Genomic DNA, 53,621 nt, shown 5'->3' with positions numbered 1-53,621 from the left:
CGTAAGCGGTGTTGGGCCCGCCGACCGCCACGTAGACGAAGTCTTCCGGCTTGAGCCCGGCGCGCTGGGCGAGCTGGCCGAACTGCAGCTCGCCGACCGCGCCGCGTGCCGGCACGCCGATCTTCCTGCCCTTCAGCCCGGTCATCACGGCGCGATAGTCCTGCCCGACCTCGGGCACGCCCGCCTCGTTGCGTACCACGATCTGGAACGGGTTGGCGGTGGCGACGCTCATGAGGGCCGCGAGGTTCGCGCCCTTGAGCATGGCGAGAATCTGGCTCTCCGGGCCGACCACCGCGACGTCGATGCTCCTGGCCAGCAGGGCCTGCGCGCCGAGCGCCCCCGACGGGATGATCTGGAGCCGGCACGTGATGCCGTGCTGCTCGCAGAAGCCCTTGGCAATGGCGACGCGGAACAGGAGATTGCCGATGCCGGGATAGTCCTGCAGGCGAACGGTTTCACCCTTGCCTTGCGCCTGGGCCGGCACGATCGATGCGCCGGCGAGCGTTATCGCGGCCGCTGCGGCGGCGATCATCTTCTTCATCGTTGTTTCCTCCCTTCGCGGCGACGCGGCTCAGGCCAGCGGCACGCCCTCCAGCGTGACGCGATGCATCAGGCGGCGCTCGCCGTGATAGTCGTTGATGGCGAAGTGCCAGGTCGCGCGATTGTCCCAGAAGGCGATCGAGCCCTTGCGCCACTGGAAGCGCGTGTGGAACTGCGGCTGCGCGGCGTGGGCGTAGAGGTATTCGAGCAACCGCTTGCTTTCGGCCTCGGTCCAGCCCTCGAAGCGGACCGTGAACCCGCGATTGACGTAGAGCGTCCGGCGGCCGGTCTCGGGATGACGGATGACGACCGGGTGAACGGCGTCCTGGGTCGCGAGGTCGGGATTGCCGATGCGGCCGGCGACGTCGCGCGAATACTGGGCGGCGGCGCCGAAGACATGGCGGCTCGAATGCACGGCGCGCAGGCCCTCGAGCGTGCGCTTCAGCCCGTCCGATAGCGCCTCGTAGGCATGATGCATGCTGGCGAACATCGTGTCGCCGCCCATCGGCGGCACCTCGCGCGCCAGCAGGATCGAGCCCAGTGCCGGCACCTGGTCATAGCTGTGGTCGGTATGCCAGCCGCCGCCGATATTGGTCTTCTGCTCGGGCTCCTTGCGCACCTCGGCGATCTGCGGATGGCCGGACACCGTCTTGAAGAAGCGATTTACGTTGATCGGCGCGAAGCGCTCGGCGAAGGCGATGTGCTGTTCGGGCGTGATTTCCTGGTCGCGGAAGAAGATCACGCCGTAGTCGTTCAGCGCGCCGCGCAGCGCCTCGGTCTCGTCCGGGGTGAGCGGCTGGGAGAGATCGACGCCCAGGATCTCGGCGCCGATGGCGGCCGAAGTGGGGCGGATGTCGAATCGCGAGTTGCGCAGCGTTTCCTCCGTTCGTTGATTGACTAGAATGATAATTCTAGTTATATTTTTTTGCAAGCGGCGACCGCCGCGTTAGAAGTCGAACCGTGCTCGATCAGAAACTCATCGCCGACGTGCAGCTCCCCGGGCTTCGGCCGACGCAGCAGCAGCGCAGCCGCGAGCTGGTGGTCCGGCTGATGACCGAAGGGTTGGAGCTTCTGCGCGAGCACGACTTCGAGAGCCTGTCGATCGAGACGCTGTGCGCGCGCTGCGACGCCACCGTGGGCTCCTTCTACGGCCGTTTCGAGAACAAGGAGGCGTTCGTCGACGCTCTGCAGCGGGTCGTGGTCGAGGATGCTCGGCGCGAGCTGGCGGCGTCCTACGCATCCGGCAAGTTGCCGCGGGACAGCCTCGCCCATCTGCTGAACTGGATCGCCAAGGGCGGCGTGGCGTGGATCCGCCGGTACGAGGGGCTGGTCCGCGCCTCGTTGCGCCGCGCCTCGACCGACCGCAAGAGCTGGACGCCGATGCGCGAGCTCGGCCGCCTCCATGTCGAGTACGCGCTGCCGCACATCGTGCGGCTGGTCGGGCCGCGCGCCGCGCCCGGCCTCGAGGAACGCGTTCGGCTGGCGTTCCAGATGATGTACGGCACCCTGAACACCATGGTGCTGATCGATCCCGGTCCGTTGTCGCTCGGTCATCCCGAGACGCCGCGCCGGCTGGCCGCCGCCCTGCAGCGGCTGATCGAGTAGGGGTCAGGTCCCCTTCATCGCCCGCTCGCGCGCGCCATAGGCGCGGGCCAGCCGCGCGTCGCGATTCTCGAACAGGTCGGCGCCGCCGCTCTTCTTCAGCAGAGCCTCCTCGACATCGGCATGCGGCCGTACCGTGCCGTCGGCCAGCAGATGCTCGATCGCGACGCCGCGCTCGGCCAGCCGCCGCGACACCAGCACGGTGCGATGGCAGTCGAGCGGCTCCTTCTCGGCGCACATCAGGCAAAGCGACGTGCCGGCGCTGGCCGCGATCAGCCGGCCGATCGCGTCCTTGAACGCCGGCCGCGCCGCGGCGTCGTCGTAGCTGCCGCCGCCTTTCGGCATGCCGCCCAGCACCTCGCCCTCCCAGGCATAGGCGATGCCGGCCTCGGCGAGGCTCTTCGCCAGCCGCTCGCGGCCGAACTGCGGGAAGCGGCGCGACCACGGCATCGAGCGCACATCGACCAGCCGCTCGACGCCGCCGGCTTTCAGCAGCGCCACGAAGCGCTCGATCGGATGGTTGGAATGGCCGATGGTCTTGATCATGACAGGCGGCGCACCAGCTCGATGAAGCCGAGCGTCGCGGCCGAGCGTTCGTCGGCGCGGCAGGCGAGATTGAGCGGCACCTTGATCGCGGGCCGCCCGGTCAGCGGCCTGTAGGTAACGCCTTCGAGCGGCAGGCGGCTCAATGACGCCGGGACGATGGTGATGCCGAGACCCGCGGCCACGAGATTGAGGGTCGAGACGATGCGCGGCGCCTCTTGGCCGACATGCGGGCTGAAGCCGGCCTCGGCACAGGCGGCGATGATCACGTCATACAGGCCGCGGCCGTCGGGCCGGCGGTAGAGGATGAAGGTCTCATCGGCCAGGTCCTTGAGCGTGAGCTTGGGCCGGCGAATCAGCGGATGACGGGCGGGAAAGGCGGCGGCCATGTCCTCCTGGAGCAGGTCGTGCACCGCGACGCCGGCTGGATCGACCAGGCCGGAGCGGATGAAGGCCACGTCCAGCCGCTCGTCGCGCAGGCCGCTCACCATGTCGCCCGAGCTGCTCTCCTCGAGCACGAAGGAGACGTCGGGGCGCTTGGCGCGGAACTCGCGGATCGCCCGTGCCACCAGCGGATGGAACGGCGCCGAGGTGGTGAAGCCCACGGCGATGCGGCCGACCTCGCCGCGCGCGGTGCGGCGGGCGCGGATCTTGGCGTGCTCGGCCTGGGCCAGGATCGCCTCGGCGTCGGCCAGGAAGGAGCGGCCGGCATCGGTCAAGGTGACGCCGCGCGGATGGCGCACGAACAGGGCGGCGTCGATCTCGCGCTCGAGCGCGCGGATCTGCTGGCTGAGCGGCGGCTGCTGGATATGCAGCTTCTCGGCCGCGCGCGTGACATGGCCCTCATGGGCGACGGCGACGAAGTAGCGGAGATGGCGCAGTTCCAAGGCAGACGTCCCAGATATCGACCGGCTATCTACCATATATTTGAACACTGGATAAGCCGGCCCTACCACGGGGCCATGACGACGCTCCTGGCCCTCGGCCTCTCGGTGCTGATGATCGGCACGGCCTTCCTCTCCGGCATCTTCGGCATGGCCGGCGGCCTGATCCTGATCGGCGTGCTGCTGGTGGTCTTCCCGCTGCCGACCGCCATGGTGCTGCATGCGGTGACCCAGATGGCCTCCAACGGCTGGCGCGCCATCCTGTGGTGGCGCCATATCTCGTGGAAGACCATCGCCTTCAGCGTCGCGGGCAGCCTGGTCTCGGTCGGCCTGTGGTCGATCTGGCTCTACGTGCCCGACAAGGCGATCGCGCTGCTGCTGCTCGGCCTCTCGCCCTTCGTCGTGCGGGCGATCCCCGACAGGCTGATGCCGCGCACCTTCGGGCCGGCGCAAGTCGCGGCGACCGGCTTCGTATCGATGATGCTGATGCTGACGACCGGCGTCACCGGGCCGTTGCTCGACACCATGTTCCTGCGCTCGACGCTGGAGCGGCGGCAGATCATCGCCACCAAGGCCGCCTGCCAGCTCTTCAGCCACGGCTTCAAGCTCGTCTATTTCGGCGCGCTGGTCGAGCAGGCCGGGCAGGTCGAGCCGTGGTTCCTCGCTGTCGCAGTCGCCTCGTCGATGCTCGGCACCTCGCTCGGCAAGCTGCTGCTCGAACGGCTGAGCGACGCGCAGTTCCGCGTCTGGTCGCAGCGGCTGATCACCGTGCTCGCCAGCTACTATGTCGGCTACGGCTTGGTCCTGCTTGCGGGCATCGCCTAGAATGACGCGTGTCCGTTCCCACAGGCTTCCAACCCATAAACCAGACATCCGGTTTCGCTGACGCCAACGGGCCGTGGTTCGAGAAGGTCGAGGATGGCCGCCTGATCCGCGGTTTCCGCCCCGGCCCGCAGCATTCCAACAGCCACGGCATCGTGCATGGCGGCATGCTCGCCGCCTTCCTCGATTCGGTGCTGGGCTCGACGGTGTTCCACGTCCTGCACCGCCGCTGCGTCACGGTGCGGCTGACGATGGATTATCTGATGCCCGGCCGCGTCGGCGACTGGCTGCAGGGCGAGGCGGAGATCCTGGGCCATGACGAGCATGTGGCGCAGGTGCGGGGCCGTCTCTATGGTCCGCGCCACGACGTGTTGACGGGTGTGGGAACCTTCGCGCTCCTGCACCGCCAGCGCCCGCCGAGAATCCGGAGTTGAGTGTGAGCGACGACAATCCGCCTGAAGGTTTCTTGCGCATCGATTTCGAGCGCGGCGGCCCCGTCACCTTCAACAGCCATGTCGGCAATCTCTATTGCAAGCGCGGCACCAAGGGCACGCGCGAGGAGTTCGTGCTGGGCTTTCGCGTCCACCAGAACATGTGCAATCCTGCGGGCGGCCTGCATGGCGGCATGATGATGACGGTGGCCGACCTGGTCGGCACGATGGGCGGCGGCGCGCTGGTCGGCCTCGCCAAGTTCCTGCCGACGGTGAGCATGACCTGCGATTTCGTGGCGCCGGCCCGGCTCGGCGACTGGGTCGAGGGCCGGCCCGAGCTGGTGCGCCAGACCCGCTCGCTGCTCTTCACCAACATCTACCTGACGGTGGGCGAGGAGAAGATCCTGCGCGCCTCGGCGATCGCCAAGATCCCGTCGGGCGACGGCCAGGCGTTCGGCCGCGCCCGGCTAGACCGCAGTAATTCAGACAGAAGTGCCGAAGTGGCTGCCAAGAGCCCGGCGGCCTGAATCGGTCAGCCGTACGGTGCGGCCGCGGCGCATCCGCTCGGCCCAGCCCTTCTTGAAGAAGGTGTCGGCGATCGCCGCCCCCAGCGCGCCCGAGATGTGGGGCCGCCGCTCCGACCAGTCGAGGCACTGGCGCGCGAAATGACGCGAGTCCACGCGCCGCGCGCCGTCGAGATCGATGCCCAGCCGCTGGCAGAACAGCTCGCCGGAGTTCGTGAGCGACCAGTCGCGCGCGCCCTCGGGCTCGAGATGGCCGCGCTGGGTCAGCGAATCGGTGACCGCCATGCCGACCTGGCCGGCGAGATGGTCGTAGCAGGTGCGGCAGAAGCGCAGGTCCGGATCGCGCCGCCAGGCGGCGGTCTTCGACGCTGGCTGTGCCCGCGCGCCGGCCAGCGCCATCAGCGATTCGATGGCGTGCGCGACCTCGCCCGAGGCGAGGCGATAGAAGCGGTTGCGGCCCTGCGCGCGCGCGGCGAGCAGGTTGGCCTCGACCATGCGGGCGAGATGGCCCGACGCGGTCTGCGCCGTGACGCCCGCGGCATGGGCGAGATCCGACGCGGTATGGGCGCGGCCGTCCATCAGCAGCTGCAGCATGGACGCGCGCGCCGGGTCGCCCATCAGGGCGGCGACTTCGGACAGGGCGTTGACGGTGATCATGGCCAAAATCTAGGCTCGCGCGCGCGAGGCCGCCACGTCCAATAGTTCGGCCGGGGCCGAAATGTCTAGGCAATCCTCCCCATTCATATGGGGAGGTGCCCGCGTCTTACGCGGGCGGAGGGGTCATAGGCCACATCACAACTGCGACTCATGACCCCTCCGCCCCTGATTACAGGGGCACCTCCCCATATGAATGGGGAGGGATTTGCTCAGCGCCACTTCGGGTTGGCGATGGCGATCTTGTCGGCCGTCGTGGCTTCGAGATGCGCCATCAGCTCGCCGTCCGTCTCGTCGCGCTCGCCGGCGCGCAACTGCCGTGCCAGCTCGCTGTTGAGCTCGGCGAGCGTGCCGTCGCGACCGAGCAGGTGCTTTAGCCGCACGTGTTCGCGCGCATCGGCCTCCGGCCCCAGCCGTCCTTCGCGCTCGAGGATGGCGAGCGAGTTCACGGCCACCCGCATCTGGAAGCCGAGCCGCGGATCGGCCTTGTCGAGCGCCGGGGTCGCTTCCTCGCGCAGGAAGTCGGCGATGGCGTTGAACAGCTCCGAGGCGGTGGGGCGATCCTGGGCCATCAGCGCGCTTCCTTCAGGAGTTGCAGCAGGTCGACCTCGGTCTCGACGGCGCGGCGGCCGATCGACGCCATCTCCATCGACTTCAGCGAGCCCGAGAGATGCTTCCACGCCTGGGAGTGGCAGATGATGCCCCAGCGCACCGTGCCGAACACTTCCCACCAATGGGCGCGCGCCGGATCGACCTTGGCGCCGCCGGCGCGCTCGTAGGCGGCCCACAGCGCCTCGCGGCTGCCGAAGCCGCCGGCCGGCTTGTCGATGGAACCGAAGCGCCAGCTCTTCACGCACACCCAGCCGAGATCCTCGACCGGGTCGCCGAGATGCGCGCCCTCCCAGTCGAGGATCGCGGTGACACCCGATTCGTCGGCGAGATAGTTGCCGGTGCGATAGTCGCCGTGGACGAGGGTCGGCCGCGCGATCGGCGGCGGCTTGCGCCGGTCGAGCCAGGTGAGCGCCAGCTCGAACACCGGCGCCGCGTAGTTCAGCGTGTCGAGCAGGCCGCGCAGGCTCGCGATATGGTCGGCCGCCTCGCGTCGGTCGAGCCGCGGCAGGGTCGCGACGTCGACGCCATGGATGCGGGCGATGATCTCGCCGAGCTGGCCTGCGATCTTCTGGCGTGCCTCGGCATAGGGCGGATCGCGCAGGAGCTTGCGGGCGATCGCCGTGCCGCCGACCCGGCGCATCACGAAGGCCTCACCCAGTGCGTCGGCCGGTGCGAGCTCGAACAGCACCTCCGGCGCCCGCGCCCCGGCCCGGAAAGCGGCGCGCAGCACGGCGAACTCGGTCGCCCGGTCGAGCGCGGCCGAGCGCTCGCGATCGCCCCTTTCGCGATTGATTGGGGTGCCGGTGATCGGCGGATCGCGCCGCAGGATCAGCTCATGGCGCTGGCCGGCGGCAAGGGCGTCGAAACTCCAGGTCTGGCGGGAGGCACCGCCCGATTCGCGGCGCAGGTCCTCGATTTTTGCAGGAGCCGCGAAATAGCGCGTGGCTGCCTGCGCGAGCCCGGCAGCGACCAGGTCGGCCTCATCACTCATATGAACGGTCATTCATGCCGACTGTGGCACAGGGCCTGCCGCGTGGTAAGAGGGCGGCCCTCAGCGGGGAGAATACGTGTCTCAATTCGCGGCCATGAACGGCCTTTATCTCGAGGATCTCAAGGTCGGCCAGTCGGCGATGTTCGGCAAGACCGTCACCGAGGCCGATATCGTCGCCTTCGCCGGCGTCTCGGGCGACACCAATCCGATCCATCTGCATGAGGGCTTCGCGCGCGGCACGCGCTTCGGCCAGCGCATCGCCCACGGCATGCTGAGCGCGAGCTTCATCTCGACGGTGATCGGCACCAAGCTGCCGGGGCCGGGCTCGGTCTACATCTCGCAGACCTTGAACTTCATGGCGCCGGTGCTGATCGGCGAGACCATCACGGCGGTCGCCACCATCACCGCGATCGACGACAAGCGCCGCCGGGTGACGCTCAAGACCCAGTGCCTCAACGGCGACAAGGTCGTGGTCGACGGCGAGGCCACCATCCTCGTGCCGCGGCGCGACGTCGGCTGATGGTCCCCGTCTTCGACGACTGGCAGTCGCTGCCCGCCGAATGGACCGGCGGGGTGGTGGCGCTCGGCAACTTCGACGGCGTGCACAAGGGCCATCAGGCGCTGATCGCACGCGCGCAAGCCGTGGCGCGCACGCTCGATGTGCCGCTGGTCGTGCTCACCTTCGAGCCGCATCCCCGGCGCTACTTCGTGCCGGACACCGGCCCGTTCCGCCTGACCCTGCCATCGGCCAAGGTGCGGCTGCTGGCGGAATACGGCGTGCAGGCGGTGCTGGCGCAGCGCTTCGATCCGGGGTTCGCGGCGATCACGGCCCAGGCCTTCGTCGACAACGTGCTGCTGCAGGGCATGGGCGCGCGCCATGTCGTGTGCGGCTACGACTTCACCTTCGGCGCGCGGCGCAGCGGCAATGTCGAGCGGCTGCGCGAGATGGCGGCCGAGCGCGCCTTCGGCGTCACCGTGCTCGATCCGGTGATGCACGAGGGCGAGATCTATTCCTCGACCCGCATCCGCGAGGCCCTGCGCGCCGGCTGGGCCAGCGAGGCGTCGGAGCTGCTGGGCCACCATTGGGAGATCGAGGGCATTGTCGAGCAGGGCGACCAGCGTGGCCGCACCATCGGCTTCCCGACCGCCAACGTCGCGCTGGGCGAGCACCTGCGGCCGCGCTTCGGCGTCTACGCCGTGCGCGCCCTGGTCGACGGCACCTGGCGCAACGGCGTCGCCAACCTCGGCAAGCGGCCGACGGTCGGCAAGCTGCAGGAGAATTTCGAGGTCCACCTGTTCGACTTCTCGGGCGACCTCTACGGCCAGAAGCTGCGGGTCCAACTGGTCGACTTCATCCGGCCGGAGATGAGGTTCTCCGGCCTCGATGCGCTGAAGGCCCAGATCGCCGCCGACGGGGAGGCGGCGCGGACGCTTCTAGCCGGCTAGAGCCTGGCGCGCGCAGCGCCGTCCTGAAGGATTGGCAAAAAAAGTGCTAATGCCCGGCCTTCGAGAGCGCGGCATTCCGTGCTGCTCTTTTTTCTCTGCGACGAAGAAAATCCTGCGCAGGCCCGGACGCGATTACCCAGCAATCGCGCTCCAGATTCATCAGCGGCACGCAGTGCCGCGATCCCGGCACGCTCATTGTGGGCCATGGAACGCGAGTCCAAGCTTGGAAATAAAGGCTTTTCCGCACTTCCATTGCCCATATTAGGTCCAGCGCGTCAAAGCTCTTACCTTGCCTGCATGTTCGCCTGTGCAGGAGCTTTTCATGTTCGATTTGGAAGTCCGCGATACGATCGTCTCGGCATCGAGATGGCGCAGCGCCTGACACGCCAATGGGTGCGGGCTGCGCGCCAAGTCACCATTTCCTGTGCCCGCGGGAAATGGTGAAAATGGAGAAAAATGGATGAAAATGGTCGGAAATGGTCTTTCTTCTGTCCCCCGTCACGCGGCCCCACACTGCGGTGGCAGCTCCTTGACCCCTCCCGACCCCGTCCCTAGATTGCCGGCCCCATGGTGATAAGGCCCTCTCGGGAGCGAATTAGCCGCCCGGTCCGCTAGCTGCGGCCGGGTTTTTTGAGCCTGCCTGAGCGCCGGATTCGGCGCCTCCCGTCCCGAATGCCGAGAGTTCGTCGTGACAACCGACTATAAATCCAGCGTTTTCCTGCCCAAGACCGACTTCCCGATGCGCGCCGGGCTGCCCAAGAAGGAGCCGGAGCTGCTGAAGCGCTGGGCGGACATGAACCTGTTCAAGCGCCTGCGCGAGGAGAGCAAGGGCCGCCCGAAGTTCGTCCTGCATGACGGTCCGCCCTATGCCAACGGCAACCTCCATATCGGCCATGCGCTGAACAAGATCCTCAAGGACCTCGTCTCCCGCACCCAGCAGATGATGGGCAAGGACTCCCATTACGTGCCGGGCTGGGACTGCCACGGCCTGCCGATCGAATGGAAGATCGAGGAGGAGTACCGCGCCAAGAAGCAGGACAAGGACCAGGTGCCGGTGGCTGAATTCCGTCGCCAGTGCCGCGCCTTCGCCGACCACTGGATCAAGGTGCAGCGCGAGGAGTTCAAGCGGCTCGGCGTCGAGGGCGACTGGGACAACTACTACTCGACCATGAAGTACGAGTCGGAGGCGGTGATCGCCAACGAGCTCGGCAAGTTCCTGATGAATGGCGGGCTCTACAAGGGCTCCAAGGCGGTGCTCTGGTCGGTGGTCGAGAAGACCGCGCTGGCCGAGGCCGAGATCGAGTATCACGACCATACCTCGGACACCGTCCATGTCCGCTTCCCGGTGCTGAAGTCGAAAGGTGGCAAGCTCGACGGCGCCTCGGTAGTGATCTGGACCACGACGCCCTGGACCATACCGGGCAACCGCGCGCTCGCCTTCGGCAAGGACATCGCCTACGCGCTGGTCGAGGTCGCCGCGGTCGGCGAGGGCAGCAAGGCCCATGTCGGCGAGAAGATGGTGCTGGCCAAGGACCTCGTCGGCGCCGTCGCCGAAGCCGCGAAGTTCACGCCCAAGGTCGTCGCCGATGTGAGTGCGGAAGATCTCGAAGGGCTGGTCGCCGCTCATCCGTTGCGCGGCCAGGGCTTCGACTTCGACGTGCGCCTGCTGCAGGGTGACTTCGTCACCGCCGATGCCGGCACCGGCTTCGTGCATATCGCGCCGGGCCATGGCGCCGACGACTACGAGCTCGGCACCGCCAACGGCGTCGAGGTGCCGGACACGGTGGCCGAGGACGGCTCCTATTATCCGCACGTGCCGCTGTTCGCGGGCCTGCAGGTCTACACCTCGGTCGGCAAGAAGGGCCCGGCCAACAAGGCCGTGACCGAGGCGCTCGACAAGGCGGGCAGGCTGCTCGCCTCGGGCCGCATCACCCATTCCTATCCGCATTCCTGGCGGTCGAAGGCGCCGGTGATCTTCCGCAACGCGCCGCAATGGTTCATCGCCATGGACAAGCCGATCGCCGAGATCGGCGGCACCCTGCGCGAGAAGGCGCTTGACGCGATCGACGCGACCCGTTTCGTGCCGCGCGCCGGCTACAACCGCCTGCGCTCGATGATCGAGACGCGGCCCGATTGGTGCGTGTCGCGCCAGCGCGCCTGGGGCGTGCCGATCGCGGTGTTCGTGAACAAGAACACCGGCGAGCCGTTGCGCGACCCCGAGGTGATGGCGCGCGTCGTCGAGGTCTTCGATGCCGAGGGCGCCGACGCCTGGTTCGAGAGCCCGCCCGAGCGCTTCCTCGGCAACAAGTACAAGGCGAGCGACTTCGAGCAGGTCCGCGACATTCTCGACGTCTGGTTCGACTCGGGCAGCACGCATGCCTTCACGCTCGAGGGCAATCCCGAGCTGAAGTGGCCGGCCGACCTCTATCTCGAGGGCTCCGACCAGCATCGCGGCTGGTTCCATTCCTCGCTGCTCGAGAGCTGCGGCACGCGCGGCCGCGCGCCCTATGACGGCGTGCTGACGCATGGCTTCACGCTCGACGAGCAGGGCCGCAAGATGTCCAAGTCGCTGGGCAACATCACCGCGCCGCAAGCGGTCTGCGACCAGTACGGCGCCGACATCCTGCGCCTGTGGGTGGTCGGCACCGACTACACCGAGGACCAGCGCATCGGCCCGGAGATCCTGAAGCACCAGGCCGAAGCCTATCGTCGGCTGCGCAACACGCTGCGCTACCTGCTGGGCAGCCTCGACGGTTACTCGGCGGCGGAGAAGGTCGAGTTCACCGAGCTGCCGGAGCTCGAGCGCTGGGTGCTGCATCGCCTGGCCGAGCTCGACGCGGCCATGCGCCAGGCGGTCGAGGATTTCGATTTCCACACCATCGCGACCGAGCTGCACAATTTCTGCGCGGTCGATCTCTCGGCCTTCTACTTCGACATCCGCAAGGATGCGATCTACTGCGACGCGCCCAGGGCACTGCGCCGGCGCGCCGCACGCACCGTGATGGCCGAGCTGTTCTCGTTCCTCACCGCATGGCTGGCGCCGATCACCTGCTTCACCGCGGAAGAGGCGTGGCTGATGCGACCCCGGGACGTGCCGGACGGCGCGGCCGAGAGCGTGCATCTGCGACTGTATCCGGCGATCCCCAACACCTGGCTCGACGAGGCGCTGGGCGAAAAGTGGAAGACCGTGCGCAACCTGCGCCGAGTGGTCACCGGCGCGCTGGAGCTGGAGCGCGCCGAGAAGCGCATCGGCTCGAGCCTGCAGGCGGCGCCGCATGTCCATGTCGCGCCGGAGTACCTGGCGGCGATGAAGGGCGTCGATCTCAGGGAGATCTTCATCACCTCGGGCGGCGGCCTGGTCGTGGGCGACGCCCCGGCTGGCGCCTTCAGCCTGCCGGACGTGGCGGGCGTCGGCGTGGTGCCGGCGCTGGCCATGGGCGAGAAATGCGCGCGCTGCTGGCAGGTTCTCGAGGAAGTCGGTAAATCGGCCAAGCACCCGCTGATCTGCGTGCGCTGCGAAGGAGCGGTGGAAAGCCTCGCATGAGACGAATCGATCGCGTCGCCATGGCGCTGGTCGTCGCGACTCTCGTCGTCGACCAGCTCTCCAAGCAACTGCTGCTCGGCTACCTCAAGGAAGCCGGTGCCGCGGTCTCGGTGATCGACGGCTTCTTCCGGCTGGTGATCGTATGGAACAGCGGCGTCAGCTTCGGCCTGCTGGGCGGCGACCGGCCGCTGCCGGCCTGGCTGCTGTCGAGCGTGGCGATCGCCGTCTGCATCGGCCTGTTCGTTTGGCTGCGGCGAACCGACCGGCCGCTCACCGGCTGGGGTATCGGCCTTGTCATGGGCGGAGCCATCGGCAATGTTATCGACCGCGCTCGCTGGGGAGCGGTGTTCGATTTTGCCGATTTCCACGTGAACCAATGGCATTGGCCGGCTTTCAACGTCGCGGATTCGGCAATCGTCGTCGGAGTGGGGCTGATGCTGATCGATTCGCTGATCGGCGAGCGGCAACGGGCGCGCCCTGATTAGGCCATGATCGGCAGACAAAGAATTCAAGGACAGATGATGCGGAGCCTCCTTCTTCCCCTGACCTGCGCGGCCGTCGCCGGCTTGATGCTGGGCGGCTGCAGCGCCTTCGAGAACCTGGGCGGCGGCAAGAAGGTGTCGCCCGACGAGTTCAAGATCGTCTCCCATTCGCCGCTCACCATGCCGCCCAACGCCGAGCTGCGGCCGCCGCGGCCGGGCGAGCCGCGTCCGCAGGAGACCTCGCCGGCCGACCAGGCCAAGGAGGCGCTGTCGCCAGCCCTGGCCGGCCGCGTCCAGGCGCAGGCCCAGGCGAAAGGCCCGCCGGCCGGCGCGCCGGGCGATGCTTCGGAGGCGGCGCTGATCGCCAAGGCTGCCGCCGGCGGCAGCGATCCCAACATCCGCGCCACGGTCAACCGCGACACCCGCGTGCTGGCCGAGAAGGACAATACCTGGATCGACAGCCTGATCTTCTGGCAGGACAAGCCGACGCCGGGCGTCGTCCTCGATCCCGAGAAGGAGCAGCAGCGGATCCGCGAGGCCCAGGCCAGCGGCAAGGCCGCGACCGGGGCGACACCCACCATCGAGCGCCGCAAGCGCGGCCTGCTCGAAGGCATCTTCTGAGCCTCAAGGCATGATCGGCCGCCGCGCTGCCGTCGGCGGCCTCGTTGCAGGCGCCCTGGCGGCGCCGCGCGGACCGGCTCTCGCCACCCTGCTCAAGGTCCAGCGCCGGCCGTCCGAGACCTTCACTCTTGCCAACGGCCTGCAGGTCGTGGTGCTGCCGTCGCGGCGCGCGCCGATCGTGACCCAGGTGCTGGTCTACAAGGTCGGCAGCGCCGACGAGACCTTCGGCCAGACCGGCATCGCCCATTTCCTCGAGCACATGATGTTCAAGGGCACCGGGACGCTCGCCGCGACCGAGTTCTCGCGCACCGTGGCGCGCAACGGCGGCCGCGACAACGCCTTCACCGACTTCGAGATGACCGGTTACCACCAGACCATCGCCGCCGACCGGCTGGAGCTGGTGATGCGCATGGAGGCCGACCGCATGGTCAACCTGCGCATCCTCGACCACGAGCTCCGGCCCGAGCGCCAGGTCGTGCTCGAGGAGCGGCGGATGCGGGTCGACAACGTGCCGTCCGAGCTGCTGGACGAAGCGGCGCGTGAGCAGCTGTTCGGCCGTCACAAGCCCTACGCCATGCCGACCTCAGGCTATGTCGAGGACGTCAAGCGGTTGGGCGTCAACGAGCTCAGCGCCTTCTATCGCCGCTTCTACGCGCCCAACAACGCCATCCTGATCGTGGCCGGCGACACCACCGCCGACAGCGTTCGCAAGCTCGCCGCGAAATACTACGGGCCGATCGCGTCGCGCAAAGTCGAGCCGCGGCGGCGGCCGTCGGAGGGCGGCACCGACCTGCCGCAGCGCGTGATGCGCGCCGACGCCCGCGTTGCCGAGCCGCGCTGGAGCCGCGACTGGCTGGCGCCGTCCTACCGCATGGGCGAGACCCGGCATGCCTATGCCCTGCAGGTGCTGGCGCGCCTGTTCGGGGGCAGCGAGACCAGCCGGCTGTCGCGCGCGCTGGTGACCGACAGCAAGATCGCCTTGTCGGCGAGCTCGGGCTACGGCGCCTCGAGCCTCGGCCTCACCAGCTTCGAGATTGCCGTGCATCCGGCGCGCGGCCGCAGCGTCGGCGAGATCGAGGCCGCGGTCGGGGCGCAGATGAAGCGCGTGCTCGACGGCGACGTCGGCGCCGACGAGATCGAGCGGACGCAGAACCAGCTGCTCGCCTCGGCGATCTATTCGCAGGACTCCCTGGCCAGCGGCCCGCGCCTCTACGGCCGCGTGCTCGCCACCGGCGGCAGCATCGCCGATGTCGACGAGTGGCCGCAGCGCATCGCCGCGGTCCGCCCCGACGAGGTCGTGGCCGCTGCGCGCCATGTCTGGCGCGACGAGGCCGCGGTGACCTCGCTGCTGGCGCCGGCGGACGGCTGGCAATGAGCCCCGCACGGACCATGGCGCGCGGACTGGTCCTGCTGCTGGGCCTCGTGCTCGCGTCGCAGGCGCGGGCCATGGAGGTGAAGGAAGTCACCACGTCGCTCGGCCTCAAGGCCTGGCTGGTCGAGGACAAGAGCGCGCCGGTGGTGGCGCTGTCCTTCTCCTTTGGCGGCGGCAGCGCGCGTGACAGCGAGGCGCAGAAGGGGCTGACCAGCCTCACCGCCAGCCTGCTGACCGACGGCGCAGGCCCGCTCGATGCCCAGGCCTTCAAGCGGCGCGAGGAGGACGCGGCGGCGTCGCTGGGCTTCGGCGCCTCGCTCGACCGGGTCGGCGGCTCGTTGCGGCTGTTGTCGGCCAACCGCGATGAGGCCTTCGAGCTGCTGCGGCTCGCCGTCACCGCGCCGCGCTTCGACCAGGACCGCTTCGAGCAGCGCCGGGCCCAGACGATCGCCTCGCTCAACCAGGCCGACCAGCGGCCGGCGACGGTGGCAAATCGCACCATGATGGCCGCGGTGTTCGCGGGCCATCCCTACGGCAACAACGCCTCCGGCGTGCGCGAGACGCTGCAGGGCCTCACCGTGCAGGACGTCAAGCAGCGCGCGGCGTCGCTACTCAATCGCAGCGACCTGGTGATCGCCGCGGTCGGCGACATCGATGCCGCGGAGCTGGCGCGCCAGCTCGACCGCGCCTTCGGCGGCCTGCCGGCCGGGCCGGCGGCGCCGGACGTGCCGGGCTGGACGCCGACCGCCAAGCCGCGCACCGTCAATGTCGAGCGGCCGGTGCCGCAGAGCTCGGTGCTGATCGCCCTGCCGGGCCTCTTGCGCGAGGATCCCGACTGGCACGCCGCGCTGGTGATGGTGCACATCCTGGGCGGCGGCCAGCAGTCGCGGCTGTTCACCGAGGTGCGCGAGAAGCGCGGCCTTGCCTATTCGGTGTCCGCCGGGCTGCGCGTGCAGCAGAAAGCCGGGCTGCTGGTGGTCTCGACCGGCAGCGCCAGCGAGCGCGTCGCCGATTCGCTGCGGGTGATCAAGGCGGAGCTGGCGCGGCTGCGCGAGGGCGCGAGCGACCAGGAGGTCGCGGACGCCAAAACCTACCTCAGCGGCTCGCTGGCGCTGTCGCTCGATTCCTCCGGCGCCATCGCCGGTCTCATGCACCAGCTTCAGGTCGACCGCCAGCCGCGCGACTACCTCGACCGGCGCGCCGCCTTGATCGGCGCGGTCAAGGCCGACGATGTCCGCCGCGTCGCCCGCCGCCTGCTGCGCGACGAGGCGATGACCACGATCATCGTCGGCAAGCCGGCCGGCGCCGCGGTCGAGCCCGAGAAGCCTTGAAGCATGTTCTATTCCCACGACATCGAGTCGGCGCTCGACGACAAGGTCAAAGGCGGCCTGTCGCCGGCGGTGCTCGAGCGTGAGCTCGAGCGGGCGCGGCCGGCGCTCGACAAGATCCGCAAATGGCGGAGCGACGGCACGCTGCCGTTGCTTAAGCTGCCGGCGCGGCGCGACGATCTCGAGGCGCTGAAGCCGCACGCCGAGCGGTTCGCGAAGTTCGAGCATGTCGTGGTGATGGGCAGCGGCGGCTCGAGCCTCAGCGGCAAGACCCTGGTGGCCCTGAAGGACCAGGGCTTCGGGCCGGCCAAGGGGCGGCCGAAGGTGCATTTCATGGACAACGTCGATCCGGCGACGTTCGAGGCGATGACCGGCCGCCTGCCGCTCGACCGCACCGGCTTCCTGCCGATCTCCAAGTCGGGCGGCACGCCCGAGACGCTCGCCGCCATCGTCACCGTGCTGGGCGCGCTCGGCACCCTGGCCGGCAAGGACAATGTCATCGCCATCACCGAAGCGGCCGACAATCCGCTGCGCCGGCTGGCGACCCGGCTCGGCTGCCCGATCCTGGAGCACGATCCCCGGATCGGCGGCCGCTACTCGGCGCTGTCGCTGGTCGGCATGCTGCCGGCGATGATCGCGGGCGTCGACGGTGCGGCGGTGCGCGAGGGCGCCGCGAGCGTGCTCGATCCGGTGCTGGCCGCCAACGACACCAAGGCGCTGGCGCCGGCTATCGGGGCGGCGCTGTCGGTCGGCCTGTCGCGGGAGAAGGGCGTCAGCATGACCGTGTTGATGCCCTACGTCGATCGGCTGGAGACCTTCGCCTTCTGGTATCGCCAGATCTGGGCCGAAAGCCTGGGCAAGGAGGGCCTGGGCACCACGCCGATCCGCGCCCTGGGCACGGTCGACCAGCACAGCCAGGTCCAGCTCTATCTCGGCGGCCCGCGCGACAAGCTGTTCACGCTGCTGATCGAGGACACGACCGGTCGCGGCATGCTGCTGTCGCCGCAGGCGCTGGGCGGCGACAAGGCGCTCGACTATCTCGCCGGCCACACCATGGGCGACCTGTTGCTGGCCGAGGCCGATGCCACCGCCGCGACCCTGATCAAAGACGGCCGGCCCGTCCGCCTGATCCGCCTCAAGACTGTGGATGAGCGGGTGATGGGCGCACTGATGATGCATTACATGCTCGAGACCATGTTTGCGGCCGAGCTATGGGGCATCGACGCCTTCGACCAGCCGGCGGTCGAGGACGCCAAGGTCCTCACCCGCCAGTATCTTTCCCAAAGGCGGAAGTCGTAAAATGGCGGCGCGATGCTGCGCCGCCTGCCTTCCAACCTGGTCAACCAGATCGCCGCCGGCGAGGTCGTCGAACGGCCGGCCAGCGCCGTCAAGGAGCTGGTCGAGAACGCGATCGACGCGGGCTCGCGGCGCATCGCCGTCAGCCTGAAGGAGGGCGGCCGCACCTTCCTGTCGGTGGTCGATGACGGCGTCGGCATGACGTGCGAGGAGCTTGGGCTTGCCGTCGAGCGGCATTGCACCTCGAAGCTGCCGGCCGACGATCTCAGCGACATCCGCACCTTGGGTTTCCGCGGCGAGGCGCTGCCGTCGATCGCGTCCGTGAGTCGCTTCACGATCACCTCGCGACCCCATTCGGACAGGGGCGGCGCCGACACGGCCTGGGCGCTGGCGATCGACGGCGGCGCCAAGAGCGAACCCAAGCCCGCCGCCCATCCGGCGGGCACGCGCGTGGAAGTGCGCGATCTCTTCTTTGCGACGCCGGCGCGGCTGAAGTTCCTCAAGGAGCCGCGCACCGAATCGAGCCACGTCGCCGATGCCCTGCGCCGCCTCGCCATGGCCCATCCCGAGATCTCCTTCCGGCTGGAGAGCGAGGAGCGGACGTTGCTCGACCTGCCGATGGCGGTGTCGCTGCTCGAGCGGCTGGCCGCCATCATGGGCCGCGAGTTCGCCAGCAACGCGCTGGAGATCGACGCCAACCGCGAGGGCTTCCGGCTGACCGGCTTCGCGGGCTTGCCGACGCTCAACCGGCCGACGGGCCAGCACCAGTACCTGTTCGTCAACGGCCGGCCGGTGCGCGACAAGCTGCTGGCCGGCGCGGTGCGCGGTGCCTACCAGGATTTCCTGGCGCGCGATCGCCATCCCATGGTGGCGCTGTTTCTCGAGGCGCCGACCGAATTGGTCGACGTCAACGTCCATCCCGCCAAGACCGAGGTGCGCTTCCGCGATGCCGGCATCGTACGCGGCCTGATCGTCGGCGCCCTGCGCACCGCGCTCTCGGCCGCCGGCCATCGCGCCAGCACGACGGTGTCCGATGCCGCCCTCGGGGCATTCCGGCCGCACACCGGCTATTCGACGCCATTGCCGATGGGCAACGGCCGCCCGTCCTCGATCCCGCGCGGTCTGGCCGAGGCGGCGATGCAGTTCATGGCGCCGCTCGCCGAGCCGTCGGTGCGTGCCGAGGCTCCGGTCGAGCCGGTCAACGGCAACATCCACTATCCGCTGGGCGTGGCGCGGGCGCAGCTTCACGAGACCTACATCGTGGCGCAGACCGACCAGGGCGTGGTGATCGTCGACCAGCACGCCGCGCACGAGCGGTTGGTGCACGAGCGGCTCAAGAACCAGCTCGAAGCCGAGGGTGTGAAGCGCCAGGCGCTGCTGCTGCCCGAGGTGGTCGATGTCGGCGAGGACGGCGCGCGGCGGCTGACCCAGCGCGCCGCCGAGCTCGCCGACCTGGGCCTGGTGCTGGAGCCGTTCGGGCTGGGCGCCGTGGTGGTGCGCGAGACCCCGGCGCTGCTGGGCGAGGTCGACGTGCAGGGCCTGGTGCGCGATCTCGCCGACGAATTGGCCGATATGGGCGATCACCTGTCGCTCAAGGAGAAGGTCGAGGAGGTGTGCGGCACGCTCGCCTGCCACACCTCGGTGCGCGCCGGTCGTCGGCTCACCGTCGAGGAGATGAACGCGCTGCTGCGGCAGATGGAAGCGACGCCGCATTCCGGCCAGTGCAACCACGGCCGTCCGACCTATGTCGAGCTGAAGCTCGCCGACATTGAAAGGCTGTTCGGAAGACGATGAGAAAGCTGCTGCCCTTTGGCCTGGCCCTCGCCCTGGCCATCCCCGCGTTCGCCCAGACGCCGCCTGACGGCCAGTGGCGCGGCCGCAGCGACGGCGGCCAGTGCAACGCGCCGCTCGACTTCGACCTCACCATCGACAGCGGCATCGTCGACGGCAGCGCCTTCGACACCACGGCGCACGGCCCGGTGCCCAACCCCAGGAAGACAGCGCCGCCGCCGCCCACGCCCAGCCTGTGGCAGATCCATGGGCTGGCCAAGCCCGGGACTTTCTCCCTGCTGGCCGTCGCCTCGGTGAAGGCCACCGACCGGCGCGAGGGCCGGCTCACTGCCAGCCTGCAGGGCAACACCCTGGTGGTCACCGAAAGCAGCGGCTGTGGCCGCACCGCCCGGCTGACCAAGGGCTAGTTTCCCGTCCGCGTGGGAAGCCTCCGGTGCCGATGGCACAGGGGTTTCCCGCGAATCCCACCCGCACACCCCCTCCCCCTCGCGGTGTTAGGATACCGCGGGGAAGGTCTCCAACGCGGCGAGGATACGCTCCTCGCGGCCGTCGAGCAGGCGGAAGAAGGCGTCCTGCGGCTTCTCCAGGACGAACATCGCGCGGGCATCGAGGCCGAGATTGAGGCCGCGCATCACCGCGCCGCTGACGCCGTGGCTGACCACCACGGTGCGCGTGCCCGAGGCGATGATCTCGGCCAGCGCTTCGGCCGAGCGGCGGCGCAAATCGTAGTGAGTCTCGCCGCCGGGCGGACAGAAGCCCTCGGGGTCGGCGCGCCAGGTCGCGAGTGCGTTCGGATTGTCGACCTCAATCTCGGCCCAGGTGAAGCCCTCCCAGTCGCCATAGCGCAGCTCGGCGAGCCGCGGATCGTCACGCCACTCCGCGGGATCGAGACCGAGCTCGCGTCCGACGATCAGGGCGGTCTCGCAGGTGCGGCCGAGCGGGCTGCGCAGGAACACGGTCGGCCCGGGTTCGCGCGCCAGCTCCGCCGCGAGGGCACGGCCCACGGCAGTGGCCTGGGCGCGGCCGCGCGCGGTGAGGCTCGAATCCTTGCTGCCCTGCATGCGGCGGTCGAGATTCCAGGCGGTCTCGCCGTGACGCAGCATGTAGAGCGGGGCGGAGAGCTTCATGGCCTGTAGCGCAGGATCACGATCTTGGCCGCACCATAGCGCCTCTCGTCGATCGGCTCGAAGCCCGATGGCGCGACGAGATCCTCGGTATTGCCGAGCTCGACGGCGGCGATCGCACCGGGCGCGAGCCAGCCGGCCTTGGCGAGCGCGGTCAGCGCTGGCGCGGCGAGGCCTGAGCGATAGGGCGGATCGAGGAAGACCAGGTCGCAGCCCTCGCGCGACGGCGGCGGGCGCGTCGCGTCGGCGCGGATCACCCGGGCGTTGGCGGTTTCGCCCATTTTGCGCAGGTTCTCGCCGATCAGGCGGATCGCCGTGGCATCGTTGTCGAGGAAGGTCGTGTGCGCCGCGCCGCGCGACAGAGCCTCGATGCCGAGCGCGCCGGAGCCCGCGAAGGCATCGAGCACGCGGGCGTCGACCAGCGGTGAGGTGCCCCCATGGCTATCTACGTCACGCCATTGGGCATGCATCAGGATGTTGAACAGCGATTCGCGGGCGCGGTTGGAGGTCGGCCGCGTCGTCAGGCCCTCGGGCGCGGCGATCGATCGGCCGCGATGCTTGCCGCCCACGATCTTGAGCATCAGCGCCGCCGCGGCCCCGCGTTCGGCCGCGCGTTCGGCTTGCCGCGCGGTTTGGCCCAACCTTCCTTGCGGGGGGTGCGTACGCCGAACAGGTTCTCCAGGGCGTGGGTCGGCACTTCGTCGACCTGGCCCTGCTCCAGCTCGCCCAGGTGAATCGGGCCGAAGGCGACGCGGATCAGCCGCATCACCGGCAGGTCGAGATAGGCCAGCACCCGGCGCACCTCGCGGTTCTTACCCTCGGTGAGCGCGATGTTCAGCCAGGCGTTGGAGCGCTGCTGGCGGTCGAGGCCGGCTTGGATCGCGCCATAGTGGACGCCTTCGATAGTGATGCCCTTGGCAAGCGCGGCCAGCCGCGCCTCGTCGACCGTGCCGTGGACGCGAGCGCGATAGCGCCGCGTCCAGGCGTTGGCCGGCAGCTCGAGCCGGCGTGCCAGGCCGCCATCGTTGGTCAGCAGCAGCAGGCCTTCGGACATGAAATCGAGGCGGCCTACCGTGACGACGCGGGGCATTCCCTTGGGCAGCGAGTCGAAGATGGTGCGCCGGCCCTGCGGATCGCGTTCGGTCACCAACTCGCCCGTCGGCTTGTGATAGCGCCACAACCGTGCCCGGTCCGCCTGCGGCAGCGGCTGGCCGTCGACCTCGATGCGGCTCCTGTCGGTGACGACGAAAGCCGGCGTCTCCAGCACCACGCCATCGACTTTCACGCGCCCGGCGGCGATCCAGCGCTCGGCGTCGCGGCGCGAGCAGAGCCCGGCGCGCGCCAGGCGCTTGGCGATGCGTTCGGGCTCGCTCACTTGGTGGCCGCGGCGCCCAGGAATGCCTTGAACAGCCGGGCGTCGCCCTCGGAGATGAGGAACTCGGGATGCCACTGCACGCCGATGCAGAAGCGGTACTTCGGCGCCTCGATGCCCTCGATCACGCCGTCGGCGGCGGTGGCGTTGACGATCACGCCGTCGGGCGCATCGGCCGCGGCCTGGTGATGGGCGCTATTCACCTGGAGCTGGTCGGCGCCGACGATCTCGTGGAGCTGCGTGCCGCGCGTGACGGCGACGGCGTGGCCAGGCTCGTTGCGCGGGTTGGGCTGCTCGTGGGCGAGCGCGTCGGCGACCGAATCGGGGATGTGCTGGATCAGCTTGCCGCCCAGCACGACATGCAAGAGCTGCTGGCCGCCGCAGATGCCGAGCACCGGCTTGTCCTGCGCCAGCGCCCCCTTGGTGACGCCGAACTCGAAGGCGGTGCGGCGGTCCTTGGTGATCACGGTCGCGTGCTTCGCGCCGCCGCCGTAGTAGGACGGATCGACGTCGAACGCGCCGCCGGTCACCACTAGCGCGTCGATGCGCTCGAGATAGTCGGCGATCCGGTCGGGCTCGTGCGGCAACGCCATCGGCAGGCCGCCGGCGGCGTCGATGGCGTCGAGGTAGTTCTGCCTGAGCGCATACCAGGGGAACTTGGAGTATCCGCCGGGCTTTTCCGCATCCAGCGTGACTCCGATCAGGGGGCGAGGCATGCGGCGAAGATACGCTCAGGCGAGGGCAGGCGCCAGATTCAGGCCACCGATTGCAGGCCATTCTTGGCCACGAGGGTCAGCAGCTTCAGCGAAGTGCCTCGCGGGTGCTTCTCGCCGCGCTCCCACTGGCTGACTAGACCCGTGGTGACGTTGAGATAGCGGGCGAACACGGCCTGGCTTGCTCTTTCGCGCAGGCGAATCCGCCGGATCTGGGTCGGTGTCAGCGGCTCGATCGGCGTCAAGCACAGCTCGTCAAAGGCCTTCATCGAACGGCGATCGATGATGCCGGCTTCGCGCAGGCCGGCCGCTGTCTCATGCACCGCTGCCAGAGCGTCGCTTCGATACCGTCTAGCCATTGCTCTCGATCTCCATGATCGTTCCGTTTTTCAGCGCCGCGATCAGCGCCTTCTCGTCCATCGCCAGCATTTCCGACGCCAACGACCGGAATGCGCTCAACTCCTGCCGGTCGATGTTATCCCGATCGTTCTTCGCGAAGCCGTAGACGAAGAAAGCTGTAGCCTGACGACGGAACAGGACGATGCTCCGAAACCCGCCGGATTTGCCCTGCCCCGGCCGGGCAAGGCGCTGCTTGATCACGCCACCGCCAAGATCGGCGTCAATCAATCCTCCTTCGGCCCGCCGGATGGCGTCCCGCAAGACGGAGTCGGGAATGCTCTCCTTGGCGGCGAAGCGCGCAAAGGGCTTGGTCTTGAAGAGCCGCATCCCAGCCGACAGTGGTGGCACTGAGTACTATAGTACTCAGTGCTATAGTATTCAAGCCGTCTAGCGCGACGCGACGATGTTCCGCGGCACGTCCTTGAACGGCTTGCTGGTGTCGACGCTGGTCTCGCGCGGCATCTTGAGGACGCGCTCGGAGATGATGTTGCGCTGGATCTCGTCGGTGCCGCCGGCGATCGAGGAGGCGGGGACGGAGACCAGGATCTCGGCGATGGTGCCGCCCATCGGGCTGTCCTCGCCGCTCAGCAAGGCGTCGGCGCCGGTCATGTAGGTGTGCACGCGGGCGGCCTGGCGGGCGACGTTGCTGGCGACCAGCTTGCCGAGCGAGCCTTCGGGGCCCTGCGGCTTGCCCTGCTCCTGGGCGGCGCGGGCGCGGCGGGCGGTCCATTCGGCCGACTTGGACATGATCAGCAGCTTGGCGATCTCCTGGCGCACCACCGGATCGGCGATCTTGCCGGTCTCCTTGGCGCGCTGCAGGACGAGGTCGACGCGGCCGGCGCGCTGCGGATACCACTTGTAGGGCTCCATCGTGGTCGCGATCTCGGCGCGCTCCTCCTCGTAGATGCGGCCGGGCTTCTGGCTGGCGGTGGCCCAGCTCCTGAGCCCGTCGGCGCCGCGGCGCTCGTGCATCAAGGTCGTCGTGGCGACCGTCCAGCCGTCGCCAACGTCGCAGATCATCATCTCCGGCTCGACCTCGGCGTCGGTGAAGAACACCTGGTTGAACGAGGCGTGGCCGTTCATCTGACGCAGCGGATGGACCTGAACGCCCGGCTGCTTCATGTCGAGGATGAAGTAGGCCAGCCCCTTGTGCTTGACCTTGTCCCAGTCGGCGCGGGCCAGCAGCAGGCCCCAATGCGCCTTGTGCGCCGAGGTGGTCCACACCTTCTGGCCGTTGATCACCCATTTGTTGCCGCGCTTGTCGGCGCGGGTGACGGCGCCCGCCATGTCCGAGCCGCTGCCCGGCTCGCTGAACAGCTGGCACCAGGTGTCCTCGCCGGTGAGGATGCGCTTCAGGAACTTCTGCTTATGCAGGTCGGTGCCGTGCGCCAGGATGGTCGCGGCGGCCAGGGTGCGGATGCCGGCCTTGGCGACGCCGACAGCGCCCACCTTGGCGAACTCCTCGTCGATAACGGCGTTGAACTTCACCGGCAGGTCGCGGCCGTACCATTCCTTCGGCCAGTGCGGCGCGCCCCAGCCCGAGTCGCAGAGCTTCTCGCGCCATTCGACCAGGCCATAGTCCGGGTTCCAGTTGGCCTCGAGCCAGGCGCGGACTTCGGTGCGGACGCTCTCTTCGGTCGATTCGGCGGTGGTGTCGGTCATGGTCATGTCCTCAGTGCGTCCCCTCAGCCAGCCCAGGCCTGGATCATCTTCTCGCGATGCTCGTTGGCATCGCCGAACAGGATCTCGCTCGACTTGGCGCGCTTGAACCAGAGATGGGTGTCGTTGTCCCACGTGAAGCCGATACCGCCATGCATCTGCACGGCGTGGATGGCGGTCTGCAGATAGGCCTCCGAGGCCTGCGCCTTGGCGAGCGACGCCAGCGCGGGCATGTCGTCGTCGCCCTCGTCGAGCGCCGCCGCGGCGTAGTAGGCCGCCGACTTCGCCAGCTCGACATCGACCAGCATGTCGGCCGCCTTGTTCTTGGTGGTCTGGAACGAGGCGATCGAGCGGCCGAACTGCATGCGCATCTTGACGTACTCGAGCGCGTCCTCGCGCAGCCGGTCGGCGCCACCCACCATCTCGTTGGCGAGGCAGACGATCGCCTGCTGCAGCGTCTTGGTGAAGGCAGCCCCGCCCTGGCCTTCGGCGCCGAGCGGCTGGGCCGCGACGCCCTTGAAGGCGAGGTGCGCGAGCTTGCGCGTCTCGTCCATGGTCTTGAGCCTGCGCCGCGTCAGCCCGGGTGCATTGCCGGCGACGGCGAAGAAGGAGAGGCCGTCGCTGCCCTTGGTACCGGGTTTGCGCGCCACGACCACGATCAGGTCGGCGGTGTGGCCGTCGAGCACGAAGCTCTTGGCGCCGTCGAGCTTGTTGCCGGTGGCGGTCATGGCGATGCCCGCGGCGTCCAGGCTGCCGTTCTCCTCCTGGAAGGCCAGGGTAGCCGTGACGGAACCGTCGGCGAGGCCGGGCAGCAGCGCTTTCTTCTGCTCTTCCGTGCCGGCATTGAGAATCGCGGTCGCGGCCAATGTGGTCGAGAAGAACGGCGCGCACAGCAGGCTGCGGCCCATCTCCTCCAGCACGATGCCGAGCTCGCCGAAGCCGAAGCCCTGGCCGCCATAGGCCTCGGGGATGTGGATGCCGGTGAGGCCGAGCTCCTGGTTGAGCCGCTCCCAGCCGTCGCGCTCGAAGCCGTCGTCGGTCGCCATCAGGCGGCGCACTTCCTTGGTGGGGGAGCGCGCCTCCAGCGCCCGCCGCAAGGTGGCGCGGAATTCCTCCTGCTCAGCCGAGAAGCTGAATCGCATCTCTACTCCTCCCAACTCATTTCTCGGCTATTTTCCCCGTTATGACCGGCCCGACAAGGCTCTCCCCGATGGAACGCGCATTGCAGCAGGCGCGCCTAGCCGCAGAGCGGGGCGAGGTGCCGATCGGCGCCGTGATCGTCGGCCCCGACGGCGCGGTGCTGGCCGAAGCCGCCAACCGCACCGAAGCCGATCGCGATCCGACCGCGCATGCCGAGCTGCTGGCGATCCGCAGCGCCGCTGCAAAACTCGGCGCGCCGCGGCTGGTCGATTGCGATCTCTACGTCACGCTCGAACCCTGCCCGATGTGTGCCCAGGCGATCTCCTTCGCGCGCCTGCGGCGGCTCTACTACGGCGCGGCCGATCCCAAGGGCGGCGGCGTCGAGCACGGCCCGCGCATCTTCAACCAGCCGACCTGCCATCACCGGCCGGAAGTCTATTCCGGCATTGCCGAACAGGAAGCGGGCGACCTGCTGCGGAGCTTCTTCAGGGAGAGGCGCTGATGGGATCGGTGGACTTCAGCCGCCTTCGATGCTGGCAAGGATGCGGTCGAAACGCCGATTTACGAGGTCGTCGTCGCTGATCCAGAAGAAGATCTCGTCCAAGTCGCCCCACATCCAATTCATTCCCTCGCTGGAGGAGAGCTGCATCAGCAGATGGTGCGTCCTCAAGGAGAGGTCACTGGGCTGATCGGGGACTCGATGGCCGAACATCTGATGGCGCCGAGTCACGGTCGGCCAATGGAGCTTTCTGTTGTTCTCGATCGCGGCCGGAGGTATCGCGCGAGCCGCCTCGGGTCCACGGGCGAGGACCAGGTTCGTGACCACCGTCAGGGTGCTCTCCGTTATCGCGTTCAACTGGTCCGTTCCGGCCAGATGCCGCACGTTCTCGTCCAGCCAACTCGGAAACGAGGGGTCGGCCTTCCCGCCCGTTGCGAGGGCGTTTGCCTGCTGCGGGATCGTCTGAAGCGCGCGGCGCCACGCAAGCGCTGGCCGTGACAGGAGGTGTCGAAGTCGCAGCCGGTCGAGCCATGTCGCCGTTCCATTCGCGATGCGCAGTCCATAGTCGGCGATCGCCGGTCCCGGCAATGCCGCTTTGCGGCGCGCCTCGAGCGAACGGACCCAGCGCCAGAACTCGCCGACAACGTCCGCCGTCGTCCTCGCAAAGCGCTCCTGCGAGCGGGCTCTCCTGATCCACTCCCGGCACTCGCCTATCATCTCCGGATCGGGGTCCTGTGGGCCCATGATCCGCGAATAGCTCCGGTCGCTCAGGAACTGGCTGCACCAGGCTTCGATGAAGACCCAGAGGTAGGGAAACGCCGGATCCGGAGTCCAGAGTTCAATCGGATTTTTGCCCTTCCTCATGGTCTGCGGCGCCAGAATTTGGCTCGGCGATGGGGGCGGAAACGTCCGGGTGAAGGATTCGTCATTGCCCGGCATGTCCTCGGGATAGGTCAGGCAGACGACCGGCTCCATCCACCACTTGGGATAGGCATCCGGTCGATGGACAGCCGATGTGGCCCAGCCGCTATGCCTGTTCCAGGAGTAGTTCTGATCATAGAGGATGCGCAGATTCTCCGGAGGCGACGTCTCGGCCAGAGGTTCCGAACCGTCGTCCGAGAACAGCACGGCCGCTTCCCCGTATTCGTCATTGTTGCCGAAAAAGTGCAGCATGCCGGCCGAGGGCAAAGTGTTCTCGGGAATCCTGGGAAGCTTCGACAAGTCGACCTGGCCGACGAAGGTGATCGGCTGGCCGGTCTCTGGACCGACGGGCCAGGTCAGCTTTCTGGACAGCGTCGGGTAGCCGCCGAAGTAGGTCAGATCTGCGAGGTCGTACTTCGGCGGATAGACCGGTTTGAAGACGATCGCGTTCAGCGGCTGGCTCGGATCGATCGGCATTGTTCGCGGTCAGGGCTTCACGAATTTCAGGAAGAACTCGTCCTTGGGCATCGGCGGATCGGGCGTGTTCTTGTCGCGCGGGTCGTTCGGATTGCGCAGGAAGTTGCCCTCGGCGGCGAGCTTGAAGCCGGCGGCCTCGACCTCCTGCCGCAGGAACGCTTCCTCGACGCGATGGAGCGTGCCCGATTCGGAGATGCCGGTACCCGACCGGCCAGAATGGTCGGCGATGATGTAGACGCCGCCGGGCTTCAGCGCCTTGAACACCGCCTTGTTCATCGCTGCGCGATCGACCTGCAGGAAGCCGAGGTCGTGGTAGTTGAACATCAGGGTGACGAGATCGAGCTTGCCGTCCGCCAGCGCGGCCGGCGCCGGATCCTCGAACGGCTGCACCACGGCGGTGATCGGCGCGGCGGCGACGTTGTTGGTCGTCAGCCTGCGCGAGCGGTCGGCCAGCGCCTCGGGCGAGGGACGCGGCGGCCCGGGCGGTGGTGGCGGTGCCGTTGCCGGCGTCGCCGAGGGATTGGCATTGCCTTCTGGGTTGGTCGGCCGCGGCGGCGGTGCTGTCGGTCGCGGCCGGCTCTGGCCATAGACCTTGCCGGTGGCACCGATCGAGCGGGCCAGCAGCTCGGTCGTGTAGCCGCCGCCGGCGCTGAGATCGAGCGCGGTGGTGCCGGGCGTGATCGCGAAGAAGGCGAGGATGTCCTCGGGGTGGCGCCGCTGGTCGTTGGTGCGGTCGGCGGCGCTGCGGTCCGGGCTGGCGACGATCGCTGTGATCTGCTCTTTCGTCAGTGTTTCAGCGGAGGCCGTCGCGCCGAAGGCCAGCGCCAGCAGGATAGTCAGCCCGAGTCTCATGCGGATCTCCCGTCAGCCGGGAGAATGCCCAGCGCGCGGCATCGCGCACCAGCGGAGATTTGTCGTTCAGCAACTGTTGAACGGCCGGCAGCGAATCGGATGCGCCGCTGTTGCCCAGCGCATAGGCGACATTGCGAATGAACCGGTCCCGTCCGATGCGCTTCACCGCGGTGCCGGCGAAGCGGTCGCGAAAGGCCGCCTCGTCCAGGGTTGCGAGCTCGGCCAGCGCCGGCGCGGTCAGCTCGGCGCGCGGCGTCAAGGCGAGCTCCCGGGCCTCCTGCGCGAACTTGTTCCACGGGCAGGCGGCGAGGCAGTCGTCGCAGCCATAGATGCGGTTGCCGAGCAGCGGGCGCAGCGCTTCGTCGATCGGCCCCTCGTGCTCGATGGTGAGGTAGGAGATGCAGCGCCGCGCATCGAGCTGGTAGGGCGCCGGGAAGGCGTTGGTCGGGCAGGCGTCGAGGCAGGCGCGGCAGTGGCCGCAATGGTCGGTCTCCGGATCGTCGCAGGGCAGCTCGGTCGACAGCAGCAGCTCGCCGAGGAACAGCCACGAGCCCCACTGCCGCGACACCAGGTTGGTGTGCTTGCCCTGCCAGCCCAGGCCAGCCGCCTGCGCGACCGGCTTCTCCATCAGGGGCGCGGTGTCGACGAACACCTTGATCTCGTGGCGATAGGTGTCCCAGACGAAGCGGCCGAGCGCCTTCAGCTTGCTCTTCACCACGTCGTGGTAGTCGCGGCCTTGGGCATAGACCGATATGGCGGCGCGCTCGCGCTCCTCGAGAATGGCCCGCGGATCGGTTTGCGGGCCGTAGTTCAGCGCCAGCGACACGACGGTGCGCGCCTGCGGCCACAGGGTCGCCGGATCGACCCGCGCCTCGGTGCGGTCACCGAGCCAGCCCATGTCGCCTTGGAAGCCCTGGGCGACGAAGGCGCCGAGCTGCTGCAACCGCTCGTGCCGCGCCTCGGGCGCCAGATTGGCCGGCGCGAAGCCCACGGCATCGAAGCCCAGCCGCAATGCCTCGGCGCGAATCGCGTCGCGCAGCTCGACCGGCGTCGCCGGTTTGGGCGGCCGCTTGGGGACGGGCGGCGTGCGGGCCATTTAGCGTCCGCGATACGGCGGGACGCCCTGGTCGGGCAGCCACAGCCCCTTGGGCGGCGCGCCGGTCTGCCAGAACACGTCGATCGGCATGCCGCCGCGCGGATACCAGTAGCCGCCGATGCGCAGCCAGCGCGGCGCCAGCTCCCGGGCGAGCCGCGCGCCGATCATCACGGTGCACTCCTCGTGAAAGGCGTTGTGGTTGCGGAAGCTGCCGAGGAAGAGCTTGAGCGACTTGCTCTCGACCAGCTTACGGCGCGGCGCGTAGTCGATGACGAGATGCGCGAAGTCGGGCTGTCCGGTCACCGCGCACAGGCTGGTGAATTCCGGCGCGGCGAAGCGCACCAGGTAGAGATCGCCCGGCCGCGGGTTGGGCACCGTCTCGATCTTCGCCTTGTCGGGCGAGAGGGGAGACTCCACGGCGTGGCCGAGCTGGGTCAGGTGAGGGTATTTAGACATGGCGCCATCATATGCTATCCGACGCGCCCATGACCCATCGGGTTGCCATCGTGGGGGCCGGTCCGTCGGGGTTCTACGCGGCCGACGGCCTGTTGCGTAGCCGGCCTGACCTGCGGATCGACCTGATCGACCGCCTGCCGACGCCTTTTGGCCTGGTGCGTGCAGGCGTGGCGCCCGATCACCAGGGCACCAAGGCGATCGTGCGCCAGTTCGAGAAGCTGCTGGCCGAGCCCGACGTGCGCTTCGCCGGCAATGTCGAGATCGGCCGCGACCTGTCCTGGGACGAGCTGCGCGAGGGCTATGACGCGGTGATCGTCGCCACCGGCATGACGATCGACAAAAAGCTCGGCGTCCCGGGCGAAACGCTGCCGTTCGTCTGGGGTTCGTGGAAGTTCGTCGCCTGGCTGAACGGCCATCCCGATTTCCGGCTCGGGCCCGACCTCGCGCAGGTGAAGACGGTCGCCGTGATCGGCAACGGCAATGTCGCGCTCGACGTGGCGCGGGTGCTCGCCAAGTCGGCCGACGAGATGGCCAGGAGCGACATCGTGCCGGAGGCGGGGGCGGCGATCGCCGCGGCGCCGATCACCGACATCCATATCATCGGCCGGCGCGGGCCGGAGAATGCCTCTTTCACCAACAATGAGCTGGCCGAGTTCGGCCGCCTGGCGCGCGCGGTGGCGGTGACCGATGCCGATCTCAGCGTGGCGCCACCGGCCACCGACCCGACGCCGGAGAAGCTGCGCAAAAACAAGAACCTCGAGATCCTGCGGAGCTTTGCGAAGAACGCGCCGGGCAGCAAGCCGATCGCCATTCATTTCGACTTCCATCGGCCGACGACCGCGATCGAGCCGGGCAAGTTCGACCTGGTGATCACCTGCATCGGCTATTCCGGCGTCGAGTTCCTGTCGGGTGAAGGGATATTCGCCGTGGGTTGGGCCAGGCGGGGGCCGACCGGGACCATCCCGACCAACCGCGCCGACAGCCATGCGGTGGCCCGGCAGGTGATCGCCTGGCTGAAGGAGCGCGATCCCAAGAGCGGGCTCGACCCGATGCCGATCGCGGTCGACCTGGCGGGCTGGCACCGCATCGACAAGGCCGAGGTGGCGGCCGGGGCGAAGCTCGGCCGGCCGCGCGTGAAATTGACCGACTGGAAGGCGCTGCTGGACACGGCCGAGGGCTGAGCGGCTAGTATCGCTCCCGGTTGCGAAGGGAGACTTCCATGCGTCGTTTCGTTTGCACGATCGCTGCCGCGCTGGCGCTGGCCGCGCCCGCCAGCGCCGAGACCGTGCTCAAGGTGTCGCTGCACTCCGATCTCAAGATCGTCGATCCGATCTGGACCACGGCGCTGATCAGCACGCATTACGGCAACATGGTCTACGACACGCTGTTTTCGGTCGACGACCAGCTCCAGCCCAAGCCGCAGATGGTCGACAAGTGGGAGGTCTCGCCGGACAAGCTCATCTGGACCTTCACCCTGCGCGACGGCCTCGAATGGCACGACGGCAAGCCGGTCGCGGCTGAGGACTGCGTCGCCTCGATCAAGCGCTGGGCGGCCAAGGATTCGATGGGCCAGAAGCTGATGAGCGTGGTCGCCGAGCTCGGCGCCCCCGACGCCAGGACGATCAAGATGGTGCTGAAGGAGCCGTACGGCCTGGTGCTCGATTCGCTCGCCAAGCCGTCGGCCAACATCCCCTTCATGATGCCCAAGCGCATCGCCGACACCGATCCCAACACGCAGATCACCGACTACACCGGCTCCGGCCCGTTCATCTTCAAGAAGGACGAATGGAAGCCGGGCGAGAAGGCGGTGTTCGTCAAGAACACCAGGTACAAGCCGCGCAGCGAGCCCGCCAACGGCCTCAGCGGCGGCAAGGTGGTCAAGGTCGACCGCGTCGAATGGGTCACCATCCCCGACCAGCAGACCCAGGTGAGCGCGCTGCTCAACGGCGAGATCGACATGGTCGAGAACGTGCCGCCCGACCTGCTGCCGCTCCTGCAGAAGGACAGGAACGTCAAGGTCATGGTGGTCAACAAGGCGGGCCGCCAGTACGAGCTGCGCTTCAACGTGCTGCACAAGCCGTTCGACAACCCCAAGATCCGCGAGGCGGTGCTCTACGCCCTCGACCAGAAGCCGTTCCTCGAGGCCAATGTCGGCGCTGCCGACTACTACTCGATGTGCAAGTCGCTGTTCCCCTGCGGCTCGCCGCTCGCCACCACCAAGGGCTGGGACGACAAGGTCTCGGGCAACGTCGCCAGGGCCAAGGAGCTCCTGAAGGAGGCGGGCTACGACGGCACGCCGGTCGTGCTGCTGCACCAGACCGACATCGCCGGCCACAACCAGCTCGCCACCGTCGCCAAGCCGCAGCTCGAGGCCGCTGGTTTCAAGGTCGACCTGCAGGCGATGGACTGGCAGACGCTGGTCGCGCGCCGTGCCAAGAAGGAGCCGCTCGCGCAGGGCGGCTGGAGCGTCTACTTCACCTCGTGGGGCTCGCCCGACGTCATGAACCCGGTGTCGGCGGCGTTCATCAACGCCGCGTGCGACAAGGCGACCTTCGGCTGGCCGTGCGACGAGGGCATCGAGAAGCTGCGCGACGCCTACGCCAAGGAGACCGACCCGGCCAAGCAGAAGGCGATCGCCGAGCAGGTCTCGGTACGGCTGTCGGGCGCCTATCCGACCTTCGCGCCGCTCGGCCAGTTCACCGTGCCGACCGCGTTGCGCAGCAACATCGACGGCCTGCTCGCCGTGCCCGAGCTGGCGCTGTGGAACGTCGAGAAGAAGTAGGCGTGCGTGCGTGCCCTGACGGGCGGCTGACCGGCTTCGCCGGATTTCACGCCGAATCCGGGCCGGGGCCGGACGCGTCCGATGCCGATGGCATAAGGGTTTCAGCCGCGAATCCGGGAATCCGCCCCACCCCCTCGGGCCGGACGCTTCCGGACGGCCCGGACGCGCCGGACGCGAGACTGCAAATTGTCCGGGCTCAGTCGAGCCGCACGCAGACCCCTTCCAGTCCGGCCCGCGAGGCCGGGTACTTCTTCATGACCTCGGCGTCGTGGCCGGGAACCACCATGTCGACATTGCCGTCGGCGAGCTTCTTCAGCTTGTCGTAGCCTGCCAGCATGTCGGCGACGGAGAAGACGATCGAGAACAGCTTGCTCTCGCGGATGCCCCAGAAATAGTGCGAGGCGTCCGAGGCTAGCACCAGCCAGCCGTTGCGCGTCATCACCCGCACCGACTGGATGCCCATGGTGTGGCCGCCGATCAGGTGCACCGAGATGCCGGGTGCGACCTCCTCGTCGCCGTCGTGGAACACCACGCGCTTGCCGTAGACCGCGCGCACCATGCCGACGATGTCCTCGATCTCGAAGGCGTGGCGGAAGGTGCCGTGGCACATGTGCCGGCCGGTGGCGAACTGCATCTCCTTGTCCTGAAGGTGGAAGCGCGCCTTCGGGAAGCGGTCCCAGTTGCCGACATGGTCGTAGTGCAGGTGGGTGATGATGACGTCCTCGACCTCCTTGGCGTCGACGCCGAGATGCTCGAGCAGGTCGGCCGGGTTGGTCTTGACCTCGCGGCCGCGCTTCTTGCCGACCTGGGCGTTGAAGCCGGTGTCGATCACGATCGGCTTGCCGCCCAGCATCCGGTGGCCGCTCTCGTCGAGCGGGATCGCGACCCACACGAAATAGTCCATCGGGAAGTCGGCGTCGTGCGGGTCGGGCGTGATCTGGACTTCCCAAGCCTTGCGCGGCAGGTGGGCGTATTTGACCGCATGTACCTCGTAGACCGGCGTCGAACGCATCTTTGTTTCCTTCCCTCGGGGGTCGTTGCCGAGAGGGTAGCAAGCGGCGGAGCCTCGGCGCTATAGTGGCGTCGATGGCCCGCATGGACCTCCTTGCCCGGCGAATTAGCACCCCGATCTGCGCTGCAGATCGGCCTGTCGCTATTCGTCTCACAGCCAAGGAATCTGTCCATGTCGTCCGTCCTGGCGCTTAAGCGCAACTCCTCCACCGTCCGATACTGTTTCGAGGCCGACGTCGAGCCGGCCGTGCTGCCGCGCGCGCTCGAGCTGCTGGCCAAGCGCGGCCTCGTGCCGGCGCGCGTCTTCGCCCAGGCGATCGACGATGCGCTCTCGGTCGAGATCGAGGTCGAAGGCCTCGCGGACGACACCGCCGAGCATGTCGGCCGCTCGCTCGGCCAGATCGTCGGCGTGCGCGCGGTCTTCTAGTCTAGCGATGCCGGTCAGGGCTGGCGGCCTCGCCGACATCGAGGGCGCGTGGCATTGCATCGGCGTGGTGGCGCGGGAGCGCGCCTATATCGGCTTTCTCGACGCGCCGCCGCTGGAGCAGAGCCGCGGCTTCTGGACCTCCCTGATCGAGAAGGGACATCCCTTCCTGGTGGCGGTCGACGGCGGAACGATCGTCGGCTGGTGCGATGTCGTGCCGGTGCCGCGGCCGATCTTCGCCCATGTCGGCACGCTCGGCATGGGATTGCTGCCGGATCGGCGGAGCCGCGGCCTGGGGACTGAGCTCATGTCGGCGGCGCTGGAGGCGTCGCGCGCCTGCGGCCTCGAGCGGGTCGAGCTCGCCGTCTTCGCGGGCAACGAACGCGCCCAGCGGCTCTACGCCGGGATGGGCTTCGTCGTCGAAGGCGTGCAGTCGCGCAGAGCCAAGATCGACGGCCGCTATCGCGACGAGATTCTCATGGCCCGCCAACTGTGAAGGGCGGCGTGATACGATCCGGGACGTGAGCGGCGTCTTCCTTCGCAAGGTCGCTGCGGCCGCAGCCGTGCTTGTCGCGTCTCAGCTCGCGCCGCACCGACTCCACGCCCAGCCGGCCGTCGAGCAGCCGATTCGGCTGCCGGTCCAGATCGGCGGCAGAACCTATGCGCTCGAGACGCTTGTGGTGCGTCAGGCCGGCCAGGACCGGCGGCCCGTCGCGCTGATCACGCACGGCGCCAGCTTCGGCACAGCCGGCCCCGTGACGCTCGGCTGGGTCCGTCAGTGGACCCACGATCTGGCCCATCGCGGCTGGCTCGCGGTTGGCGTCATGCGCCGCGGCTATGGCAATTCGGACGGCACGATCGAGGACGACGCCGGGACCTGTGCCAAGCCCAATGTCGGCCATTACCTCGAAGGCCACGCCGACGACCTGGAGGCTGCCTTGCGCGCCATCGCGCGGCGGCCGGACGCGGACATGAGCCGTGTCCTGGCGATCGGCCACTCGTCCGGCGGCGCGGCGACGATGGCGCTGGCGGCGCGACCGTCCGTGCACCTGGCCGCCGCGGTCAATGTGTCGGGCGGCCTTGCCCGGCGCCGGCTGCGGCTGCCCTCCGAGCCCGACCCGGAATGCGCGCCCTACGAGGCCGACCTCGTGCGCAACTTCGGCCGCTTCGGCGCAACGGCGCGCATGCCGACGCTCTGGCTCTACAGCGAGAACGACAGCTGGTTCGGCCCGGCGCTGGCCAGGCGCCTGCACGCGGCATTCACCGCCGGCGGCGGCCGGGCGGACCTGGTCATGCTGCCGCCGTTCGGGCAGGACGGGCACGCGATGTTCTTCGCGTCGGGCGGACGTCAGCTGCTTCTCCCGGAACTCGATCGCTTCCTGCGGACGAATGGCCTGCCGACCTGGGACGCCGCGCCGTTCGGTCCGCTGCTCGCGCGCCTGTCACCGGCCGATCGCGACAGCGTCGAGCAGTACATGCGCATGCCGACGGAGAAGGTCCTGACGCTCGGCCCCAACGGCGGCGTCTACTGGCAGTGGGGCGAATGGACGCTCGAGGAGGCGCGTGCCAAGGCGCTGGCCTACTGCCGCCTGAAGGTCGGGCGGGTGTGCTCGGTGGCGGCCGAGAACTTCGATCTCAAGTAGGACGGGCCAGCGTCTCCACGATCGCGTCGATGTGCAGGCGCGCCACGTCGAGGCAGGGAAAGCCCGCGCTCGCCTCGTCGAACATCACCGCAAGGTCGGTGCCGGCCAGCAGGATGGTCTCGGCGCCATCGCGCTCACGCAGTTCGGTTGCGATGCGGCGCAAGCCGTCGGCGTCGCCGGGTTCGGTCCTGCCGTCGAGGATGCGCTGGTAGGCGGCTCCGATGAAGGCGATCTCGTCGGGCTGCGGCTTGGCGATCTCGATGCCGGCGAGCTGGCCCCACAGGCTGCCTTGCACGGTGAAGATCGAGCCCATCAGCGCCACGCGCTTGATCCGTCGTCGCACCAGCTCGGCCGCCAGGATCTCGACGATGTTGAGCAGCGGGATCGGCAGCAGCGGGGAGAGTTCCCGGATGCAGAGGTGCGGCGTCACCGCCGGCAGCACGGCGGTCTCGGCGCCGGCCCGCGCCAGGCGCTCGATGAAGCCGGCAAGATACTTCGCCAGCGCGCCGAGCTTTCCGTCGCGGATCAGCTGCTGCCCGTGGTCGACGTCGGCGTGCGCGATCACCAGGTCGGGCACGACGCCGCGGGCTTTGCAGGCCGCGGCGATCTTCTCGTAGTAATGGACGGTGGCGCCGACGCCCAGGCCGCCGACGATGCCGACGGCGCTCATGTCGGCCAGTTGCGCTTCCAGACCTCGGCCAGCTCGGGCTTCGCGTCGGCCCGGCGTGCGATCGCGAACAGCCGGGGCGTCTCGGTCTCGAACCAGCCGCGCTTGGGCCGCCAGCGGGTCATTACCGAGAGGTAGATGTCGAGTGCCGAGAAGCGATCAGCGAGGAACCATGGCGCTCGCGCCTGGCTCTCGACCTGCTTCCACAGCCGCTGGGCGTAGGCGTCGGTGGCGGCGCGGAACGGGTCGCGCGCCGCATTGACCGAGACGAAGCGCGAGGGATCGTCGGCGTAGGTGAAGGTCGGATAGATGTTGGCGACGATGAACACGAGCCAGCGCAGGAACGCCGCCCGCTCCGGCGCGCCCGGCGCCGGCACCAGCGAATCGGTGCCGGCGATGTCGGCGAGCAGCAGCGTGATGGCGGCGCTCTCGCTCATCACCTGGCCGTCGGGCAGGATCAGGGTCGGCACCTGGGCGAGCGGATTGACCTTCTCGAGCTTGGCCTTGGCGTCGGGTTCCTTGAACAGGTCGCCGACCGCTTCGAAGGTGAAGGGCAGCCCGTACCAGACGAGCTGCGCCTCCACCAGCGTCGAACCCCAGCCGGCGCGGCCCCAGAGCTTGTAGCCGGCCATCGCTTACGGCTTCTGCAGCGGCTGGATCAGGCTCGACGTGTCCCAGCGGCCGCCGCCTCGCTCCTGGACACGCTGGTAGAACTGGTCGACCAGCGCGACCACCGGCATCTGCGCCTTCCAGCGCTTGCCCTCGGCCATGGCGATGCCGAGGTCCTTGCGCATCCAGTCGACGGCGAAGCCGTAGTCGAACTTGCCGTTGACCATGTTCTGCCAGCGATTGTCCATCTGCCAGCTCTGCGCCGCGCCCTTGGAGATCGCCGCCATCACCTTGTCCATGTCGAGGCCGGCGCGCTGGCCAAGGTTGAGCGCCTCGGAAAGAGTCTGGACGAGGCCGGCGATGCACATCTGGTTCATCATCTTGGTGATCTGGCCCGAGCCCGGCGGGCCGATCAGGGTGATCGCCTTGGCGTAGGACATGGCGACCGGGTTGGCCTTGTCGAACGGAGCCTGCTCGCCGCCGCACATCACCGTGAGCTGGCCGTTCTCCGCGCCGGCCTGGCCGCCCGAGACGGGGGCGTCGATGAAGTCGACGCCGATCTTCTTGCCGAGCCCGTGGAACTCGCGCGCGATGTCGGCCGAGGCGGTGGTGTTGTCGTAGAAGATCGAGCCCTTGCCCATGCCGGCGAAGGCGCCGTTTTCGCCCAGCACGACGTCCCTCAGGTGGTTGTCGTCGCCGACGCAACAGAACACGATCTCCTGGCCTTGGGCCGCTTCCTTCGGCGTCCTGGCGGCCTTGCCCTTGTGCTTCTGGGTCCAGGCCTCGGCCTTCGCAAAGGTGCGGTTGTAGACGGTCACGTCGTGGCCCTTGGCGGCGAGATGCCCCGCCATCGGAAAGCCCATCACGCCCAACCCCAGAAACGCCACCTTGGCCATCATGTCCTCCAAATTCAGAGGGGCGGAGCATAGAGCAGCAGGGCGATGGCTGCGACTCCGACGATCAGCGGCGGCACGGCGAGCGGCCAGGCGCGGCGGTAGAGCTCCGAATCGGAGACTGCGTGCGCCAGCAGCCCGACGCCCATCGAGACGCGGATCGGCGACAGCATGGTGAGGTTGGTGCAGACGCTGTTCTGCACCGCCGCCACCCAGCCGGTATCGACCGCGACGGCCTTGGCGAGCGCCGTCACCATCGGCATCAGCATGGCGTTGCCGGCAGAGCCGCCGCCGGTCAGGAAGCCGCCGACGCCCGCGAACAGCGGCACGCCGAGCGCCGCGGTGCGGCCGGCGGCGGCGCGCATCGCCTCGGCGATCTGCTGCGCCATGCCCGAGCCGACATAGAGCTCGGCCATGACCACGAACAGCAGGGTGACGGTGCACGATCGCCAGGCGCCGCGCGCGGTGTCGGCGACGGCGCGGCCGATCGGCGCGCGCGCCGTCACCAGCACGACGATCCCGATCGAGACGAGCCAGAAGCCCGGCGCATAGAGCGGCGCGAAGGCCGGCTGGTTGTCGTAGGGCTTGAGCGCCCACAGCGGCTTCAGCAGGTTGCGCAGCGGCGGCACCAGCCGCGTGGCGCAGAGCGCGATCGTCAGCGCGACGTAGGGCGCATTGCGATGGAGCGCGGCCTTGAGATGCCCGAGGTCGGGCCGCTCGTCGCGCCAGAAGCGCAGCGCCAGCAGCACGGCGAGCGGCGCGGCGCCGGCGATCTCGACGTCGGTGTGGCGGTTGGCGAGCCAGACCAGGCCGAGCAGCAGCGCCGTCCAGGCGATGTCGTCGATCTTCTGCGCCGTCGGCACCGCGACGCCGGCCTGCCGCGCGAAGCGCCAGTAGAGCAGCAGGTAGAAGACGTGGATCGGCACCTGCAGCAGGGCCGAACCCAGCCCGAGCTGGTTGGGCGTGAAGCCCGCGAGCGTGGCGCCGACGGTGGTGCCGGTGGCGAGCGCGCCCCACGGCACCAGCGACTGGCTGTAGAGCCCGAGCAGCAGCGCCGACAGGCCGCCGAGGCCGAGGCGCCTCAGCGCCGCCAGCGCGATGATGTAGCCGACGCCGAAGCCGGTCACCGCCTCGGCGAAGGGGGCGAGCAGGAAGCAGACCGACCACAGCCGCCGCGGGGTCGCCGGATGCGTCTCGGCCCCTGCCGCCGCGGCGCGCGCGAGCGTGCAGCGATGGAAGAACATGCCGGCGGCGATGATCGCGATCACCTGCCAGGCGAGCCACGCGCCGGCCGGCACCTCGCGCTGCCACAGCGCCGCCACGGCGGCCGGCCCCTGCGGCCAAATGAGCAGGGCGGAGACGGCAAAAGTGGCCAGAAGGCCCGCCAATCCGGCCATCAGCGCGCCGGTGCGGCCCGACGCCAAAAGCCCCAGAACCAGCAGGAGCGGCAGCAACGCGAGGGTGGTGGTCATGGCCTTGCGCGGCCCGCCCCTTTCCCTTAGAACCCGCCGCCTGTGCCCCGATAGCTCAGCTGGTAGAGCACGTCATTCGTAATGATGGGGTCGGCGGTTCGATTCCGTCTCGGGGCACCATCACCTTTCCTCGCGAAAACTCACCGATGCTCAAGTCGCCCATCGTCTCAGGCACTTGAGCGAATTCGGCTACTCACAGTGAGGAAGTTCGGCGCGCCACTGCTTAGAACAACTCGGTATAATTCTGGGTACGGGTTCTTTGGCAGAGAAGGGCGGTGCCCAGATGCGCGAAGCCCAAAGGGAAACCCTACGAGCTCTCTGACGGCGGCGGTTTGCGTCTGCTGGTGAAGCCGAGCGGGACATTCCAAGAAAAGCCGCGGCCTACTTCGCGAAGGAATCGACTGCCCGTCGCGTTGGCATGATCTGCGGGCCGACGGCATCGCCTGCGGGCTGCATCGCATCGAGCGATCGATGCAGCTTGACGTTGCCCCCAACTTTTACCCAGTAGGCAGTGTAGTCTGGCGGTTGGACTGCCGCTCCCCGCCGCGATCCAATGAGAATGAGAAGCGCTACCTCGCACGGGTGAGTAACTCCGTCGCGTTGGCAAACCTGACGACGAGGCGCCATCTGCCTCAGCGAAGTCTTTCTCGTTTTCGGCAATCACATGTTGAGCAAGTGTTGCGACACCATGGGGTCGTTTTCCTCGATGACCTTCGAGGGCCTTGCCGGAATTGCGATTGCCTTTCAATACGCGACGAACCCCGCCTGCGCGGTCGACAAGATTCAGGTCTACAACGCCGAGATCGCCGCGCCAGGAAGGTTCACGCTGCAGCAACATCTCAACTATGTCTGGAGGGGCAGCCGACTGGTACGAGCGCGGTCTCTACGCGCCGTTCGCCTTCGACAGCAGCGGCGCCTTCTTGCCGGGCGGAGTCAAGATCCGGCAGCTCTTCGTGTCGCCCCACGCCGACGATCGCAAGTTCTTCTATGGCGCCAATTTCGAGCTGAGCTATCAGACGCCGCGCTTCTCGCAGAGCGCCGTCGGGCTGGAAATCCGACCGATCCTGGGTGCGTGCAATCTCGGCTGGGAGCTGATCGTCAATCCGATCATCGACCTCAGCTTCGCGCCGGCCGGCGCATCGACCTTCGGGCCGGCCGCCCGGCTGGCCCGCCAGGTCGGCACCGATACCTGGCTCGGCGTCGAATATTATTCGAGCTACAGCCCGATCGACGCCATCCCGCCCGCAGATCGGCAGCAGCACATGCTGTTCGGCGTCGTGGACTTCAAGGTGCTGCGGCTCGACGTCAATCTCGGCATGGGGCTGGCCTCACCAACGCCTCTGATGCGATCGTCACGAAGCTGATCGTCGGCCGCGCGTTCTAGTCCAGCGGAGTCACGACAAATGCCTTCACGCCATTTCCCACGCCATCTTGAACGTCATCGCACGGAGCATATCGGCTGGCTGCGTGCGGCCGTCCTGGGCGCGAACGACGGCCTCGTGTCGACGGCGAGCCTGGTGCTGGGCGTCGCCGCCGCCCATGGAGCCCCGGGCAATGTCGTAATCGCAGGCGTGGCTGGCCTCGTGGCCGGTGCCATGTCGATGGCGGCAGGCGAATATGTTTCCGTGCACTCGCAGGCCGATACCGAACGGGCCGACCTCGAGCAGGAACGCGCGGAGCTCACGGCCGACCGCAAAGCCGAGCAGAATGAGCTGACGGCGATCTACGAGCGACGGGGCCTCGATCGCTCGCTCGCACAACAGGTGGCCGAGCAGCTGATGGCCCACGACGCGTTGGGCGCGCATGCACGGGACGAACTCGGCATCTCGGAGCCACTCAGGGCGCGGCCTGTTCAGGCAGCGCTCGCCTCGGCCGCGAGTTTCGCCGCTGGCGCCGCCATGCCTCTTTTGATCGCCGCGATGGTGCCGTCGACGGGATTGATCTTCGTCGTGGCGGGCGCGTCGCTGATCCTCCTTGCCGGGCTGGGAGTGCTGGCCGCGCGCGCCGGCGGCGCAAATATGCTGCGAGGGGCAATGCGGGTCACCTTTTGGGGTGCTCTCGCCATGGCCCTCACCATGGGTGCGGGAGCTGTGTTCGGAACCATTGCCTGAAAACCGTCCGAGACCGCTGCACCCCGGGCTCTACTGGATCACCTATCCGCTCGACCGCGATACCGCGGGGCTCGACGAGTTGCTCGGCGGCCTCGTCGAGGAGGGCCGCATCAACGGGCCCGGGCAAACTTTCGATTGAACGCCGGCCAGGTCAATGCAGCGAGCGGCCGGCCCGCCGCTCGATCGCCGCCATGTCGAGGGGCTCGAATGCCGGCCGTCGCACCCCCAGGCGAGCCAATGCCTCCCTCATCGATCGGACCATGATCGGAGCACTCGATCCGACGTCGCGCTGCTTGGCGGCGAAGACGAGATACAGGCCGAAGATCTCAGGTTGGGGCGCCACGACCACGCGCTGATAGCCGGCGCAGAGCGGGGCCCGCCGTCCACGCTCGGCGATCGTCGCGTCGGGCATGCTCACGCGATCGATGCCTGTGAAGTCGAACAGGAAATGGGTCGGGCCCATGGCTTCGACCAGCAGCTCCCCGGCGTGGTCGAGCTGGCCGATGACGTCGGGTGAGAACTCTCCTTCGAAACGGGCCAAGGTGATGTTGCGTGTGCGGTCTCTTGCGATGGTGAACATGGCGCGTACTCCGGGGAACTCCTCGATGGGCGATTGCAAAGCGGCCCTCGTCGCCTCGGCCTGTCGACCTGCATTCCCGCACAACCGGGCGCTTGTTTGGAGCCGGCATATTGGGATGCCGCCGCAGCGGATCTCGTCGACCACCCGACCATCGCGTACCAGTCTAGTGATGCGAGGGTGTCCTCGGACGCCCACTGCTGGTGTTGTGCTTGCTAATCGGCTCGCTCGCCACCTTCGATAGGCGGGTCAGCGCCAGGATCTGCGGCGCATGACCAGTCGGATGGCCCTGCTGCGCCTGGTACGCAGTCTTCTGATCGTGCGTCTGGGGCGGGACCTTGGAGTTGCCGGCGCTGAACTGCGAGCGGTCGAACGCGCCTTCGATGGTGGACCGGAGGTTGGCTCCGCTCGACGCCGGCGCGCCGGAGCCGACGCCGGCCTGGCCATGCGGCTTTTCCAGCAGCGCGGTCGAGCCGAGGCCGCGCACAGGCAGGATCGTGGGCGGCGACGGGACACGCCCCGGCTCCATCTGGATCAGCGAACCGGGACGCGTGGCAACCACAGTCTTGCCGCCGCCGGTCACGGTGAGCGCGTGGCCGAACAGGAAGGTCCCTTGGGTTGCGCCGGTGTCCGACACCTCGACGACGACGATGCCGCCGCGAATGCCCAGCGAGCCCGACGGCGTGGTGATTCTGACGTCGCCGGTCTTGGTCAGCGCGCCGCCCACGAGACGCATCACGCCCCGCCTCATGTTGACCGACAGCACCCCGTTGGAGTGGTTGGGATCGTAGACGAATCTGTCGATCACCAGGCTGCTGTTGGGCCCAACGGTAAGGGCCGTCCCGTCAAGGAACACAATGTGCGCCCGGTCGTCGTCCTTGGTGGTAACGAGCTCGTTGGCCTGGATGTCGGTTCCGACGCGCAGGATGCGCTCCGCCTGGGCGGGCGGCTGACCGAGCGGATCGCCGCTGGTCACCGAGGTCACCCCGACATTGGCCGCCGCGGGACTCGCCATCGCAACGCAGGCCACCAGCGAAATCAGGCATGTGCGGCTCATGCTCCCCCCCGATCAGAATCGCCAGCTGACACCGGTCATGGCGGTGAAGGCGTCGTACGCGTAGTTGGCAATCGACGCGTCGCGCCGCGTATAGGCACCCTGTGCGACGATCGAAAATTGGTCGTTCACCGGGACGGCGAGCACAAGGCCAAAATTGTAATCATTTTGACTCCGCACGCGGGCCGGATCCACGGCGGGATCCGGCCGGTCGTAATTGGCCCACGCCACGTCGGCGGACAGGACGAGCCGCCATAGCCGGCTGCTCGCCCAGATTGGATCTGCGAATCGCACATTGAGCGCAGCGGACAGGCCGTACTCCCAGTAATTCTCGGATGGCACGACGGCGACATAGCGCGTGAAGTTCCCGGCCAGGGTTACCGTCACCTGCTTGGTGACCTCCAGCCGGTAGGCCGCGGCCACCACGCCCTCGTTGCCTGTGCTGTTGTTGTTGGTCGGAGCATCGGCGTTGCTGACGTATTCACGCCGCCGGCCGAAGCCGGTGAGATCGACCGTCGAGCCGGGTGCGACCGGGATCGATGCCTCGACGCCCGCGCCCCAGGCCCAATAGGCCGTGAGATCGTGGACGGCGACATACCGGCCGGTAAAGAAGGGCTTCAGCGAGACACTGCTGGCAAAGCCCTCGAAGGGCGAGAAGCGCGGCCCGGCGAAGAGGTCGACCAGGGCCACGTTGGCGCTGGCGACGCTGAATTGCCGCGCCCCATAGAGCGACAGGTCAGCCTCGAAGGCGCCATTGTCCTGCCGGCCGAGGTCGTAGCGCCCCTGCAGCGCCGCGGCGGCGACGACCCCCCAGTCGGACTGCCTGGAGATGTTGGGGCTGGGCACCACGCTCGAGCCGAAGGACTGGATGGTGCCGACCGGCCCGCTGTTGGCGTTGCTGGAATAGCGAACGCCGCCTAGCAGCTCGCCGCCGAGCGAGAAGCGCCGCGTCCTGGCGTGGATCTCGGCCAGGTATCGCTCGGCCGGCTCGGCGACGGCGGGCTGGCCGCGCCCTGTATCGCGCGCGCTCTCGAGGTAGCCGCGCGCCGCCTCGTAGGATCCCAGCCGATAGTAGAGCACCCCGAGCTCGAGCCTGACGTGCGGCAGGTCGGGATCGATCAGCAGCAGGCGTTCCAGCGCCGAGATCGCGCCCTCCAGATTGCCGGCCTTCACCGCGAGCTCGGCGTAACGCAGCAGGGTCGGCGGATCGGCCGGCTTGCGCAGCATCTCTTCGAAGGCCGCCCGGTAGACCGGATCTTCGGTCGTCTGTGCCGATGCCCCGTCGGCCATTGACGTCGCGATGGCCAGGACGGCCGCCAGCACATGCCGACGCATGCGCCGGGCAAAAGAAGAGGCCACGAACATGAAAATCTGCTTTACCTTGTCGAGCGGGAATTCGCGGCGAGGGGGAGAGCAATGCCAGCGACACGCGGGCCTTCGAAAACCGAGTCTTTTGCGTCCAGCATTCTCCGTGACCTGCCCGAACCTCACTTCCGGGCGTTGATGGAATGGGCCAGGACGCTGACCATCGCCAACAACACGTTTCTCTTTCGCCGCGGTGATGCGGGAGACGGCTGCTACTGGCTGCAGTCGGGACTGCTCAAGGTCAGCATCTGCTCCCCCGAGGGCGAAAAGCGCACGCTTGCCATCCTGGGGCCCGGCTCGATCGTCGGCGAGCTCGCGGTGCTCGACGGTCTGCCGCGCTCCGCCGACGTGCAGGCCATCGGAAGCTGCTCGCTGATGTTCGTCGGCCGCGACGATTTTGCGAAGTATGCCGGCCAGCATCCCGCGATCTTCCAGCATCTGTGCATCGGCCTTTCCGCGCGGCTGCGCCAGGCCAACGACGAGACGGCGGCGGCCAGCTTCCTGCCGGTCAGGAAGCGCTTGGCGCGGACACTGCTGCGGCTGGCAGACTTTCTCGGACAGCCGACCGATCACAAGCATCTGACGATCAACCATCCGGTCAGCCAGAACGACCTCGCCGCGATGGCGGCGCTGGCCCGCGAGAGCGTCAATCGAACGATGCGCGATTGGCGCAAGAAGGGAATCGTCCAGCAGACCGGTCGGGCCAAGACGGTCCTGCACGTTGCCCGCCTGCAGCGCGAACTGACCGCGTGACCGGCGGCTGCCGCATGCGCCCCGCAGCTATGCCATCCGCGCGCAGCTCGTCGGAAATGCGGCTGCCGTCATTGCGTGCCGGAGGTACACGAGCCCAAGTCCACGTGGACTCGAGCCGCCGCCGTCAGGCAGTCGGCGACGCTGGCATAGGCGCCGCTGTCGAAGTCGGGCGCCATGAGCGCCGCCGTCGGACGGTCGGCCGGGGCCTGGCGGTGTGCGTTGTTCGACTTTGCCCCGACACTCGCAGCCGACGATCCGAGCGCAACAGCGCCGGCGACGGCAGCGATCACAAAGAATGCAGGCATGATTTCCCCCGGTAATCGATCTCTTGTCGTCGACGCCGAACCATCACAGCTCGATGTGACTTAGTCACAGATTTACCACCGCTGACTTAGAGCAGAGTTAGGGCGGTTGACGTAGCGCAAGGGGGACAAGCCGCGGCGCGGCGCTCGCGCCCTCGCCTGCGGGTCGTAGTCCCTGGGGCGCGCACCCGGCTGGTGCTGCACGGCATGCCCGCGCCCGTCGTCACCGGATCATCGCGCGCCTTACTGAGCTACACTTCGATAGAGGCCGTGGCCGTCTCGGAGACCTTCATTGCACAGCGGGCGCACTTGCCACTGATATCGTCCGAATATGAACGGGTGATGGTGGCTCCGAATCCGGAGCTACAGGCTTGAGGACTCCCAAATCTGCAGTGATGTGATTCAGGCTGTGTGCTGGCTGGGAATCCAGCGGACATGGCTCGAGCCTAATCACTGGATCTATGCGAGCGGGTGATAGCGGCGATTGAAGAGGGGCTGTTGACGCACCAGGCGGCTGCCCGGTTCTCGATCGGCATTTCGACGGCAGGGACCTGGGCCCGGATCTGCAGGACGGCAGTCTTGATGTTCCTCGACTGGCGCGAACTGACGCACAAAAAAGAGGGCACACGCGAGCGAGCAGGAACGCCCCGATGTGAAGGCGGCGCGCGCGGCGTGGCTTGAACGGCAAGCCGATCTCGACCCCGAGAGCCTGATCTTCATCGACGAAAGCGGGCTATCGACAAAGATGGCGCGGCGCGGCGCGGGGTGGGCCCGAAAGGGCGACGCTGTCGCGCCGCGGTTCCCCACGGACATTGGAAGACCATCATCTTCGTCGGCGGATTGACCCTTGCCGGGGTCATCGCGCCGATGCTCATCGACCAGCCGATGGATGGCGAGGTCTTCCTCGCCTGGTGCAAGCAGATGCTAGCGCCGGCCCTGCGGCCAGGCGATATCGTCGTCATGGACAATCTGCTGGCCCATAAGGTCGCCGACATCAAGGACGCCATCGAAGCGGGCGGCGGGAATGTGCTCCAGTTTTTTGTATCGATCGATCCAAAATCGTGCTTTAGTCGGGAAATGGGGCGCCGGAAGCAATTCGACGAGACGGAAGCCATCGACGACGCGGTCGATTGCTTCTGGTCGCGCGGCTACCAGGCAACGTCGGTGCGCGATCTCGCCTTATGCATGGGGATTGGCGGCGCCAGCCTCTACAACGCCTATGGCGGCAAGCGCGGCCTGTTCGTCAAGGCTCTGGCGCGCTACGCCGACCGTTCATCGCGCGAACGCATCGCCAGGCTCGAGGCCGGCGGCCAGCCGAAGCAGGCGATCGAGGCCTTCTTCGCCGAGATCATCGAACGGTCCTTGAAGGACCGCCAACACAAAGGCTGCTTGCTGGTCAACTCCGCGCTCGACGTTGCGCCGCACGATGCCGGGATCGGCAAAGTCGTCGCGGGCTACCTCGGCGAGATCCGCGACTTCTTCCGGCGCAACATCGTGGCCGCGCAGAAAGCCTGTCAGGTCCCGGGCGACCTCGACGACGCCGAAGTCTCCCGCCACCTGCTCGGCGTGCTTCTGGGCATTCGCGTTCTGGCGCGAACGCGACCCGATCGCGAAACGCTCGAAGCCGTCGCCCGGCCCGCGCTGCGCCTTCTCGACCCGCCGCAGGCCGAAGCGCGACGCAGCAGGAAATCAGCCTCCGCACCAAGGCTCGTCTTCGACACCGGCAGCACGAGCAAGTCACCGACGGGCCGACCAAGGAGTAGATGATGTCACTGGCAGACAAGCTTTCAGCTACCCGCGCCGCGAGCGTCGGCCGGATTCCGCCGGAGCGGGCGGCCATCATGCATCGCGCGACGGACGATCTTCGCAAATCCGGGATTCTCGACCGCATCGTGCTGGTCGGCAAACCCATGCCGGCTTTCGAGCTGGCCAACCACGATGGCCGTCGGGTCGCATCGACCGAGCTGCTCGCCGGCGGGCCGCTGGTGCTGTCGTTCTTCCGGGGGTCGTGGTGACCCTATTGCAGGCATGAGCTGGAGGCTCTGCAGACCGTATACGCCGACATCGCGGCCCTCGGGGCCTCGCTTGTCGTGATCTCGCCCGAGCTGCCGGAACGCACGGCAGACATGGCCGCCAAGCACAAGCTCGTTTTCCCGATCGTCTGGGACAAGAATTGCGAGGTCGCCGAATCTTTCGGTCTCGCGTTCACGCTGCCCGAGGATCTGAGAGAGGTCTATCGCGGCTTCGGCAACGATCTCGCGGTCCGCAACGGCGATCCGTCGTGGCGCCTGCCGGTGCCGGCCCGCTTCGTCGTCGACCGAGATGGCATCGTCCGCTTCGTCCAGGCCGATCCGGATTACCGGTACCGGCCCGAGCCGGAGACGACGCTCGAGGCGCTGCGCCAGGTGGTCGAGAGCTGAAGGGCTGAAGGCGGAGAAGCAGCTTCCGCAAAAGTCGAAAGGAATGCACATGATTCGCTTCTATTTCCATCCCACGCCCAATCCGGCCAAGATCGCGCTGCTGCTGGAAGAAGCCGGGTTGCCGTATGAGACCGTGCCGGTCGACACCAGCAAGGGCGAGCAGCACAAGCCCGCCTTCCGCGCCATCAATCCCAACGGCAAAGTGCCGGCGATCGTCGACACGGACGGCCCGGGTGGGAAGGAAGCGAGGGTGTTCGACTCCAGCGCCATCCTGCTCTATCTCGGCGACAAGACCGGGAAATACATCGGCGCGCCCGGCGACCGGCCCGAGCTGCTGTCCTGGCTGTTCTTCATTGCCTCCGGTCTTGGGCCGTTTTCCGGCCAGGCGGTGCATTTCCAGTTCGCGGCCCCCGACGGGCTCGACTACGCGCGCAACCGCTATCGGCGCGAGGCGGAGCGGCACTACCAGGTGCTGGAAGATCACCTGGCGGGCCGCCCGTTCATCGTCGGCGGCGTCTACACCATCGCCGACATGTCGGCTTGGGGCTGGATCGACCGGGCGTCGCGCGTGATGAAGGGCGAGGCCGATCCGCTGGCCAAGTTCCCCAACATCGCACGGTGGTTCAAAAGCATCGACGCACGGCCGGCGGTGGCGCGGGCGCGGGCGGTCGGCAAGGACCATGCCTTCAAGCGAGAGGTCGACGAGGAAACCAAACGCGCGCTCTTCCCGTCCAACTATCCGGCAGCGGCGTCCTAGCCGGCCGGGTCGTCAGGCTCCGTAGCAGGACGCCGGCACGTTCGGCCGGAATGCCCTCACCACGAGATGGTCGAGCGACACCGGCCCGGGGCCGGCGATCCGGAGCCAGGCGAACATCACGAAGTAGGACACCTCCTCGAAGCCGAGGAGGGTTTCCAGCGAATCGACGTCGCTCCATTTGGCCGTGACGATCGCCACGAGCATGACGATCATCATGGGGACGGCGGCGAAGCGCGTCAGAAGGCCGAGCAGGAGCAGGATGCCGCCCACAAACTCGACGCCGGAAACGAAAGGCGTGACGATCTCGGGAAAGGGAATGCCCCAGCCCCGGAAGTTCTCGACCATCCGCGGCAGGACCTGGAGCTTGCTCCAGCCGCTCCACAGGAACACCCAGCCGACGGTGATTCGCACCGCCAGCGGCGCGGCCCAAGTGAAGTAGCTCGCGACGGTTCTCGACCAGTCATAGAAGACGGTGACGATGGCGTTCATGTGTAGCCCGCGGAAAGCACCAGGCCGTCGAAATCAGACCTCGGGGGAAGTCCTCTTTCGACGGCCGGGGAGAGTCGAGTTGGACGGCGCGTGGACCGGCTAGAGGACCTTGCCGCCCTTGGCGGTGCATTCGAGCGACGTGCTCGTTTCGGTGAAGCCTTTGCCCTTGCAGGCGTTCTGGCCCTTGCAAGCGTTGGACGCGCTCTTGCAGGCGCTCTGGCCCTTGCAGGCGTTGGTGCCGCCGCAGTGCACGCCCTCGGCGTGGGCCGCGGTGACGAAGCTGCCGGCGGCGAAGATTGCGGCGGCCGTGGTGATCAGCGTACGCGAGTTCATGAAGAGACCTCCTGAATGAACGAGCCCTGGGCTCGCGTGAGGTCATTCGCGGCAAATGTCCCTGGCGTTACACCGCGCAGGACCTTTTTCGACGTGTAATGTTTTCACCTTCCCGCACGAATACGTGAAAGGCCAACTGCGTTGACCGACCCGAAAGATCTCTCCGCGCTGATGCAGCTGGCACGTCAAGGCGACGACGAGGCCTATCGGCGCCTTCTCGGCCAGGTTTCGATATGGTTGAGAGGCGTCGTCCGGGGCGGTCTGATAGGAGCGGGGCGGGGCACCGCGGATTGCGAGGATGTCGTGCAGGAGACCCTGCTGGCGATGCATCTCAAACGCGATACCTGGGACGACGGGCAGCCGCTCGAACCGTGGCTGCGCGCGATCGCCCGCCACAAGCTGGTCGACTACCTGCGTCGGCGCGGCTTCCGCGACCATGTCGATATCGACGACTACGTCAATTCCCCCGAGGCAGCCGTGACCGCCGACGCCTCGATGACGATGGATTCCCGACGACTGTTGGCGACCTTGCCCGAACGCCAGCGCCGGATCGTCGAAGAAATATCCCTCGAGGGACGGCAAGCAGCTGACGTGGCGGTGCACCTGGGCATGAGCGAAGGCGCCGTGCGCGTTTCGCTTCACCGCGCCCTCAAGGCACTGGCGGCTTCCTATCGAAGAGACCGTGCATGAAGACTGAAAAACTGGTCGAAGCGCTGGTCGCCGACGGCGCCGCCCCCAAAAGGACGATCCCACGGGCTCTTGCCGCCGCGCTCGCGATCGGCGGCTCGGTATCGTTGCTTGTTTTCCTGGTCGATCTCGGGGTGCGCGAGGACATTGCCCACGCCCTGTCGACCTGGCGATTCGACCTGAAGGTCGGCCTGGTCGCGTTGGCGCTGGTACTGGCCTTCCGCCTCTGCGTGGCCTTGGCAGCTCCGATCCCCTCTGGCCGGCCGAGCCGGCTGCTGCTGCCGCTGGCCGCCTTGGCGGCGCTGGCTGCCGCGATCGAAGTTGCCACCGTCCCCAGCGCGTCGTGGGGAACGCGGTTGGTCGGCAGCAATGCGCTGGTCTGCCTGGCGGCGATTCCCATGCTATCGGCGGCTCCGCTCGGGGTGGTGCTTTTGGCTCTGCGCTCCGGAGCGCCGGCCTCGCCGGCGCTGGCGGGGGCGGCCGCCGGCTTCCTTGCCGCGGCGAGCGGCGCGACGTTGTACGCTTTCCACTGTTTCGATGACTCGCCGCTGTTCGTGATGACCTGGTACGTCCTGGCAGCGCTTCCTGTGGTTGGTGTCGGTGCCATCGTTGGGCGACGACTGTTGCGGTGGTGATACGTTGTGCCCGCCGCATTGCATGTCGGAGCGTTGGGCAAAGGCGGAAACGATTTTGAACAGGGATCGCGGTGTCGTCATGGTCGGTGCACGGACACGGTCCGAATAGAGGCCCGACCGGCGGGCCGCCATACCCTTCGGAACGATCGTTCGGCTCCGGTCTTTCGGGATTTGACATCGAGCGCTTTATTCGCGAGACGAAACCCATGATCCGCGCGAGCCGCCTCGACGTCGTCCGCACCGCCTCCTTGGCGGTGCTGCTGGCGCTGGCCGCTGTCGTCGTGCGGCCATTGGCGCTTCCGCTCGTCGCGCAGATCTGGACATCGAATGCCGCCGTCGCGGACGGCTCCGATGCCATCGACCATGGGGTCGTTCCAGGCAAGACGGTCCTGCGGGTCGTTCCCAAGGTGCGGCACCTGGACCCCGTCCTGGATCCGCCGCCGCTTCAAGCGGCGATCGCGAATGCAGAGGACATTCCGATCGGCCTCGTCGAAACGAGGCACAGCCATTGCGACGCGCCGTTGCGCCTCACGGAGCGGTCTCTTGGCCATCGCCCTCGCGGCCCACCCGGAGCGCACGCGAAGCTGAAGGCCGCCGGCCCCATGAAGTCCGGTGGTGCCTTCGCGTCGTCGGAGCGCACGTAACCATCCAGGTTCCTCATTGATCACATGATGGCTGACCTGGCGTCGGCGGCGCTCCCGTGTCCGGTCTCGCCCTGGAAGTTCATCATGCGCCAATCGCCCTGGAAGGTGGCGTCTTACGCCATCATCGTGTTGTGCGGCATCCTTGCCGTGATCCCCAATTTCATACCCCGCGAACAGCTCGGCACCCTGCCGGACTGGCTGCCCAAGCAACAGATCACCCTCGGGCTGGACCTCCGCGGCGGATCGCAGCTTCTGCTCGAGATCGACAGCGATGCCGTGCTCCGCGATCGCCTGGCGATGATCGGCGACGCCGCGGACGCGGCCTTGCGCAATACGAGATTTGCCGCCGGTCCTGCGAAGGTCGGCGCAGGCGCCGTCAGCATGCAACTGAAGACCGCCGCGGACATGGTAGGCGCTCGCCGCGCCTTGTCGACGCTGGCTTCGGATCTGAGCAGCGATGGCCGGCCGGCCATCGAGATCGCCGAGCAAGGCGACGTCATCACCCTCCGGCCGACGTCGACCGACATTGCCGGACGCAATGAACGTGCGGCCAATCAAAGCCTCGAGATCGTCCGCCGTCGTATCGACGAGGCCGGCATCGCCGAACCCACCGTCATGAGGCAAGGCGCAATCCGCATCCTGGTCCAGCTCCCCGGCGTGCAGGACCCGGGACGGATCAAGGCGCTGCTCGGCAGCACTGCGCGCCTTACGTTCCATATGGCGGCGGACAACCAGTCGACGGGATATGCGCCCGGAACACTTTCCTTGCCGGTCGAGGGTACGCAGCAACAGATGCGCATACGCCAGGGCGTGATGCTCGAGGGCGAACGGCTGGTCGACGCGAACGCCTCGTTCGACCAGCGCACCGGCGAGCCGATCGTGCAGTTCCGTTTCGACTCCGAGGGAGGGCGGCGGTTCGCCGACATCACCCGCAGAAACGTCGACAAGCCGTTCGCCATCGTGCTCGACGGCAGGATCCTGAGCGCGCCGGTGATTCGCGAACCAATCACCGGCGGCGCGGGGCAGATCAGCGGCTCGTTCACCGTCCAGTCGGCCAAGGACCTGGCGGTGCTCCTGCGCGCCGGCGCCCTGCCGGTGCCGATGAAGGTGATCGAGGAGCGCACCGTGGGGGCGGACCTCGGCAGTGACGCCATCGAGCAGGGCGTGACTACCGGGCTGATCGGCTTTGCACTCGTCTTCGCCTTCATGGTGGTTCTCTACGGCCCTTGGGGGTTGATCGCCAACCTGGCGCTCGCCATCAACGTGACCTTGACCTTCGCTGCGCTCAGTGCGCTCGGAGCAACTCTGACGCTGCCCGGCATCGCCGGCATCGTGCTCGGTGTTGGGTTGGCCGTCGACGCCAACATCCTGATCAACGAGCGTATTCGAGAAGAGCTCGATCGGGGCCGAGGTCCGCGGGCCGCGCTCGATGCCGGATTCCGGCGTGCCTACAGCACGATCGTCGATTCGAACGTCACGACCCTGATTGCGACGACCATGCTCTTCGCGCTGGGAGCAGGACCGGTGCGCGGTTTCGCGGTGACGATGGGGCTCGGTATCGTGATCTCCATGTTCACGGCCGTTTCCATCGTCCGCATGGTCATGGAGATGTGGCTCGGCAACAAGCAGAAGCCGCGGCCGTTGCGCATCAAGCCGCTCTTCGGGCTCGAGCTCATCCCGCGCCACACGTCCTTTCAGTTCATGCGCGCCCGCTTCCTGGGCATCGCCGTGTCTGCGGTCCTGTCGGTGACGGCGGTAGTGCTGATGATCAAGCCCGGTCTCAACTACGGCATCGACTTCGT

61 protein-coding genes, 1 tRNA gene and 2 pseudogenes (2 of these 64 running past the window's edge) are annotated in these 53,621 nt (G+C 67.9%); 34 read left to right on the top strand and 30 right to left on the bottom strand.

Annotated features, from left to right (window positions below; translation table 11 throughout):
* Both J0J01_RS26655 and J0J01_RS26650 read right to left on the bottom strand, forming a co-directional pair.
* Positions 1-541 carry the 5' portion of an ABC transporter substrate-binding protein gene (locus tag J0J01_RS26655; RefSeq protein WP_296386315.1) on the bottom strand. The gene continues 470 nt to the left of window position 1, outside the view, so only the first 541 of its 1,011 coding nucleotides appear in the window; the start codon lies at positions 539-541; the stop codon falls past the left edge of the window.
* 30 nt (positions 542-571) lie between these two features.
* A complete protein-coding gene (locus tag J0J01_RS26650) occupies positions 572-1,471 on the bottom strand; it encodes a TauD/TfdA family dioxygenase (RefSeq protein WP_296386314.1) in 900 nt (299 codons plus the stop codon).
* 29 nt (positions 1,472-1,500) lie between these two features.
* Here J0J01_RS26650 and J0J01_RS26645 point away from each other — a divergent pair, with 29 nt between their 5' ends.
* Complete coding sequence (locus J0J01_RS26645; RefSeq protein ID WP_296386311.1) at positions 1,501-2,145, top strand: TetR/AcrR family transcriptional regulator; 645 nt, start codon at positions 1,501-1,503, stop codon at positions 2,143-2,145.
* Between the two features lie 3 nt (positions 2,146-2,148).
* Here J0J01_RS26645 and J0J01_RS26640 read toward each other — a convergent pair whose 3' ends face one another.
* Positions 2,149-2,688: a DUF488 domain-containing protein gene (locus tag J0J01_RS26640; RefSeq protein WP_296386309.1), complete on the bottom strand. Its 540-nt coding sequence runs from the start codon at positions 2,686-2,688 to the stop codon at positions 2,149-2,151.
* Positions 2,685-3,572: a LysR family transcriptional regulator gene (locus tag J0J01_RS26635; RefSeq protein ID WP_296386307.1), complete on the bottom strand. Its 888-nt coding sequence runs from the start codon at positions 3,570-3,572 to the stop codon at positions 2,685-2,687. Before J0J01_RS26635 ends, J0J01_RS26640 begins: the two co-directional genes overlap by 4 nt.
* A gap of 75 nt (positions 3,573-3,647) precedes the next feature.
* On the opposite strand from J0J01_RS26635, the gene J0J01_RS26630 reads away from it, so the two are divergent.
* From J0J01_RS26630 to J0J01_RS26620, 3 genes are read left to right on the top strand one after another with little or no spacing between them, the layout of a single operon-like run.
* Positions 3,648-4,394, top strand: coding sequence for a sulfite exporter TauE/SafE family protein (locus J0J01_RS26630; protein ID WP_296386305.1), 747 nt, complete (start codon positions 3,648-3,650; stop codon positions 4,392-4,394).
* 8 nt (positions 4,395-4,402) lie between these two features.
* Positions 4,403-4,825, top strand: a complete 423-nt coding sequence (locus J0J01_RS26625) for a PaaI family thioesterase (RefSeq protein ID WP_296386303.1) — start codon at positions 4,403-4,405, stop codon at positions 4,823-4,825.
* A gap of 2 nt (positions 4,826-4,827) precedes the next feature.
* Positions 4,828-5,349, top strand: a complete 522-nt coding sequence (locus tag J0J01_RS26620) for a PaaI family thioesterase (protein WP_296386301.1) — start codon at positions 4,828-4,830, stop codon at positions 5,347-5,349.
* On the opposite strand, the gene J0J01_RS26615 is transcribed toward J0J01_RS26620, so the two are convergent.
* From J0J01_RS26615 to J0J01_RS26605, 3 genes are all read right to left on the bottom strand, one after another.
* A complete protein-coding gene (locus tag J0J01_RS26615) occupies positions 5,305-6,003 on the bottom strand; it encodes a winged helix-turn-helix domain-containing protein (protein ID WP_296386298.1) in 699 nt (232 codons plus the stop codon). The genes J0J01_RS26620 and J0J01_RS26615 overlap by 45 nt on opposite strands.
* A 209-nt stretch (positions 6,004-6,212) precedes the next feature.
* Positions 6,213-6,572 carry a DUF6285 domain-containing protein gene (locus J0J01_RS26610; protein ID WP_296386297.1) on the bottom strand — a complete coding sequence of 120 codons (360 nt, stop codon included), beginning with the start codon at positions 6,570-6,572 and terminating at the stop codon, positions 6,213-6,215.
* The gene (locus J0J01_RS26605; RefSeq protein WP_296386294.1) at positions 6,572-7,603 is read right to left on the bottom strand and encodes a phosphotransferase family protein; all 1,032 of its coding nucleotides are present in this window, start codon (positions 7,601-7,603) and stop codon (positions 6,572-6,574) included. Before J0J01_RS26605 ends, J0J01_RS26610 begins: the two co-directional genes overlap by 1 nt.
* A 76-nt stretch (positions 7,604-7,679) precedes the next feature.
* On the opposite strand from J0J01_RS26605, the gene J0J01_RS26600 reads away from it, so the two are divergent.
* The 10 genes from J0J01_RS26600 to J0J01_RS26555 all read left to right on the top strand — a co-directional run bounded on the left by J0J01_RS26600 (position 7,680) and on the right by J0J01_RS26555 (position 19,890).
* Entirely contained in the window at positions 7,680-8,123 is a 444-nt protein-coding gene (locus tag J0J01_RS26600; RefSeq protein ID WP_296386292.1) for a MaoC family dehydratase, read from the top strand.
* Positions 8,123-9,049, top strand: coding sequence for a bifunctional riboflavin kinase/FAD synthetase (locus J0J01_RS26595; RefSeq protein WP_296386290.1), 927 nt, complete (start codon positions 8,123-8,125; stop codon positions 9,047-9,049). Before J0J01_RS26600 ends, J0J01_RS26595 begins: the two co-directional genes overlap by 1 nt.
* A gap of 739 nt (positions 9,050-9,788) precedes the next feature.
* The gene (ileS, locus tag J0J01_RS26590) at positions 9,789-12,593 is read left to right on the top strand and encodes an isoleucine--tRNA ligase (protein WP_296386376.1); all 2,805 of its coding nucleotides are present in this window, start codon (positions 9,789-9,791) and stop codon (positions 12,591-12,593) included.
* Positions 12,594-12,613: 20 nt separating this feature from the next.
* Complete coding sequence (gene lspA, locus J0J01_RS26585) at positions 12,614-13,078, top strand: signal peptidase II (RefSeq protein WP_296386288.1); 465 nt, start codon at positions 12,614-12,616, stop codon at positions 13,076-13,078.
* 33 nt (positions 13,079-13,111) lie between these two features.
* Positions 13,112-13,696, top strand: coding sequence for a DUF3035 domain-containing protein (locus J0J01_RS26580; protein ID WP_296386285.1), 585 nt, complete (start codon positions 13,112-13,114; stop codon positions 13,694-13,696).
* Positions 13,697-13,706: 10 nt separating this feature from the next.
* Complete coding sequence (locus J0J01_RS26575) at positions 13,707-15,071, top strand: pitrilysin family protein (protein ID WP_296386283.1); 1,365 nt, start codon at positions 13,707-13,709, stop codon at positions 15,069-15,071.
* Complete coding sequence (locus tag J0J01_RS26570) at positions 15,068-16,399, top strand: pitrilysin family protein (protein WP_296386281.1); 1,332 nt, start codon at positions 15,068-15,070, stop codon at positions 16,397-16,399. Before J0J01_RS26575 ends, J0J01_RS26570 begins: the two co-directional genes overlap by 4 nt.
* A 3-nt stretch (positions 16,400-16,402) precedes the next feature.
* A complete protein-coding gene (locus J0J01_RS26565; RefSeq protein ID WP_296386278.1) occupies positions 16,403-17,695 on the top strand; it encodes a glucose-6-phosphate isomerase in 1,293 nt (430 codons plus the stop codon).
* 12 nt (positions 17,696-17,707) lie between these two features.
* Positions 17,708-19,486, top strand: a complete 1,779-nt coding sequence (mutL, locus tag J0J01_RS26560; RefSeq protein ID WP_296386277.1) for a DNA mismatch repair endonuclease MutL — start codon at positions 17,708-17,710, stop codon at positions 19,484-19,486.
* Entirely contained in the window at positions 19,483-19,890 is a 408-nt protein-coding gene (locus tag J0J01_RS26555) for a hypothetical protein (protein WP_296386276.1), read from the top strand. The genes mutL and J0J01_RS26555 overlap by 4 nt, the downstream gene beginning before the upstream one ends.
* 87 nt (positions 19,891-19,977) lie before the next feature.
* Here J0J01_RS26555 and J0J01_RS26550 read toward each other — a convergent pair whose 3' ends face one another.
* From J0J01_RS26550 to J0J01_RS26515, 8 genes are read right to left on the bottom strand one after another with little or no spacing between them, the layout of a single operon-like run.
* A complete protein-coding gene (locus J0J01_RS26550; protein WP_296386274.1) occupies positions 19,978-20,610 on the bottom strand; it encodes a histidine phosphatase family protein in 633 nt (210 codons plus the stop codon).
* Positions 20,607-21,188 carry a 16S rRNA (guanine(966)-N(2))-methyltransferase RsmD gene (gene rsmD / locus J0J01_RS26545; protein ID WP_296386272.1) on the bottom strand — a complete coding sequence of 194 codons (582 nt, stop codon included), beginning with the start codon at positions 21,186-21,188 and terminating at the stop codon, positions 20,607-20,609. The genes J0J01_RS26550 and rsmD overlap by 4 nt, the downstream gene beginning before the upstream one ends.
* A complete protein-coding gene (locus J0J01_RS26540; protein ID WP_296386270.1) occupies positions 21,188-21,982 on the bottom strand; it encodes a pseudouridine synthase in 795 nt (264 codons plus the stop codon). The genes rsmD and J0J01_RS26540 overlap by 1 nt, the downstream gene beginning before the upstream one ends.
* Complete coding sequence (locus J0J01_RS26535; RefSeq protein WP_296386268.1) at positions 21,979-22,695, bottom strand: gamma-glutamyl-gamma-aminobutyrate hydrolase family protein; 717 nt, start codon at positions 22,693-22,695, stop codon at positions 21,979-21,981. The genes J0J01_RS26540 and J0J01_RS26535 overlap by 4 nt, the downstream gene beginning before the upstream one ends.
* 38 nt (positions 22,696-22,733) lie before the next feature.
* The gene (locus J0J01_RS26530; RefSeq protein WP_296386266.1) at positions 22,734-23,051 is read right to left on the bottom strand and encodes a DNA-binding transcriptional regulator; all 318 of its coding nucleotides are present in this window, start codon (positions 23,049-23,051) and stop codon (positions 22,734-22,736) included.
* The gene (locus tag J0J01_RS26525; RefSeq protein WP_296386264.1) at positions 23,044-23,418 is read right to left on the bottom strand and encodes a type II toxin-antitoxin system RelE/ParE family toxin; all 375 of its coding nucleotides are present in this window, start codon (positions 23,416-23,418) and stop codon (positions 23,044-23,046) included. The genes J0J01_RS26530 and J0J01_RS26525 overlap by 8 nt, the downstream gene beginning before the upstream one ends.
* 60 nt (positions 23,419-23,478) lie before the next feature.
* Positions 23,479-24,753: an acyl-CoA dehydrogenase family protein gene (locus tag J0J01_RS26520; protein WP_296386262.1), complete on the bottom strand. Its 1,275-nt coding sequence runs from the start codon at positions 24,751-24,753 to the stop codon at positions 23,479-23,481.
* 23 nt (positions 24,754-24,776) lie between these two features.
* Entirely contained in the window at positions 24,777-25,892 is a 1,116-nt protein-coding gene (locus tag J0J01_RS26515; protein WP_296386260.1) for an acyl-CoA dehydrogenase family protein, read from the bottom strand.
* Between the two features lie 68 nt (positions 25,893-25,960).
* Between J0J01_RS26515 and J0J01_RS26510 the strand changes: the two genes are divergently transcribed.
* Positions 25,961-26,392, top strand: coding sequence for a nucleoside deaminase (locus J0J01_RS26510; protein WP_296386258.1), 432 nt, complete (start codon positions 25,961-25,963; stop codon positions 26,390-26,392).
* 15 nt (positions 26,393-26,407) lie between these two features.
* Here the strand turns inward: J0J01_RS26510 and J0J01_RS26505 are convergent, their stop codons facing one another.
* From J0J01_RS26505 to queF, 4 genes are read right to left on the bottom strand one after another with little or no spacing between them, the layout of a single operon-like run.
* Complete coding sequence (locus tag J0J01_RS26505; protein ID WP_296386256.1) at positions 26,408-27,787, bottom strand: DUF1963 domain-containing protein; 1,380 nt, start codon at positions 27,785-27,787, stop codon at positions 26,408-26,410.
* A gap of 9 nt (positions 27,788-27,796) precedes the next feature.
* Positions 27,797-28,639: a methyltransferase gene (locus J0J01_RS26500; RefSeq protein WP_296386254.1), complete on the bottom strand. Its 843-nt coding sequence runs from the start codon at positions 28,637-28,639 to the stop codon at positions 27,797-27,799.
* Positions 28,581-29,735: a tRNA epoxyqueuosine(34) reductase QueG gene (queG, locus tag J0J01_RS26495; protein WP_296386252.1), complete on the bottom strand. Its 1,155-nt coding sequence runs from the start codon at positions 29,733-29,735 to the stop codon at positions 28,581-28,583. The genes J0J01_RS26500 and queG overlap by 59 nt, the downstream gene beginning before the upstream one ends.
* Positions 29,736-30,191, bottom strand: coding sequence for a preQ(1) synthase (gene queF, locus J0J01_RS26490; protein WP_296386250.1), 456 nt, complete (start codon positions 30,189-30,191; stop codon positions 29,736-29,738).
* 29 nt (positions 30,192-30,220) lie between these two features.
* On the opposite strand from queF, the gene J0J01_RS26485 reads away from it, so the two are divergent.
* The gene (locus J0J01_RS26485; protein WP_296386247.1) at positions 30,221-31,372 is read left to right on the top strand and encodes an FAD-dependent oxidoreductase; all 1,152 of its coding nucleotides are present in this window, start codon (positions 30,221-30,223) and stop codon (positions 31,370-31,372) included.
* A gap of 38 nt (positions 31,373-31,410) precedes the next feature.
* Positions 31,411-32,973, top strand: a complete 1,563-nt coding sequence (locus J0J01_RS26480) for an ABC transporter substrate-binding protein (RefSeq protein ID WP_296386244.1) — start codon at positions 31,411-31,413, stop codon at positions 32,971-32,973.
* 196 nt (positions 32,974-33,169) lie between these two features.
* On the opposite strand, the gene J0J01_RS26475 is transcribed toward J0J01_RS26480, so the two are convergent.
* Positions 33,170-33,985: an N-acyl homoserine lactonase family protein gene (locus tag J0J01_RS26475; protein WP_296386242.1), complete on the bottom strand. Its 816-nt coding sequence runs from the start codon at positions 33,983-33,985 to the stop codon at positions 33,170-33,172.
* 171 nt (positions 33,986-34,156) lie between these two features.
* Between J0J01_RS26475 and J0J01_RS26470 the strand changes: the two genes are divergently transcribed.
* The 3 genes from J0J01_RS26470 to J0J01_RS26460 are packed head-to-tail and all read left to right on the top strand — an operon-like array spanning position 34,157 to position 36,051.
* On the top strand, positions 34,157-34,411 hold the full coding sequence (locus tag J0J01_RS26470) for a hypothetical protein (RefSeq protein ID WP_296386240.1): 255 nt from the start codon (positions 34,157-34,159) through the stop codon (positions 34,409-34,411).
* 7 nt (positions 34,412-34,418) lie between these two features.
* Positions 34,419-34,904: a GNAT family N-acetyltransferase gene (locus J0J01_RS26465; RefSeq protein ID WP_296386238.1), complete on the top strand. Its 486-nt coding sequence runs from the start codon at positions 34,419-34,421 to the stop codon at positions 34,902-34,904.
* A 25-nt stretch (positions 34,905-34,929) separates the two neighbouring features.
* A complete protein-coding gene (locus tag J0J01_RS26460) occupies positions 34,930-36,051 on the top strand; it encodes a hypothetical protein (protein ID WP_296386236.1) in 1,122 nt (373 codons plus the stop codon).
* Here J0J01_RS26460 and J0J01_RS26455 read toward each other — a convergent pair.
* Genes J0J01_RS26455 through J0J01_RS26440 form a run of 4 tightly spaced genes read right to left on the bottom strand, consistent with a single transcriptional unit; the run spans position 36,044 to position 39,692 of the window.
* Positions 36,044-36,721: an aspartate/glutamate racemase family protein gene (locus J0J01_RS26455; RefSeq protein WP_296386234.1), complete on the bottom strand. Its 678-nt coding sequence runs from the start codon at positions 36,719-36,721 to the stop codon at positions 36,044-36,046. The genes J0J01_RS26460 and J0J01_RS26455 overlap by 8 nt on opposite strands.
* Complete coding sequence (locus J0J01_RS26450; protein WP_296386233.1) at positions 36,718-37,350, bottom strand: glutathione S-transferase; 633 nt, start codon at positions 37,348-37,350, stop codon at positions 36,718-36,720. The genes J0J01_RS26455 and J0J01_RS26450 overlap by 4 nt, the downstream gene beginning before the upstream one ends.
* A 3-nt stretch (positions 37,351-37,353) precedes the next feature.
* Positions 37,354-38,223, bottom strand: a complete 870-nt coding sequence (locus J0J01_RS26445; protein WP_296386231.1) for an NAD(P)-dependent oxidoreductase — start codon at positions 38,221-38,223, stop codon at positions 37,354-37,356.
* 14 nt (positions 38,224-38,237) lie between these two features.
* Positions 38,238-39,692 carry an L-lactate permease gene (locus J0J01_RS26440; protein WP_296386229.1) on the bottom strand — a complete coding sequence of 485 codons (1,455 nt, stop codon included), beginning with the start codon at positions 39,690-39,692 and terminating at the stop codon, positions 38,238-38,240.
* Between the two features lie 44 nt (positions 39,693-39,736).
* Between J0J01_RS26440 and J0J01_RS26435 the strand changes: the two genes are divergently transcribed.
* From J0J01_RS26435 to J0J01_RS26420, 4 genes are all read left to right on the top strand, one after another.
* Positions 39,737-39,812 (top strand) — tRNA-Thr (locus tag J0J01_RS26435).
* 725 nt (positions 39,813-40,537) lie between these two features.
* The gene (locus J0J01_RS26430) at positions 40,538-41,056 is read left to right on the top strand and encodes a hypothetical protein (protein ID WP_296386227.1); all 519 of its coding nucleotides are present in this window, start codon (positions 40,538-40,540) and stop codon (positions 41,054-41,056) included.
* A 39-nt stretch (positions 41,057-41,095) separates the two neighbouring features.
* Positions 41,096-41,803, top strand: a complete 708-nt coding sequence (locus J0J01_RS26425; protein WP_296386226.1) for a VIT family protein — start codon at positions 41,096-41,098, stop codon at positions 41,801-41,803.
* Positions 41,796-41,942, top strand: a complete 147-nt coding sequence (locus tag J0J01_RS26420) for a hypothetical protein (RefSeq protein WP_296386224.1) — start codon at positions 41,796-41,798, stop codon at positions 41,940-41,942. The genes J0J01_RS26425 and J0J01_RS26420 overlap by 8 nt, the downstream gene beginning before the upstream one ends.
* Positions 41,943-41,954: 12 nt before the next feature.
* Here J0J01_RS26420 and J0J01_RS26415 read toward each other — a convergent pair whose 3' ends face one another.
* From J0J01_RS26415 to J0J01_RS26405, 3 genes are all read right to left on the bottom strand, one after another.
* Positions 41,955-42,383, bottom strand: coding sequence for a hypothetical protein (locus J0J01_RS26415; protein WP_296386223.1), 429 nt, complete (start codon positions 42,381-42,383; stop codon positions 41,955-41,957).
* 163 nt (positions 42,384-42,546) lie between these two features.
* Complete coding sequence (locus J0J01_RS26410) at positions 42,547-43,437, bottom strand: FecR domain-containing protein (RefSeq protein WP_296386221.1); 891 nt, start codon at positions 43,435-43,437, stop codon at positions 42,547-42,549.
* A 12-nt stretch (positions 43,438-43,449) separates the two neighbouring features.
* A complete protein-coding gene (locus J0J01_RS26405; RefSeq protein WP_296386219.1) occupies positions 43,450-44,799 on the bottom strand; it encodes a tetratricopeptide repeat protein in 1,350 nt (449 codons plus the stop codon).
* A 51-nt stretch (positions 44,800-44,850) separates the two neighbouring features.
* Between J0J01_RS26405 and J0J01_RS26400 the strand changes: the two genes are divergently transcribed.
* A complete protein-coding gene (locus J0J01_RS26400; protein WP_296386216.1) occupies positions 44,851-45,552 on the top strand; it encodes a Crp/Fnr family transcriptional regulator in 702 nt (233 codons plus the stop codon).
* Between the two features lie 68 nt (positions 45,553-45,620).
* On the opposite strand, the gene J0J01_RS26395 is transcribed toward J0J01_RS26400, so the two are convergent.
* The gene (locus tag J0J01_RS26395) at positions 45,621-45,857 is read right to left on the bottom strand and encodes a hypothetical protein (RefSeq protein ID WP_296386213.1); all 237 of its coding nucleotides are present in this window, start codon (positions 45,855-45,857) and stop codon (positions 45,621-45,623) included.
* 619 nt (positions 45,858-46,476) lie between these two features.
* Here J0J01_RS26395 and J0J01_RS26390 point away from each other — a divergent pair.
* The 5 genes and pseudogenes from J0J01_RS26390 to J0J01_RS26370 form a co-directional block, all read left to right on the top strand.
* A pseudogene (locus tag J0J01_RS26390) lies at positions 46,477-46,865 on the top strand (transposase); the annotation flags it as partial.
* A 66-nt stretch (positions 46,866-46,931) separates the two neighbouring features.
* Positions 46,932-47,621, top strand: coding sequence for a TetR/AcrR family transcriptional regulator (locus tag J0J01_RS26385; protein WP_296386374.1), 690 nt, complete (start codon positions 46,932-46,934; stop codon positions 47,619-47,621).
* A complete protein-coding gene (locus J0J01_RS26380; protein ID WP_296386211.1) occupies positions 47,618-47,869 on the top strand; it encodes a hypothetical protein in 252 nt (83 codons plus the stop codon). The genes J0J01_RS26385 and J0J01_RS26380 overlap by 4 nt, the downstream gene beginning before the upstream one ends.
* Before the next feature lie 12 nt (positions 47,870-47,881).
* A pseudogene (locus J0J01_RS26375) lies at positions 47,882-48,274 on the top strand (peroxiredoxin-like family protein); the annotation flags it as partial.
* 49 nt (positions 48,275-48,323) lie between these two features.
* Complete coding sequence (locus tag J0J01_RS26370; protein ID WP_296386209.1) at positions 48,324-49,031, top strand: glutathione S-transferase C-terminal domain-containing protein; 708 nt, start codon at positions 48,324-48,326, stop codon at positions 49,029-49,031.
* A gap of 12 nt (positions 49,032-49,043) precedes the next feature.
* Here J0J01_RS26370 and J0J01_RS26365 read toward each other — a convergent pair whose 3' ends face one another.
* Both J0J01_RS26365 and J0J01_RS26360 read right to left on the bottom strand, forming a co-directional pair.
* Entirely contained in the window at positions 49,044-49,520 is a 477-nt protein-coding gene (locus tag J0J01_RS26365) for a DoxX family protein (RefSeq protein ID WP_296386207.1), read from the bottom strand.
* Positions 49,521-49,619: 99 nt separating this feature from the next.
* Positions 49,620-49,853, bottom strand: coding sequence for a hypothetical protein (locus tag J0J01_RS26360; RefSeq protein ID WP_296386206.1), 234 nt, complete (start codon positions 49,851-49,853; stop codon positions 49,620-49,622).
* 141 nt (positions 49,854-49,994) lie between these two features.
* Here J0J01_RS26360 and J0J01_RS26355 point away from each other — a divergent pair, with 141 nt between their 5' ends.
* The 4 genes from J0J01_RS26355 to secD all read left to right on the top strand — a co-directional run.
* Entirely contained in the window at positions 49,995-50,543 is a 549-nt protein-coding gene (locus J0J01_RS26355) for a sigma-70 family RNA polymerase sigma factor (protein WP_296386204.1), read from the top strand.
* Complete coding sequence (locus J0J01_RS26350) at positions 50,540-51,175, top strand: NrsF family protein (RefSeq protein ID WP_296386203.1); 636 nt, start codon at positions 50,540-50,542, stop codon at positions 51,173-51,175. Before J0J01_RS26355 ends, J0J01_RS26350 begins: the two co-directional genes overlap by 4 nt.
* Before the next feature lie 206 nt (positions 51,176-51,381).
* Positions 51,382-51,819 (top strand): hypothetical protein, encoded by a 438-nt coding sequence (locus J0J01_RS26345; RefSeq protein ID WP_296386201.1) that lies wholly within the window; start codon positions 51,382-51,384, stop codon positions 51,817-51,819.
* 24 nt (positions 51,820-51,843) lie between these two features.
* Positions 51,844-53,621, top strand: the 5' portion of a protein-coding gene (secD, locus tag J0J01_RS26340) for a protein translocase subunit SecD (RefSeq protein WP_296386199.1). It continues 814 nt past the right edge of the window; the window shows 1,778 of its 2,592 coding nt (coding positions 1-1,778); it begins with the start codon at positions 51,844-51,846; its stop codon lies off the right edge, out of view.

Source organism: Reyranella sp. (genome assembly GCF_017305915.1).
In the GTDB taxonomy this organism is placed as follows: domain Bacteria; phylum Pseudomonadota; class Alphaproteobacteria; order Reyranellales; family Reyranellaceae; genus Reyranella.
This window is presented reverse-complemented; position numbering and strand designations above follow the sequence as displayed.

Coding starts and splice junctions, on each gene's coding strand:
- J0J01_RS26515 (WP_296386260.1), bottom strand. CDS start 25,892: ATGCGATTCAGCTTCTCGGCTGAGCAGGAGGAATTCCGCGCCACCTTG.
- J0J01_RS26630 (WP_296386305.1), top strand. CDS start 3,648: ATGACGACGCTCCTGGCCCTCGGCCTCTCGGTGCTGATGATCGGCACG.
- J0J01_RS26370 (WP_296386209.1), top strand. CDS start 48,324: ATGATTCGCTTCTATTTCCATCCCACGCCCAATCCGGCCAAGATCGCG.
- J0J01_RS26455 (WP_296386234.1), bottom strand. CDS start 36,721: ATGAGCGCCGTCGGCATCGTCGGCGGCCTGGGCGTCGGCGCCACCGTC.
- J0J01_RS26350 (WP_296386203.1), top strand. CDS start 50,540: ATGAAGACTGAAAAACTGGTCGAAGCGCTGGTCGCCGACGGCGCCGCC.
- J0J01_RS26565 (WP_296386278.1), top strand. CDS start 16,403: ATGTTCTATTCCCACGACATCGAGTCGGCGCTCGACGACAAGGTCAAA.
- J0J01_RS26550 (WP_296386274.1), bottom strand. CDS start 20,610: ATGAAGCTCTCCGCCCCGCTCTACATGCTGCGTCACGGCGAGACCGCC.
- J0J01_RS26430 (WP_296386227.1), top strand. CDS start 40,538: ATGTCTGGAGGGGCAGCCGACTGGTACGAGCGCGGTCTCTACGCGCCG.
- J0J01_RS26440 (WP_296386229.1), bottom strand. CDS start 39,692: ATGACCACCACCCTCGCGTTGCTGCCGCTCCTGCTGGTTCTGGGGCTT.
- J0J01_RS26400 (WP_296386216.1), top strand. CDS start 44,851: ATGCCAGCGACACGCGGGCCTTCGAAAACCGAGTCTTTTGCGTCCAGC.
- ileS (WP_296386376.1), top strand. CDS start 9,789: ATGCGCGCCGGGCTGCCCAAGAAGGAGCCGGAGCTGCTGAAGCGCTGG.
- J0J01_RS26530 (WP_296386266.1), bottom strand. CDS start 23,051: ATGGCTAGACGGTATCGAAGCGACGCTCTGGCAGCGGTGCATGAGACA.
- J0J01_RS26605 (WP_296386294.1), bottom strand. CDS start 7,603: ATGAGTGATGAGGCCGACCTGGTCGCTGCCGGGCTCGCGCAGGCAGCC.
- J0J01_RS26405 (WP_296386219.1), bottom strand. CDS start 44,799: ATGTTCGTGGCCTCTTCTTTTGCCCGGCGCATGCGTCGGCATGTGCTG.
- J0J01_RS26475 (WP_296386242.1), bottom strand. CDS start 33,985: ATGCGTTCGACGCCGGTCTACGAGGTACATGCGGTCAAATACGCCCAC.
- J0J01_RS26470 (WP_296386240.1), top strand. CDS start 34,157: ATGTCGTCCGTCCTGGCGCTTAAGCGCAACTCCTCCACCGTCCGATAC.
- J0J01_RS26555 (WP_296386276.1), top strand. CDS start 19,483: ATGAGAAAGCTGCTGCCCTTTGGCCTGGCCCTCGCCCTGGCCATCCCC.
- J0J01_RS26505 (WP_296386256.1), bottom strand. CDS start 27,787: ATGCCGATCGATCCGAGCCAGCCGCTGAACGCGATCGTCTTCAAACCG.
- J0J01_RS26615 (WP_296386298.1), bottom strand. CDS start 6,003: ATGATCACCGTCAACGCCCTGTCCGAAGTCGCCGCCCTGATGGGCGAC.
- J0J01_RS26415 (WP_296386223.1), bottom strand. CDS start 42,383: ATGTTCACCATCGCAAGAGACCGCACACGCAACATCACCTTGGCCCGT.
- mutL (WP_296386277.1), top strand. CDS start 17,708: ATGCTGCGCCGCCTGCCTTCCAACCTGGTCAACCAGATCGCCGCCGGC.
- J0J01_RS26395 (WP_296386213.1), bottom strand. CDS start 45,857: ATGCCTGCATTCTTTGTGATCGCTGCCGTCGCCGGCGCTGTTGCGCTC.
- J0J01_RS26610 (WP_296386297.1), bottom strand. CDS start 6,572: ATGGCCCAGGATCGCCCCACCGCCTCGGAGCTGTTCAACGCCATCGCC.
- J0J01_RS26465 (WP_296386238.1), top strand. CDS start 34,419: ATGCCGGTCAGGGCTGGCGGCCTCGCCGACATCGAGGGCGCGTGGCAT.
- queG (WP_296386252.1), bottom strand. CDS start 29,735: ATGGCCCGCACGCCGCCCGTCCCCAAGCGGCCGCCCAAACCGGCGACG.
- J0J01_RS26380 (WP_296386211.1), top strand. CDS start 47,618: ATGATGTCACTGGCAGACAAGCTTTCAGCTACCCGCGCCGCGAGCGTC.
- queF (WP_296386250.1), bottom strand. CDS start 30,191: ATGTCTAAATACCCTCACCTGACCCAGCTCGGCCACGCCGTGGAGTCT.
- J0J01_RS26445 (WP_296386231.1), bottom strand. CDS start 38,223: ATGGCCAAGGTGGCGTTTCTGGGGTTGGGCGTGATGGGCTTTCCGATG.
- J0J01_RS26365 (WP_296386207.1), bottom strand. CDS start 49,520: ATGAACGCCATCGTCACCGTCTTCTATGACTGGTCGAGAACCGTCGCG.
- J0J01_RS26485 (WP_296386247.1), top strand. CDS start 30,221: ATGACCCATCGGGTTGCCATCGTGGGGGCCGGTCCGTCGGGGTTCTAC.
- J0J01_RS26385 (WP_296386374.1), top strand. CDS start 46,932: ATGGGGCGCCGGAAGCAATTCGACGAGACGGAAGCCATCGACGACGCG.
- J0J01_RS26520 (WP_296386262.1), bottom strand. CDS start 24,753: ATGACCGACACCACCGCCGAATCGACCGAAGAGAGCGTCCGCACCGAA.
- lspA (WP_296386288.1), top strand. CDS start 12,614: ATGGCGCTGGTCGTCGCGACTCTCGTCGTCGACCAGCTCTCCAAGCAA.
- J0J01_RS26480 (WP_296386244.1), top strand. CDS start 31,411: ATGCGTCGTTTCGTTTGCACGATCGCTGCCGCGCTGGCGCTGGCCGCG.
- J0J01_RS26580 (WP_296386285.1), top strand. CDS start 13,112: ATGATGCGGAGCCTCCTTCTTCCCCTGACCTGCGCGGCCGTCGCCGGC.
- J0J01_RS26525 (WP_296386264.1), bottom strand. CDS start 23,418: ATGCGGCTCTTCAAGACCAAGCCCTTTGCGCGCTTCGCCGCCAAGGAG.
- J0J01_RS26640 (WP_296386309.1), bottom strand. CDS start 2,688: ATGATCAAGACCATCGGCCATTCCAACCATCCGATCGAGCGCTTCGTG.
- J0J01_RS26410 (WP_296386221.1), bottom strand. CDS start 43,437: ATGAGCCGCACATGCCTGATTTCGCTGGTGGCCTGCGTTGCGATGGCG.
- rsmD (WP_296386272.1), bottom strand. CDS start 21,188: ATGCTCAAGATCGTGGGCGGCAAGCATCGCGGCCGATCGATCGCCGCG.
- J0J01_RS26575 (WP_296386283.1), top strand. CDS start 13,707: ATGATCGGCCGCCGCGCTGCCGTCGGCGGCCTCGTTGCAGGCGCCCTG.
- J0J01_RS26570 (WP_296386281.1), top strand. CDS start 15,068: ATGAGCCCCGCACGGACCATGGCGCGCGGACTGGTCCTGCTGCTGGGC.
- J0J01_RS26425 (WP_296386226.1), top strand. CDS start 41,096: ATGCCTTCACGCCATTTCCCACGCCATCTTGAACGTCATCGCACGGAG.
- J0J01_RS26450 (WP_296386233.1), bottom strand. CDS start 37,350: ATGGCCGGCTACAAGCTCTGGGGCCGCGCCGGCTGGGGTTCGACGCTG.
- J0J01_RS26500 (WP_296386254.1), bottom strand. CDS start 28,639: ATGAGACTCGGGCTGACTATCCTGCTGGCGCTGGCCTTCGGCGCGACG.
- J0J01_RS26595 (WP_296386290.1), top strand. CDS start 8,123: ATGGTCCCCGTCTTCGACGACTGGCAGTCGCTGCCCGCCGAATGGACC.
- J0J01_RS26535 (WP_296386268.1), bottom strand. CDS start 22,695: ATGCCTCGCCCCCTGATCGGAGTCACGCTGGATGCGGAAAAGCCCGGC.
- J0J01_RS26345 (WP_296386201.1), top strand. CDS start 51,382: ATGATCCGCGCGAGCCGCCTCGACGTCGTCCGCACCGCCTCCTTGGCG.
- J0J01_RS26510 (WP_296386258.1), top strand. CDS start 25,961: ATGGAACGCGCATTGCAGCAGGCGCGCCTAGCCGCAGAGCGGGGCGAG.
- J0J01_RS26360 (WP_296386206.1), bottom strand. CDS start 49,853: ATGAACTCGCGTACGCTGATCACCACGGCCGCCGCAATCTTCGCCGCC.